Raw genomic sequence first — 57671 nt, forward strand, 5'->3', positions numbered from 1 at the left:
GAAGGATGGCCTTTTTGCGTTTCTGCGCCAAAAAACGGTAGGCCGGTTAAGGCAAAGCCGCCACCTGGCAAGTCAGACCGCACTCCACGCCACAATAAACTGCGCAATCCCGTCCACATCATTTAAATCCAGCACTGGAACCTCAAGTTCCACTGCCACATCGCTGGCCACCGCAATCACATGTTCATCCAGTGTTAACTCGCTCATATCATGCCCGGCATCGCTTCTGAAAAGTAGGATCTTAGGCACGGCCTCATGCTTAAATCCCTCAACCAGCACCAGATCCAGCGTGGAGTGATCCATCCGGCTAACGAGATAAGCGAGATTCAGCGGCGCCTCATCCGGCGTTTCTGTCATTAACGCCCAGCGCTGAGGACTTGCTACCATCGTTTGTGCTGCTCCGGCCTTACGCAGCTCATAGCTGTCTTTTCCGGGCGTATCAATGTCCATGTTGTGATGACTATGCTTAATCAAACCAGGGCGAAGCCCTCTGGCACAAAGCGCAGGAATGAGCTTTTTCAACAGCGTGGTTTTCCCGGTCCCACTCCAGGCGGAAATGGCTACAACAGGTATCATCTTTTCTCCTGCATCATCTGCAAATCTTCACTCGTATTTACGTTCACAAACGCTGATTTCACATCGCTAAAATCAACGGAATGGCCTCCAGACTCACGCATAAAGACCATCACTCTGCGCTCTCCCGCGGCCAGGTAGGCCTGCAGAGCAGGCGCTAGCGATCGATGCATCAACGCGATAGCAGGATGGTCACGCTCGCCGTCATGTACCCAAACCACAGGAGCCGTACCACGAAGCAGGAACAGACGCTCGACAAGACAGGACGGAATAAACGGGGTATCGCAGGGGCAGAAGATGAACCACTCTCCGTGCGACTGTTGCATGACTGAAAGCATACCGGCAAGCGGTCCCGGGTAATTTTCAAGGCTATCCTGATAGACGGCGTACCCGCTTTGCCGGTAAGTGTCGATATGCCTGTTCGCGCTGATGGCCATTGCCGTCACCTGGCCGGCGAGCGTATCGGCGACATGCTGCCACAAGGGTTTTCCATTAAGAAGCTGAAGCCCCTTATCTTTACCGCCCATTCGCGTTGCTCTGCCGCCTGCCAGAACGACCCCGATGATTTCCTGGCTAACATTCACGAATATCGCCTCTTTTATTGTGGGATTGACCCTGCTAACGTGTCACTCTAAATGAAAGGAGCACCACCATGAAATGTAAACGTCTGAATGAAGTTATTGAACTCCTCCAGCCCGCCTGGCAAAAAGAACCAGAGCTCAATCTGATGCAATTTTTACAGAAACTGGCAAAAGAGTCAGGTTTTGACGGCGATCTGGCAGACCTTTCTGACGACATCCTGATCTACCACCTTAAAATGCGCGACTCTGCCAAAGATGCTGTTATTCCTGGTATTCAGAAAGATTATGAGGAAGATTTTAAGACTGCATTGCTGCGCGCCCGAGGCGTAATTAAAGAGTAAAAGCTTGTAAGCGGCGGCACCGAAATCGCCACAAGATGATATCCTGAATCATTCGTATAATTTCCGGATGATCGGATGAACGACCAGGCTTTTACTTTCCAGACATTACACCCGGACACCATTATGGATGCCCTGTTTGAACAGGGTATTCGGGTGGATTCCGGGCTAACACCGTTAAACAGCTACGAAAACCGCGTCTATCAATTTCAGGACGAGGACCGTCAGCGCTATGTCGTAAAATTCTATCGTCCTGAACGCTGGTCCGCTGAACAAATTCAGGAAGAGCATCAGTTCGCTCACGATCTGCTGGATGACGATGTCCCCGTTGCCGCACCGCTAAAATTCAATAACCAAACGCTCCTTACGCACGAAGGGTATTACTACGCAGTATTCCCAAGTCTGGGTGGCCGTCAGTTTGAAGCGGATAATATCGATCAGATGGAGTGGGTTGCCCGCTATCTTGGGCGTATACACCAGACGGGACGCAAAAAAGCCTTTATTGCCCGCCCGACTATGGGGATTCAGGAATACCTTCTTGAACCGCGCACATTATTCGAAACGTCTGCAATGATCCCCGCAGCGCTAAAGGATGTTTTCCTCAACGCCACCGATAAGCTTATTGCTGCAGTGAAAACCTGCTGGCGCGATGATATTTCCGTCCTGCGTCTGCATGGCGATTGTCACGCCGGGAATATTCTCTGGCGTGACGGCCCGCTGTTTGTCGATCTTGATGATGCGCGTATGGGGCCAGCGGTTCAGGACCTGTGGATGTTGCTCAATGGCGACAAAGCCGAGCAGCGCATGCAGCTTGAAACCATTATTGAAGCTTATGAAGAATTTAGCCCGTTTAATTCAGACGAAATTGCCCTGATTGAGCCTTTACGTGCGATGCGTTTTGTTTATTATCTCGCATGGTTAATCAGGCGTTGGGACGATCCGGCATTTCCTCGTAATTTCCCGTGGCTTACCGGAGAGGATTACTGGCGTAGCCAGATATCTACATTTACTGAGCAGGTTAAGGTTCTTCAGGAGCCCCCTCTGCAATTAACGCCGATGTATTAATGGACACACCCAGGAGAGAGTTAATCATGAAAAAAATTTGGCTGGCGCTGGCAGGTATGATTCTGGCATTTAGCGCTTCTGCTGCACAGTTTACCGACGGCAAACAGTACATCACGCTGGAGAAGCCGGTCGCTGGCGAGCCACAGGTACTGGAGTTCTTCTCGTTCTATTGCCCGCACTGTTACCAGTTCGAGCAGGTGTTGCATGTCTCTGACAACGTGAAGAAAAAGCTGCCGGAAGGCACAAAAATGACCAAGTACCACGTCGAGTTCCTGGGTCCATTGGGTAAAGACCTGACTCAGGCATGGGCGGTGGCGATGGCACTGGGCGTAGAAGATAAGATCACTTCGCCAATGTTTGAAGCCGTACAGAAAACCCAGACCGTTCAGACCACTGCGGATATCCGTAAAGTGTTCGTTGATGCCGGCGTGAAAGGTGAAGAGTACGATGCCGCATGGAACAGCTTCGTGGTGAAATCACTGGTTGCCCAGCAGGAAAAAGCGGCTGCTGACCTCCAGCTTCAGGGCGTTCCGGCGATGTTTGTTAACGGCAAATATCAGCTGAACATGCAGGGCATGGACACCAGCAGCATGGATATTTTCGTACAGCAATATGCAGATACCGTGAAATACCTGGTTGAGAAGAAGTAATTTCGTTGATGTAAAAACGCCGGTCACTGACCGGCGTTTTTGTATGAAGATTTTATCTTGTCTATCTGTTCGTCTTTCTCTTTCCAGAGCGTATTAAGCCACTGCTGGAAACGACGTTTGAAGTTCTTATCGTTTACGTAATCACCGTGCAGTTCAGCGTCAATCGGGACCAGGTCGACGTGCACGACAATACGCGTCAGTTTGCCGCTGAGCATATCGAAGAACGGCGTCTTATCGTTTTCCGGATAGCAGAGCGTGACGTTAAGAAGTTTATCGAACTGTGCTCCCAGCACGTTAAGCGCCATCGCAATCCCCGCTGCCTTTGGCGGCAACAGATGCAGATACGGAGAGCGAGTTTGCTGGCGCTTCTCTTCCGTAAACCGGAAGCCTTCAACAAAGTTCACGATGGTCGTCGGATGCGCACGAAACTTTTCACAGGAGCGGCGCGTGGTCTCCACATCCTTACCGCGACGTTCCGGATGACGAATCAAATAGCTGCGCGAATAGCGTTTCATAAACGGCATATCGAGCGCCCAGCAGGCCAGCCCGATAAAAGGCACCCAGGCGAGCTGCTGTTTCAGGAAATATTTGTTCATCGGGATGTGTTTACGAAAAAGCACGCATAACACCACGATGTCCGCCCAGCTGTGGTGATTGCAGATCAGCAGGTACCAGTTCTTTTTGTTAAGGTTCTCCAGCCCTTTGACATCCCACTTCAGGTGCGGGTTAAGGCGCAACAGGATCGCCAGTCCTTCGCACCAGCAATACATCATGAAATTACAAAATGCGGACACGGCTCGCCACACCACGGATACAGGCAGCAGCAGTTTAATGATCCCGGCGAGAATGATCGGTACGGAACAGGCGATCGTCACCAGGATAGTTAAAATGATGCTTAGCAGTAATGTTATTGCAGCGAGCAATCTCGACATGATGAGCTTTTTCAGGTGGTTAGCTGTAAGTGAGCGACCGGATAGTCGACGCTGGGCGCTGATTTTACCAGAAAACAGACAAATGAATGGCGCTTTCACAGGGTGATTTGGCGGCTTTTACCCCGGCGCAGAAGATTTCGCTGTTGTTCTGCGTAAATCAAGGCTTATATCCACATAGACTAAATTGTCATCAGTTGGCCATATAGAGGCGATCTCATAACATAACAATCTGATAATTAAGATCTAAATATTGCCTTATATGTATTTTTTACGTCTGTTATTCATGTGAAGTGAAAATACTCACAAACTTATCCACAGTTTGATTTTTACGAGCGATCCTCACGATCGCAAAATCTTTTCCTGTATCGGGCCTGAATAACTGATGTTTTCATCCTTCTGTGGCATCCTTGACGCATAAATTGATTAAAGGCACGGACATTATGGTTCAGATCCCAGAAAACCCTCTTATTCTCGTCGATGGCTCTTCTTACCTGTATCGGGCGTACCATGCGTTTCCTCCTCTGACCAACAGCGCAGGGGAACCTACCGGCGCAATGTATGGCGTGCTGAATATGCTGCGCAGCCTGATCCTTCAGTATCAGCCAACCCATGCGGCCGTCGTGTTTGATGCGAAAGGCAAAACGTTCCGCGACGAGTTGTTTGAACATTACAAATCCCACCGTCCGCCAATGCCTGACGATCTGCGTGCGCAGATAGAGCCGCTGCATGCGATGGTGAAAGCGATGGGTCTGCCGCTGCTGGCCGTTTCTGGGGTTGAAGCGGATGACGTCATCGGTACGCTGGCGCGTGAAGCCGAAAAGATGGGTCGTCCGGTACTGATTAGCACCGGTGATAAAGATATGGCGCAGCTGGTGACGCCAGGGATTACCCTGATTAACACCATGACCAACACCATTCTTGGGCCGGAAGAGGTGGTCGCAAAATATGGCGTGCCGCCAGAGCTGATTATCGACTTCCTCGCGTTGATGGGCGACTCCTCGGATAACATTCCTGGTGTCCCTGGCGTCGGTGAGAAAACCGCGCAGGCGCTGCTTCAGGGGCTGGGCGGGCTGGATACGCTCTACGCGGAATCAGACAAAATCGCCAGTCTCTCCTTCCGTGGTGCCAAAACCATGGCTGGGAAGCTGGAAGAGAACAAAGAGGTGGCTTATCTCTCTTATAAGCTGGCCACAATCAAAACCGATGTCGAGCTCGAACTGGGCTGTGAACAGCTGGAAGTGCAGCAGCCTTCTGCGGACGAGCTTCTAAGCCTGTTTAAGAAATACGAATTTAAGCGCTGGACCACCGACGTGGAAGCCGGTAAATGGCTGCAGGCAAAAGGGGCAAAACCTTCCACAAAGCCGAAGGAGACGATTGTCGTTGATGCAGAAGAGCAGGCGGAAGAAGAAGCCGTGGCGCTTTCCTTCGACAATTATGAAACTCTTCTTGAAGAGTCACAGCTCATTGCCTGGATCGAGAAACTGAAAAAGGCGCCGGTCTTTGCCTTTGACACCGAAACGGACAGTCTCGATAACATCTCTGCCAATATGGTAGGCCTGTCATTTGCGACAGAGCCAGGTCATGCGGCCTATGTTCCCGTGGCGCACGATTACCTGGATGCGCCGGAACAGATCTCCCGTGAACGCGTGCTTGAACTGCTGAAGCCGATTCTGGAAGATGAAAAGGCGCTCAAGGTTGGGCAAAACCTCAAGTACGACCGCGGCATTCTGCAAAACTACGGCATTGAACTGCGCGGGATCGCCTTCGACACCATGCTTGAATCCTACATTCTGGACAGCGTCGCGGGCCGTCATGATATGGATTCCTTATCTGACCGCTGGCTCAAGCACAAAACCATCACCTTCGAAGAGATTGCCGGCAAAGGGAAAAATCAGCTCACCTTTAACCAGATCGCTCTTGAAGAAGCAGGACGCTACGCGGCGGAAGACGCTGACGTTACGCTGCAGCTGCACCTGAAGATGTGGCCAAAACTGCAAAAGCACGAAGGTCCTCTGAATGTGTTCCAGCATATTGAGATGCCGCTGGTACCCGTGCTGTCCCGCATTGAACGCAACGGCGTGAAAATCGATCCAACGGTGCTGCATAACCACTCCGGGGAGCTGGCGCAGCGCCTGACCGAGCTGGAGCAGAAAGCGCATGAGCTTGCAGGCGAGCCGTTTAACCTCTCTTCTCCGAAGCAGCTGCAAACCATTCTGTTTGAAAAGCAGGGCATCAAGCCGCTGAAGAAAACCCCTGGCGGTGCGCCTTCAACCTCTGAAGAGGTGCTGGAAGAGCTGGCGCTGGATTACCCGCTGCCAAAAGTGATTCTGCAGTACCGTGGTCTCGCGAAGCTGAAGTCTACCTACACTGATAAGCTTCCGCTGATGATCAACCCGAAAACGGGCCGCGTGCACACCTCATATCATCAGGCTGTCGCGGCGACCGGTCGTCTCTCGTCAACCGATCCCAACCTGCAGAACATCCCGGTACGTAACGAAGAGGGCCGCCGTATTCGCCAGGCTTTCATCGCACCAGAGGATTATCTGATTGTCTCTGCTGACTACTCGCAAATTGAGCTGCGCATTATGGCGCATCTGTCCCGCGACAAAGGCCTGCTGACCGCGTTTGCCGAAGGGAAGGATATCCACCGGGCAACCGCGGCGGAAGTCTTCGGCTTGCCGCTGGACAGCGTGACCAACGAACAGCGCCGCAGCGCTAAAGCGATCAACTTCGGTCTGATCTACGGCATGAGCGCGTTCGGCCTTTCACGCCAGCTCAATATTCCGCGTAAAGAGTCGCAGAAGTATATGGATCTCTACTTCGAGCGCTACCCGGGCGTGCTTGAATATATGGAACGTACCCGCGCGCAGGCGAAAGAGAAAGGCTACGTTGAAACGCTGGACGGCCGCCGTCTCTACCTCCCGGACATCAAATCCAGCAACGCGGCGCGCCGCGCGGGCGCAGAGCGTGCCGCGATCAACGCCCCCATGCAGGGGACCGCGGCGGACATTATTAAGCGTGCAATGATCGCCGTGGATGCCTGGCTCGAGAAAGAGAAACCGCGTGTGAAAATGATCATGCAGGTACACGATGAACTGGTATTTGAAGTGCACAAGGACGACCTCGACGCCGTGTCGAAGAAGATCCACGAACTGATGGAAAGCAGCATGACGCTGGACGTGCCGTTGCTGGTGGAAGTGGGAAGTGGTGAAAACTGGGATCAGGCTCACTAACGGTTCTTCGCATAACGCGCTTTTTATGTAAGTTTGCAACATGGTAACGCGCGTTTTGTGACGATCATTAGAATTCCCTATGTAAAGAATGAAAAAAAACTACAAAAAGTGCTTTTTCTGCAACACAAAAAGGGGTAGAGTTATCGGCGTAGGGTACAGAGGTAAGATGTTCTATCTTTCAGACCTTTTACTTCACGTAATCGGATTTGGCTGAATATTTTAGCCGCCCCAGTCAGTAATGACTGGGGCGTTTTTTATTGCGGCAAAGAAATGTTCAGGCAAAAAAAAGCGCGGCCATTGCCGCGCTCGGTATCACTCTTCTTCCGCTTCCGTCGCGGGTTCCAGCTCGCTAAACCAGGTGTCGAGCTTCTGACGCAGCTTGTCCACGCCCTGCTTTTTCAGCGAGGAGAACGGCTCAACCTGCACATCGCCGTTGAACGCCAGCACCGCTTCACGAACCATATTCACCTGCGCTTTACGCGCACCGCTTGCCAGCTTATCGGCTTTCGTCAGCAGCACCAGCACGGCGATATCGCTTGCCACCGCCCAGTCGATCATCTGCTGATCGAGATCTTTCAGCGGGTGGCGAATATCCATCAATACCACCAGACCTTTCAGGCACATGCGTTTTTCGAGGTATTCACCCAGCGCACGCTGCCATTTGATTTTCATCTCTTCGGGTACCTGCGCATAACCGTACCCCGGTAAGTCGACCAGGCGTTTGCCCTCTGCGACTTCAAACAGGTTGATCAGCTGGGTACGGCCAGGTGTTTTTGAGGTACGAGCCAGGTTCTTCTGATTGGTCAGCGTATTCAGGGCGCTGGATTTCCCCGCATTAGAGCGGCCAGCAAAGGCCACTTCAATACCGGTATCAGAGGGGAGGTGGCGAATATCGGGCGCACTGGTGACAAAATGCGTCTGTTGGTAGTTCCAGGTAGTCACGTGGTCGTCTCCAAAAATCGTAATCTGAGGGGGATTATACCTGAATGCGGGCAAAAGACTTTTTTCATTGCACTCAGCCTGTAGGCTTAAGCCCTGGCCGCTGTGAGAGATTGGCTATACGTACTATGGGAGATTTCAGAGAAATCGCAGGAGCAAGAAAAAGGCAAACTGTTTTAAATCATCATCTTATTTCCAGGTAATTATCTGAAAATCCGTTTTTGTACCGTTTCGTTGCTTGTTAGTTTAAGCGAACACGGTAAAGTATGCGGCAAGGCGAGGAAGCCAACAGGATGATGACTTAAGGATAAGGGTCAGGAGCGCCAGGAGGCGAAGACGCAGGATTGTCAGGACGACCAGCGCCTGGAGGCGTTTTAACAGGAAATGGAACCGTATCACGGACGGTATTAGCCAAGGGATAAACAGGGTTTGTTGTTGGCAAACATGGAATGTCTGACCCGTTAAGGGTTGTGAGTCAGGAAAAAAGGCGACAGATTGCTCTGTCGCCTTTTTTCTTTGCTTGCTTTCTGCTAGATTTCGCCGCAATTCTATACTGAAGAAAACGACTTAAAGATAAAACATCATGAAAAAACCAACCTCCGCTGCGGGCGCGAAACGCCCTGCAAAAGCACGCCGCAAAACGCGCGAAGAACTGAACCAGGAAGCGCGCGACCGCAAACGCGACAAAAAACATCGCGGTCATGCTGCGGGTAGCCGTGCCAACGGTGGTGGTGCAGCGGGCGCTTCTGCAAAAAGCAAGCAGCAGAAAGATCCTCGTATCGGCAGTAAAACTCCCATTCCACTGGGCGTGACAGACACCCCGGTCACTAAGCAGCACAAACCAAAGAGCGAGAAACCTATGCTTTCACCGCAGGCTGAGCTGGATTTGCTGGAGAACGATGAGCGCCTGGACGCGCTGCTGGAACGTCTTGAAGAGGGTGAAACCCTGACCGCCGAAGAGCAGTCATGGGTGGATGCCAAACTGGATCGCATCGACGAGCTGATGCAGAAGCTGGGCCTGTCTTACGATGATGAAGACGACGAAGAAGAAGACGAGAAGCAGGAAGATATGATGCGTCTTCTGAAGGGTGGAAACTAACATTTGCACCCGGCAGGCTCGATAGTCCTGCTTATAACCCTTCCGGTTATATGTTATCTGGTGTGGTTATTCGTTAAACTACGGCGGTTGTCGCGGCGACAGAAGTGGCTGCGCACCCGAATGATGGCCCGCAATGGGGTCAGAACGGGCCGCCGTATACGAACGCGACACCAACGGAAGGAGTGAGCATGTCAGCACCAACTATCGACTGGGATTTGGCCCTAATCCAGAAATATAACTATTCCGGGCCGCGTTATACGTCATACCCCACCGCGCTGGAGTTCTCCGATGCCTTCGGCGAGGAGGATTTTCAGCAGGCTGTCGCGCGCTATCCTGAGCGTCCGCTGTCGCTCTACGTCCATATTCCGTTCTGCCACAAGCTTTGCTACTTCTGCGGCTGCAATAAAATCGTGACCCGCCAGCAGCATAAAGCCGACCAGTATCTTGACGCGCTCGAACAGGAAATTGTGCATCGCGCGCCGCTGTTTAAAGGCCGTCACGTCAGCCAGCTTCACTGGGGCGGCGGTACGCCAACCTATCTGAACAAAGCGCAAATAAGCCGCCTGATGACCCTGCTGCGCGGCAATTTCAGTTTTAACGACGATGCTGAAATCTCGATCGAAGTCGATCCGCGCGAAATTGAGCTGGATGTGCTGGATCACTTACGCGCAGAAGGCTTCAACCGCCTGAGCATGGGCGTGCAGGACTTCAATAAAGAGGTTCAGCGTCTGGTGAACCGCGAGCAGGACGAAGAGTTTATCTTCGCCTTACTCAACCACGCACGTGACATCGGCTTTACCTCGACCAACATCGACCTGATTTACGGCCTGCCAAAGCAGACGCCGGAGAGCTTCGCCTTTACGCTGAAGCGCGTGGCTGAACTCAGTCCGGACCGCCTGAGCGTCTTTAACTACGCGCATCTGCCGACGCTCTTTGCCGCCCAGCGCAAAATCAAAGATGCCGATCTGCCTTCTGCCCAGCAGAAGCTGGATATCCTGCAGGAAACCATCACCTCGCTGACCGACACCGGCTATCAGTTTATCGGCATGGATCACTTTGCCCGTCCTGATGACGAGCTGGCCGTTGCTCAGCGCGAAGGGGTACTGCACCGCAACTTCCAGGGCTACACGACCCAGGGCGATACCGATCTGCTCGGCATGGGCGTCTCTGCCATCAGCATGATTGGTGACTGCTACGCGCAGAACCAGAAAGAGCTGAAGCTCTACTACCAGCAGGTAGATGAAACCGGCAACGCGCTGTGGCGCGGCATCGCATTAACCCGTGACGACTGCATCCGTCGCGATGTGATTAAGGCGCTTATCTGCAACTTCCGTCTTGATTTCAGGGACGTGGAAGCGCAGTGGGCGCTGAACTTCAGCGATTATTTCGCGGAAGACCTGAAGCTGCTGGCGCCGCTGGCGAAAGACGGGCTGGTGGACGTGTCGGATAGCGGGATTGAGGTCACGCCGAAAGGGCGTCTGTTGATCCGCAATATCTGCATGTGCTTCGACGCATATCTGCGTCAGAAAGCGCGTATGCAGCAGTTCTCGCGGGTGATTTAAACGGTAATGCCGGGTGGCGGCTTCGCCTTACCCGGCCTACAAAAGTGCGAAATGTAGGACGGGTAAGCGAAGCGCCACCCGGCTTTTCATCGCCAACTCGCTAGCTAAACAGCCCAACCAGCGCCGCACACAGCACCGCCGCAACGGCGGTTTGTGGCGTGTGGCTTTCAGCGGCTCCGCTAGAGAGCATATTCACGAATGTTTCCAGCATGATGTTCACCCCCAATTTCCGGGCACGATCATACAAAACTCATCGGAACAGTAAAGCGCAAAATAACGGCAATTTGCGCTCAATTAATAACCTTTACACAAGCGCGGATATTACTCCATTCCCAGCTCTTTCAGCTTGCGCGTCAGGGTATTGCGTCCCCATCCTAACAGGCGAGCGGCTTCCTGCTTATGACCCTGGGTATGACGAAGCGCGGTGGTCAACAGCGTACGCTCCATCTCAGGCTGAGCCTCAGACAGCAGGTTTTGATGACCGGAACGCAGCGCGCGGTCGGCCCACTGCGCCAGCAGCGTCGCCCAGCTGTCCGGCAGCGCGTGTCCGCTACTGCTTTCCGGCGCGGTCGCCTCAAACAGCTCGGCCGGTAAATCCTGAATCAGCACTTCCTGACCGGCAGCCATCACGGTTAACCAGCGGCAGGTGTTTTCCAGCTGACGCACGTTGCCCGGCCACGCCAGACGCGTCAGAGCGGCATCGGTTTCGGGATGAAGCTGCTTAGCTTCCACACCCAGCTCGCGGGCAGCCACCTGCAGGAAATGACGCGCCAGGCGGGGAATATCTTCCCGGCGTTCACGCAGCGGCGGCAGATGAACGCGAATGACGTTCAGACGATGGAATAAATCCTCACGGAATTTGCCTTCCTGCACGCGCTGCTCCAGGTTCTGGTGGGTCGCGGCGATAATACGCACGTCCACCTTCACCGGCGCATAACCGCCCACGCGATAAAACTGCCCGTCGGCCAGCACGCGCAGCAGACGGGTCTGAACGTCCAGCGGCATATCGCCGATCTCATCCAGGAACAGCGTGCCGCCGTCAGCCTGTTCGAAGCGCCCCTGGCGAATGGTATTTGCGCCGGTAAACGCCCCTTTTTCGTGCCCGAACAGTTCGGATTCAATCAAGTCCTTCGGGATCGCCGCCATATTCAGGGCGATAAACGGCGCTTTTGCCCGCGGGCTGTGGCGATGCAGGGCATGGGCCACAAGCTCTTTACCGGTCCCCGATTCGCCGTTGATCAAGACGCTGATGGACGAGCGGGACAGACGGCCAATAATGCGAAACACGTCCTGCATCGCCGGCGCTTCGCCGATGATGTCGGTGGTTGGCCCAAAATCGGGCGCGTGGCGCGGCTGCTGCTGCTCCTGGTAATGGCTAATCGCGCGCTCAACCAGCGCCACCGCTTCGTCGATATCAAACGGTTTGGGCAGATAATCGAATGCCCCTTGCTGGTAAGCGCTCACCGCGGCATCCAGATCGGAATGAGCCGTCATTATGATGACCGGAAGCATAGGGTGGCGTTGTTTGATCTGCTTTAACAGCGCCAGCCCGTCCATGCCCGGCATGCGAATATCCGACAGCAGAACATCGGGCGTTTTAGTGGTGAGTGCGTCGAGCACTTCGCTGCCGCTCTCAAACGTCGTGCAGCTTAATCCTGCCCCTGTGAGCGCGCGTTCAAGCACCCAACGGATGGAGCTATCGTCATCGACTACCCAGACTATCCCTCGTTGCATAAACGTCACCTTTATTTTTTAATCGGCAGGAAAACCGAAAACTCGGTATGTCCCGGCCAACTGGTAAATTCAATTTTTCCAGAGTGTTGGTCGATCAAACTGCGGGCAATGGATAAGCCCAGGCCGGTTCCGCCTTCGCGGCCGCTGACCATCGGGTAGAACAGAGTGTCCTGAAGATGCGATGGAATACCGGGGCCGTTATCCTCGACGTCGATACGGGCCGCAAGCCGATAGCGCACGCCGTGTAACGTGAGCTGGAAGGCGGTACGGGTGCGTAAAATAATCTCGCCCCCTTCCGGTCCAAGCGCCTGCAGGGCATTGCGCACAATGTTCAACAGGACCTGCTCAATCTGATCCGGGTCATGGGCCAGTTCCGGCAGGCTTGGGTCGTAATCACGCACCAGCGTGACGTTCTCTGGCAGCTCCATCGAGACGAGCTTCACCACCCGCTCGGCCACTTTATGGATGCTTTCTGTGACGTGCATTCCCGGCTGCTGTGGCCCGAGAAGACGGTCAACCAGATTCCGCAGGCGGTCCGCCTGCTCGATGATGACGTTGGTATACTCCGCCAGCGCAGGGTCGGGCAGCGCCTTGGTCAGAAGCTGCGCCGCGCCGCGTAACCCACCCAACGGGTTTTTGATTTCATGCGCCAGGCCGCGCACCAGGTCTCGGGCGGCAATTTGCTGCGCATGCTGAAGCTGCTCCTGGCTCAGGCGACGCTGATTATCCATCGGCGCCATTTCCAGCAGGATCAAGCCTTCGGGAAGACGTTGCGCGGTCAGCGACAGAATGTGCGAGCGCCCGTCGATCACCAGCGTCACTTCGTTATCGGTGAAACCCTGGCCCGCCTGTAAACTTTCCTGCATCAGGCCAATATTCAGCGAAAAATAGCTCAGAAGTTCCGGAAGCGGGGTGCCGAACAGTTTGCGTGCGCTTTGGGCGAGCAGCTGCTGTGCCGCCGGGTTGGCGTAATGAACGGCCAGCTCGTCATCCACCAGCAAAATGCTGTTAATCAAAGAATTGAGGATCTGCCCAGCATCGGGCAGCGTGCCAGTTGCCATTCAGCAGTCTCCTGGAGTCGTTTGCACTAATTTAGTGCAGTATAGCGTTTTCGGCGTCAAAAGCGCGTGAGATCAGGTTGTTGGTGGAGAAAAAAGCCCATCCGGAGATGGGCTAAAAGTTTCCACGGCAACTACTCCCGGCGCTTGTCACGCCGGGTAAAACAACTTAATTAAACGCTGTAGTACAGTTCGAACTCAACCGGATGCGGCGTCATACGCACGCGGTCGTTCTCTTCAGTACGCAGGGCGATGTAAGCATCGATAGCGTCGTCAGTGAATACGCCACCTGCGGTCAGGAACTCGCGGTCTGCGTCCAGCGCCTGCAGGGCTTCTTCCAGAGAGCCAGCAACCTGTGGGATCTCTTTCGCTTCTTCTGGCGGCAGGTCGTACAGGTTTTTGTCCATCGCTTCGCCTGGGTGGATCTTGTTCTTGATACCGTCCAGACCGGCCATCAGCAGTGCTGCGAAGCACAGGTATGGGTTAGCCGCTGGATCCGGGAAGCGAACTTCGATACGACGCGCTTTAGGAGACGCCACCACCGGGATACGGATAGAAGCAGAACGGTTACGCGCAGAGTAGGCCAGCATCACTGGCGCTTCGTAGCCCGGGACCAGACGCTTATAGGAGTTGGTGGTTGGGTTCGCCAGGGCGTTGATCGCTTTAGCGTGTTTGATTACGCCGCCGATGTAGTACAGCGCCTGCTCGGACAGACCGGCGTATTTGTCGCCAGAGAACAGGTTGGTACCGTTCTTGGACAGAGACATGTGGCAGTGCATACCGGAACCGTTGTCGCCAAACATTGGTTTTGGCATGAAGGTCGCGGTTTTACCGAAACGGTGCGCAACGTTGTGCACAACGTATTTGTAGATCTGAATTTCGTCCGCTTTTTTGGTCATGGTGTTGAAGCGGGTAGCCACTTCGTTCTGACCCGCAGTCGCCACTTCGTGGTGGTGAGCTTCAACAACCAGGCCCATCTCTTCCATCACCAGACACATGGTGGAACGAATGTCCTGTGCAGAATCGACCGGAGGAACCGGGAAGTAACCGCCTTTCACGCCTGGACGGTGACCTTTGTTACCACCTTCGTATTTGGTGGAGGAGTTCCATGCGCCTTCGATGTCGTCGATAGCCACGTGGGAGCCAGAGATAGAGGCACCAAAACGGATGTCATCGAACAGGAAGAACTCTGGCTCTGGCCCGAACAGAACGGTGTCCGCGATGCCGGTAGAACGCAGGTACTCTTCAGCGCGTTTCGCGATAGAACGTGGGTCGCGGTCGTAGCCCTGCAGCGTGCCTGGCTCGAGGATGTCGCAACGGATGATCAGGGTAGGTTCTTCGAAGAACGGATCAATGACCGCAGTGGTTGCATCTGGCATCAGAACCATGTCGGATTCGTTAATGCCTTTCCAGCCACCAATGGAGGAGCCGTCAAACATTTTGCCTTCTTCAAAGAATTCGGCGTTCACCTGATGAGCAGGGATTGTGACGTGCTGTTCTTTACCTTTGGTGTCGGTGAAGCGGAGATCAACAAACTTCACTTCATGTTCGTTCAGCATCGTCAAAACGTGTTCAGCGGACATACTTAACTCTCCAGATTGGTCATTGTCGTCGTGGTAACGAGGTCTTCAGTTTCTGTTTGTACTGGCTGTTGCCATGTAATTTTTATAAAGCGAAATCTGTGCCAACTTTTAAAACACCCCAAAAAGGCGTTATCATGCGCACCATAGTGCAAAAGGGCTGCACCACAATGGTAATGTTGCACCAGTATAGTGCTTCAGTGTGAACACCGAGCACCATATTGGTGCAATTTTCGTTAAAGTGCCCTTTTTCGCTCCGTGAAAGCGATCACAAAGCATCTCTGCGATACTTGTTTGCGGAGGATGTTTGTGATCCTGTTTTGTAGTGCGATTAATCCGTGTACAATAACGCGCTATTTCTAATGCCTGAGGCAAAGTTGTGATCGAAAATTTGCGTAACATCGCCATCATCGCGCACGTTGACCATGGTAAAACTACCCTGGTTGATAAGCTGCTGCAGCAATCCGGTACGTTTGATGCACGTGCCGAAACTCAAGAGCGTGTGATGGACTCCAACGATTTGGAGAAAGAGCGTGGGATTACTATCCTCGCGAAAAACACCGCTATTAAATGGAATGACTACCGTATCAACATCGTTGATACCCCAGGGCACGCCGACTTCGGTGGTGAAGTTGAGCGCGTGATGTCCATGGTGGATTCCGTGCTGCTGGTGGTTGACGCATTTGACGGCCCAATGCCGCAAACGCGCTTCGTGACCAAAAAAGCATTTGCCCATGGCCTGAAACCAATTGTTGTTATCAACAAGGTTGACCGTCCTGGCGCACGTCCTGACTGGGTTGTTGATCAGGTATTCGACCTGTTCGTTAACCTCGACGCGACCGACGAACAGCTGGACTTCCCTATCATTTACGCTTCGGCGCTGAATGGTATCGCGGGTCTGGACCACGAAGATATGGCGGAAGACATGACCCCGCTGTATCAGGCGATTGTCGATCACGTACCGGCACCGGATGTTGATCTGGATGGTCCACTGCAGATGCAGATCTCCCAGCTGGACTACAACAACTACGTTGGCGTCATCGGTATCGGCCGTATCAAACGCGGTAAAGTGAAGCCAAACCAGCAGGTTACTATCATCGATAGCGAAGGCAAAACCCGCAACGGTAAAGTTGGCAAAGTGCTGACTCACCTGGGTCTGGAGCGTATCGACAGCGATCTGGCTGAAGCGGGCGACATCATCGCGATCACCGGTCTGGGCGAGCTGAACATCTCTGACACCATCTGCGACCCGCAGAACGTGGAAGCGCTGCCAGCCCTGTCTGTTGATGAACCAACCGTTACCATGTTCTTCAACGTCAACACCTCTCCGTTCTGTGGTAAAGAAGGTAAGTTCGTTACCTCTCGTCAGATCCTTGACCGCCTGAACAAAGAGCTGGTGCACAACGTTGCGCTGCGCGTTGAAGAAACCGAAGACGCTGATGCCTTCCGCGTATCCGGTCGTGGTGAGCTGCACCTGTCTGTTCTGATCGAAAACATGCGTCGTGAAGGTTTCGAGATGGCGGTTTCCCGTCCGAAAGTTATCTTCCGCGAAATCGACGGCCGTAAACAAGAGCCGTTCGAAAACGTGACGCTGGACGTTGAAGAGCAGCACCAGGGTTCTGTGATGCAGGCGCTGGGCGAGCGTAAAGGCGACCTGAAAAACATGAATCCAGATGGCAAAGGCCGCGTACGTCTCGACTACGTGATCCCAAGCCGTGGCCTGATCGGCTTCCGTTCTGAGTTCATGACCATGACCTCTGGTACCGGTCTGCTGTACTCCACCTTCAGCCACTACGACGACGTGCGTCCGGGCGAAGTGGGCCAGCGTAACAACGGCGTACTGATCTCCAACGGTCAGGGTAAAGCGGTTGCGTTTGCGCTGTTCGGTCTGCAGGATCGCGGTAAGCTGTTCCTGGGTCACGGTGCTGAAGTTTACGAAGGCCAGATCATCGGTATTCACAGCCGTTCTAACGACCTGACCGTAAACTGCCTGACCGGTAAGAAACTGACCAACATGCGTGCGTCCGGTACTGACGAAGCAACGGTTCTGGTTCCACCGATCAAGATGACTCTGGAGCAGGCTCTGGAATTCATCGATGACGACGAACTGGTAGAAGTGACTCCGCTGTCTATCCGTATCCGTAAACGTCACCTGACCGAGAACGATCGTAAACGTGCTATGCGCGGTGCGAAAGAAGAGTAATTCGGTTATGCCGTAGGCCGGGTATGCGCATGCGCCACCCGGCAACGAAAAAGCCGCTGAGCGATCAGCGGCTTTTTTTATTAGAACGAATACCGTAGCCCTAAACGGATCCGGTACTGCTCCCGGTTGTAATCATTCCATCGGTCCAGCCACTGCAGTTCGAGGTACGGCAGCCAGTTTCTGTCGATCTTATAGCTAAACTTATTGGTAATTTCCCAGTGATGGTCTTTGCCATTTTTGCTGTGATAATCATTCACCCGCTGGAAAAAGTGCGGTTCAAAGGTGTAGAAAAATGCATCCGTTACTTTGAAATTCCAGTAGTTGGCAAATTCGTGCGTGTCGTTCTTATCCATCCGCCCGTTATAGTCCGGCGTATCGTAATTGTTATGGTTATAGCGATAGCGGAACGTCAGGTTGAACCAGTCCGTAAATTTATAATTGGTATCCAAATAAACCGCGCCACCCGAACCTGCGCTGCTGTCGTTAATCAACCCGCCGGGCTGGAAGGTGAGTTTATCGGTCGGCTTAAAGAGCGGATACCACCCCTCGATTTCGTTATAGCTGTGCTTAAGTTCATCCCATTTACCCACGTTATAGGCGTTGGTGAACATCAGTCCCGCGCCCATATCGAAGTTATAGCCCGCACGCAGGATCACCTCGTGCATCTCTGAGGCCGTATTGTAGGCTTCACGCGTTTCGACATAGGCCCCGGCAAATACCGGGCAGGACACAGACGACACGATCAGTACAGTGATGATTCTTTTCATAATTTGTCCATGTATCAGGTACAGAAAGGCCTCCCTCCTGATAAACAGGAAGGACATAGTGGCCGGATTTATTGTTATAAAGTGACTGCTGACGCTTTATTGTTGGCGGTTATCTCAGGGGTATTCGCGGTTTGTTTCTTCCGTTTTCCAATCTCCTCGATAATAAAGGCGAAGCGCGCTTCGTTGAGTTTATAAAACAGCCCCATGGTCACGGCAGCAATAATCGCCAGGCCGCACGGCCAGAGGAAAATCAGCTGACGCAACCCAAGCAGCGTGCCCGCGCTCTGCACGGCATGGGGAACGTAGCCAATCTGGGTCAGCATGATGCCGGGCAGGAAACCGGCGAGCGCGGCGGAGATTTTGCGCGAGAAGGTATAGCCGGTATACACCGACCCTTCGGCGCGAATGCCGGTTTTCCACTCGCCGTAATCGACGGTATCCGGCACCAGCGCCCAGTTCAGGCTATTAACAAACGCCGTGCCGAAGAAGGCCATGCAGGAAAACAGCACGAACAGCAGGGAGCTGGTCCCCCAGAAGAAATTCAGCACGTCGCCCACCGCCCACAGCGCCAGCCCGCCCAGATAGACCGGTTTCTTGCCAAAGCGCTTTACCGCGCCGGGCACCAGAAACACACCAATCAGAATGCAGCCCATGCTGAAAAAGCCCATCCACGACAGCAGATGCAGATCGTTCAGCACGTACTGGGTGTAATAGACCTGAATCGCCAGCTTGATGTTGAAGGCGGCGAGGGTACACAGGTTGGCGATGCACAGCACCAGCAGCGGTGGATTGCGGAAAATCGCGCAGAATGATTTCAGAATGCCGGGCTTATGGTGATCGGGCGTAAGCTCGACGTAGCGTTCTTTCACCCCGCTGTAGCACCACCACATGCAGAACAGGCCGCCGGTAACGAACACCAGCGCGGCCACCAGATAGCCGAGGGAGGGCTGGTGGACGAACAGCGCCTGAATGGGCATAAAGCCGACGGTGCAGAGCAACAGTCCTACCGTTGCGCCGCCCTGACGCCACGCCGCCAGCTGCGCGCGCTCGTTCGGGTTTTTGGTGATGGCCGGGACCATCGCACCGTAGGCGCAGTTCATCAGGCTATAGCAGAGGCCAAACATCATGAAGAGCACGGTGGCGAGGGCCGTTTTCACCGTCAGGCTAAAGTCGTTGGCCATAAACTGCGCCGTCGCCACCAGCGCCACCGGAACGGAGGCGTAAAGAATGAACGGCCGGAACTTCCCCCGCGCGCCGATATTACGCCGGGAGTCCAGCAGCACCCCGGTCAGCATGTCGGTAAACGCGGTAAAGAACTTGGCGACCAGAAAAATGATGCCGCCGTAGAACGCCGGCATGCCCAGTTCATCGGTGTAAAACTTCAGCAGATACAGCGTGCCAATACACAGCATCAGGTTCGAGCCAAAATCGCCCATCCCGTAGGCGCACTTCTCTCGCAGGCTCAATTTGAGGGTTAACGGATCAGTATTATGTGTCATGGTCGATCCTCAAAGCGCCCCGCAGGGCGCTCTATCACGTCATTATGCCGTACGTTTGCGCAGTTCGATCTCTTCGACGATGCGCACATACATCTTCTCGTTGAGGTTGTAGAAGCAGCCCATCGCCACGATGGTGATGACCGCCAGCAGGCTCGGGTAGATAAATATCAGCTGCCGCAGCCCTTCAACCGTGCCACTGGATTGCACCACGTTGGGTACATAGCCGATCTGCGTGAGCATGATCCCCGGGAAGAAGCCCGCCAGCGCCTGGGAGACCTTCCTGAAGAAGGTAAAACCGGTATACACCGTTCCTTCGGAGCGCACGCCGGTGCGCCACTCACCGAACTCCACGGTATCGGACACCAGCGCCCAGTTCAGGCTGTTCACGAACGCGGAGCCGAAAAAGGCCAGGCAGGAGAACGCCACAAAGCTCACCGAGCCGCCGCCGAAGAAGTAGTTGAGCAGATCGCCCGCCACCCAAATCATCAGCCCGCTGATGTAGACCTTTTTCTTGCCGAAGCGCCGCACCGCGCCGGGCATCATAAAGACGCCGATAAAAATGCAGCCCATGCTGAAGAAGCCCATGTACGACAGCAGGATCGGGTCGTTCAGCACGTACTGTGTGTAGTAGACCTGAATAGCGAGTTTGACGTTAAAGGCGCCCAGCGTGCACAGGTTCGCGATGCACAGGATAAACAGCGGGCGGTTTCCGGCGATGGCGCGAAACGACTGCAGCAGCCCCGGTTTTTGCGCCGGGTTGGCGGGCTGCGCCTCGACGTAACGCTCGGTCACCCCCTTGTAGCACCACCACATAAAAAACAGTCCGAACAGCGAGAAGAGGGTGGCGGCAAAGATATAGCCAAGCTGGTCATTGCCTTCAATCAGGTTCATCACCGGAACAAAACCCACGGTACAGAGCAGCAGGCCCAGCGTAGCGCCGCCCTGGCGCCAGGCGGCCAGCGAGGCGCGCTCGTCCGGGTTTTTGGTAATGGCCGGTACCATCGCGCCGTAGGAGCAGTTCATCATGCTGAAGAACAGGCCGTACAGCATGAACAGCACCGTCGCCATCACCGTTTTACCGGTGATTTCAAACGGCGTGCCGACGAAGTTGGCAATCGCCAGCAAGGTCACCGGGAACGCCGCATAGAGCACGAACGGGCGGAATTTCCCTTTCGGGCCGATCTTGCGCCGGGAGTCGAGCATGATCCCGGTGCCCATATCGGTGAAGGCGGTAAAGAACTTCGCAATCAGGAAGATAATTCCGCCGTAGGTGCCCGGCAGGCCCAGCACGTCGGTGTAAAACTTCAGCAGATAAAGCGTGCCGATATCCAGCAGGATGTTTGAGCCGAGATCGCCCATCCCGTAGGCGAGTTTTTCTTTAAACGGCAGGCGTAGGGTTGCCGGATCGGAAGTATGTTGACTCATTATTGTTCTCCGTCTGCCCGCAGGTGGCCCCGCGGGCGAGCCTTATCAGATATGACGTAAGGTGCTAAACAGATCTGCCCATTCGCTGTGCTGGCGGTAGAAGACCGGCGGCTTGCCGAGCGGGGCATCAACGGTGACGTCACCGCCCTGGCAGATTTCCCCGGTCCACGCATTCACCCAGCTGTCCTGCGGCAGATAGAGCGACCAGTCGCGGCGCCCCTCTTCATGAACCGGCGCTACCAGCAGATCGCGGCCAAACAGGTACTGGTATTTCAGCGTGTAGGCGCGCGCGTCGTCTTCATAGTGCAGGAACAGCGGGCGCATCACCGGCAGGCCGCTTTTCGCGTTCTGCGCGACCGCGGCTTTGATGTACGGCTTCAGGGTGGTGAAGACGGTGGTCATGCGCGCGAAGTGCGCGATGGTTTCCGCGTCGCCGTCGAACTGCCAGTTATCGCCTGGACGGTTGCCCTCATGGGTACGCATCATCGGCGTAAAGGCGCTGAAGTCGCACCAGCGCAGCAGCAGCTCCTTGCTTCGCTTCATCTCGAACAGGGTGGTGTAGCCGCCGATGTCGCTGTGGTGCAGGCCGTGCCCGGTCATCGCCAGCGACAGCGCCGCAGGGATGACGGACGCCAGACCGTCGTCCAGGCTCCAGTCGACGTTCTGATCTCCCGCCCACATCATTACCGAGTGCTTCTGGCTACCGGTGTAGCCCGCGCGCATGAAGAACAGGATCTCCCCAAGCTTGCCGGTCTCCTCCAGCGCTTCGTAGTTACATTTCGCCCACAGGGCAGGCCAGGCGTTATGCATGATCTCCGCGCTCACGCCGTTGTGCAGGAAGGTATCGGTCGGCAGGTACTCCCCGAAATCGGCCATCCAGCCGCCGCAGCCCAGTTCGATCAGGTTCTTTTTGATGACATCTTTGTACCAGTCGTAGGCTGCCGGGTTGGTCAGATCGATTACGCCCGCGTAGAACTCGCCGAACTCGACGTGGTAGTCCTTGCCGTCGGCGTTTTTGGTCAGATAGCCGCGTTTCGCGGCCTCTTCGCAGAGATCTTTATCGCTGGCGACGTACGGGTTGATATAGGAGAGGAACTGCACGCCTTCCTCTTTCCACTTCGCAATACGCGCATCAAGCTGCGGATAGAGCGCGCTGTTCCACTTCCAGTTCCACATTACGCGTTTGCCAAAGGAGGTCATGCGAATGCCGGACCAGTCCTGCGCCCAGATGCCGTTGACCTTCACGCCGCCCTCGCGCATGGCGTCGAGCTTCTGCTGACACACCTCGGTGCCGCCCTGAATGCCCAGCGTCACGCCGTCGTACACCCAGTCCGGCAGCTCCGGCTGACGCCCCAGCAGGCCGGTCAGTTTTTCCAGCAGATCGACGTACGTTTGCGTACATTCGAAGCGCAGCGTGGCGTTATCTTCCCAGAACGCCAGCTCGTGGAAGTCCGGCGCGCTGAAGTCAAAGTTCATATAGCAGCTGTTATCCACGTGGCAGTAGTACTTCTGGGTGCTCACGAAGGTAGGCTGCGGGAAGAAGGTCCAGTAGTAGTCGCCGCCCGCGTTCTCTTTGCAGTCGGCCTGCCAGGTGACGTAGGTCTGCTTATTGCGGCCAACGCCCTGCTCGCTGGTCCACAGCGGGAACGGCTTGCCGCGCAGGTCGAAATACGAGAACTGCTCGCCGCAGCCGTAGATATGATCGTCTGGCTGAGCTGCCAGCCGCAGCCAGATGCGGTTATGGCTGGCGGCGTCATTTTTCAGCTTCAGCTCCAGACGGCCTTCCGCATCCACGCCCACCAGCAGCGTCGCGCTTACGGCATCGCCGCGGGTAAAGCGGATCGCCCAGCCCGCGCTTTGCTGCGTGACGGTCGCGTCCGTCAGGGCAATCTTTTCGTTGAGCTTGTCTTTGATGCTGAAGTTGCCGCGAAACATCTCGATATCCGCCTCGCCTGCGCCAATCCACAGGCAAGGGGCATCCGCGGTGTGGGATAAAATCAGACGGTCCTGCCAGCGCAGGGTGAAGCCACTTTCGTTATTTTTCAGGTCAATATTGTGTAGGGTACGCATAAACACTCCGTCTTAATTATTTGGCCTGGCTATCCAGTAATCCGGCGGCGACGGCAGGGGCTAAGCCCGGGGCCAGCGGCAGGCGGGGGATCACCAGGCAGTGCAGCAGATGGTAAATATCCTGCTTGCCGTCCCAGACTTTGGTGGTCACTTCGTTATTGGTGTCCAGCTCCTGCCACCACGAACCGTTTTCGTAGTCCATCAGGTACTTGATGCAGTAATCCCACCACTTCTGATACCAGGCTTCGTACTGCGCTTCGCCGGTCACGGTATAGAGGGCATAGGCCGTGCCCATCGCCTCGACGATTGGCCAGCGTACGCGTTCACGCACAATAGGCTTGCCGTCCCAGCCCACGGAGTAGACAAATCCATCGGCCCCGTCGGGTGCCCAGGCGTCGCGGATGGTGGCGTGGAACAGTCCTTTCGCATCTTCCAGCAGCCATTCCGGCGGGGTCTCAAAGCGCGCTTCCAGCGCGGCGCGCAGGTGCAACATCAGGCGGCCCCATTCAATCCAGTGTCCCGGCGTGCCGCCGTAGGCGCGGAAGCGGTGAGCAGGGTTATCAATGTTGTAATCGCGGATCGGGTTCCAGCTGGTGTCGAAATGCTCGTTAACGCGGTACTCCCCTTTGCGCGCCACGTCGTGAATAATTACCGACGCGATGCGCAGGGCGCGGTCGAGCCATTTACGGTCGTGGGTCACGTCATAAACGATCAGGAAGGCTTCCACGGCGTGCATGTTGGCGTTACCGCCGCGATAGTCTTCCGTTTTGCTGAAGGCCTCATCCCAGGACTCCAGGCACATCTGCTCCTGTTCGCTCCAGAAGTAGCGCTCAATCACCTCGATGGCATCGTCCAGCAGCTTACGTGCCTGCGGGTGACCCGTGGTCACGGCGCTCGCTGCGCCCAGCAGAACGAAGAAATGCTGATAGCCCTGCTTGGACGCATCAATCACGCCTTCATCGTTAACGCAGGCGTACCAGCCGCCGTGCTGTTTGTCGCGCAGCGGGCCGTTCAGGGCATTAATGCCGTGCTCAACCAGCGCATATGCGCCGGGGCGTCCCATGTTCGCCGCCACCGCGTAAACGTGCAGCATACGCGCGGTGATCCATAGATGCGTGCCCATATCGCTGCGCACCTGGCCGTTATTGCCCAGCCAGCCAAAGCCGGTCGTCACGGCGGCGTTTTTACCGAAATCGAGAATGCGGTCGGTCTCTTGTTCGAGCCAGCGGTTATGGCTCAGGGTGTTAAACCATTTCATGTTCGGATCCTTTCTTAACGGCGAGCCATCATTTCGTCGACGATCTCACCCAGACGCTGAAGTTTGGGGACGGAGATATCACGCAGCATCAGCTCGGTGTCCGGCAGGCCAATCACAGAGGACCAGACGGCGCGACCGGCTAAAAAGCCCGATGCCCCCGCCTGCATGGCGACGCTTACGGCGCGCGGGAACAGCTTATCGTCCACGCCGGACGAGAGGATCACCCACGGCATGGCGATGTTCTCGTTCAGCTTTTGCGAGGCCGCCAGCAGCGCCTGCTGCGTGCCCTTGCCAAACAGCGGCATCTCCACTTTGTAGAGGTCGGCACCGCTGTCGCCCAGCTCTTTGGCCGCGTCGATAATCGCCTGTTCGCGGTTAAACGCGGCACCGCGACGTGGCGGACGCACCACCGGCTCGATAATGCTCAGCAGACCGTTATCGTGGCACAGCGTATTGAACGCTTTCACCATCTCCAGGCGCTGCTGCGGATCTTCATCGCTGCGCCACAGCACCAGCAGCTTCAGTGCTTTGCCGCCATCGCGTTTAACCGCCTGCGCGTCGACGTTCTTGTCGATCGCCACGCTGTCGACCGGAATACCGTTCCCCGGAATAAACTCGTCGGCCGCCACAATCATCGCGCAGCTGTTGGCCACGGCCTGCTGCTCGACAATCTGGCGATAGCAGAACTGCTGGTCGACGAGAATGGCAGAGGCGTACGGCGACAGAATTTTTGCCGCGTTGACCTTAAAATCGGTCAGGTGCTGGTCGGTTACCGGCACCGGCGCGCCTGCGGCAGCAAACATCAGGCGCATCGCTTCGCGCTGATCCACGGCCAGCATCGCAAAACCGCCGGAAGGTCGGGTGATATCTTTCAGGGTGTACATCGTCATTCCTCAGTCCTTTCGTATCAGTGTGTTTTTTTCAGCCCGGCAGATGCGCGAACCTGTTCAAGAATGGCCGTCCAGTCTTCGCGCCCGCGCCCGGCGGCGCGTGCCTGGTTGTAAACTTCGCGGGAAGCCGCGCCCAGCGGCATCGGAACGTGGAGCTGGTTGGCCACGTCGAGGGCGATCCCCAGATCCTTATGCGCAAGGTCGATCATGAAGGCGGGAGAAAGATCCCCTTTCAGCACCTTGTTCGGCCAGGATGTTGTGAAGTGGCCTTTACCCGCAGGCGTACCGCTCATGACCTTGAGCGCCACGTCAAAGGAGAGGCCAAGCGCTTCGCACAGCACGGCGGCCTCGGCGGAAAGGGCGTTCAGGGCGATGCTCATGTAGTTATTGATAAGCTTCACGCGGATGCCCATGCCTGGCCCGCCGGCGTTAATCAGCTCATTGCCCATCGCCATTAAGACCGGGGTGGCGCGCTCAACCTGCTGCGCCGTGCCGCCTGCCAGCAGGAGCAGCGTGCCGGCGATGGCATGGTCAGAGGTGCGCCCGACAGGCACGTCCATCAGGCTGAAGCCACGCTCAGCCATGTCGCGGATCAGCGCGTCGGTTTGCAGCGGGTGAATGGTGGACATATCAATGACCAGTGCGTCGCGGGATAACCCTTCGCACACGCCGTGCTCGCCGAACAGGACGCTGCGTACCAGGTCGCCGTTTGGCAGCATGGTGATCACGAATTCGGCGTCCGTTGCTGCCTGCGCGGGCGTTGCCGCCGCCCGAGCGCCGCTTTCAACCAGCGCCTGAATCGCCTGCGGGTTTACGTCAAAGACGTTAAGCTGGTGACCTTGTTTCAACAGATTCTTCGCCATTGGCGCGCCCATCTGCCCTAAGCCGATAAATGCGATTGCTGACATGCCTTTCTCCTGTCACATCGTGTCAATTTTTGCGCGTTTATGTTGTCTGTTTTTGATCGTATTTGTAATTTATAGTCAAAAAATTGACACGGGTCACTTTTTAAACATTTGATGAAATTAAAATGAAGGCATCAGAAATCGCAGAAGGAATCACCATGACTCGCATCGTTTGTGTCGGCATTACCGTGCTGGATCGCATCTGGTATCTCGATGATTTACCAAAGGAAGGTGGGAAATATGTCGCAAAGGACTATACGGAGGTGGGCGGCGGCCCGGCGGCAACGGCGGCAGTGGCGGCGGCGAAACTGGGCGCGGAAGTGGATTTTATTGGCCGGGTGGGTGATGACGATACCGGCAGACGGCTGCTGGCGGAGCTGGAATCCCTGGGGGTGAAGACCCGCTACACGCGCGAGTTTAAGGGTGCCCGATCGTCACAATCGGCGGTGCTGGTGGACGCAGGCGGAGAGCGCGTGATTGCCAACTACCCCAGCCCCGATCTCCCTGCGGCGGCAGACTGGCTGCATGAAATCGACTTCTCTCAGTGGGATATTGTCTTAGCCGATGTGCGCTGGCATGACGGGGCAAAACAGGCATTTACCCTGGCCCGTCAGCAGGGCGTTCCGACGTTGCTGGATGCAGATGTTACCCCGCAGGACATCGCGGAGCTGATCGCCTTAAGCGACCACGCGGCCTTCTCCGCGCCGGGGCTGCGGCGCCTTACGCAGCGGGACGAAACAGAAAATTCCCTGAGAAAAGCACAAACGCTCACAAATGGACATGTGTATGTTACGCAGGGGCGAGACGGGTGCTTCTGGCTGGAAAACGGCGCATTGTGCCATCAGCCCGGCTTTGAGGTGAACGTGGTGGATACCACCGGGGCGGGCGACGTGTTCCACGGTGCGCTGGCGGTCAGTCTGGGGCAACAATTGCCCGCCGCAGACGCCGTGCGTTTTGCCAGCGCCGTCGCAGCGCTGAAATGCACGAAGCCCGGTGGACGCGCGGGTATACCTGACTGTGATCAAACCCGCTCTTTTTTGTCACTTTTTGTATAAAATGCGGGGCGTGATGGTTTTCAGAGGACAGCCCATGAGCCTTACCGAACTGACCGGCAACCCGCGTCACGATCAGCTGCTGACGCTGATTGCCGATCGCGGCTATATGAACATTGATGAACTGGCGCAGCTGCTGGATGTCTCCACGCAAACCGTGCGCCGGGATATCCGTAAGCTCAGCGAGCAGGGGCTGATCACGCGTCATCATGGCGGGGCGGGCAGGGCATCCAGCGTGGTGAACACGGCGTTCGAGCAGCGTGAAGTCTCGCTTACCGAAGAGAAGCGGGCGATTGCCGAAGCCATTGCGGACTATATTCCCGATGGCTCGACTATTTTCATCACCATCGGCACGACCGTGGAGCACGTTGCCCGGGCGCTGCTCAACCATAACCACCTGCGCATTATCACCAACAGCCTGCGGGTGGCGCATATTCTGTATAAGAATCCGCGCTTTGAAGTGATGGTGCCTGGCGGCACGCTGCGCCCGCACAATGGCGGGATTATCGGGCCTGCGGCAACGGCGTTTGTGTCTGGTTTTCGGGCGGATTATCTCGTGACCAGCGTGGGGGCAATTGAGCACGACGGCGCGATGATGGAGTTTGACGTCAATGAAGCCAGCGTGGTGAAAACCATGATCGCCCACGCTCGCCACATTCTGCTCGCAGCCGATCATACGAAATTTACCGCATCCGCTGCGGTAGAGATTGGCAACGTGGCGCAGGCCACGGCACTCTTCACCGATGAGATGCCTGGCTCGGCTCTGCAAACTCACCTGAAATCCAGTAAGGTTGAAATCATCCTGGCCAGTACCAGCGATGATATTGCCTGAAGCAAAAAAAGCCGCTGAGCAAACAGCGGCTTAAATATTGTTATTTAAAGCTGTATTTCACCCCTAACATCCCCTGCGTATCGCTGTAGCCTTTATCGCCTATCTGCTGAGCCACGTTGCCCCATACGCTAAGCTGCGGCGTAATCTGCCCCTCTACGCCGGTCTTGAGTTCACCGATATTGCGCGTACCACGCATGTCATTGCTGACGTCATCCATGCGGATACGCGTGGTCTGGGTGTTGTGGATCCAGTTCGCTTCGATAAACGGCTGGAAGGTCCGTGATTTACCGTCGTCAATCGCGTTATGTCCGCTGATGTAGGCCTTCACGCCGAGACGTGTCATCAGGTTGCCCTGGGTTTCGTCTTTCACCCGCGTGCCGTTGCGCTCGCGATGATCGTCAGCCTGCACGTCCATCCAAACGGCCTGCGCTTTCGGCTGGATCCAGTAGCTGTTGCGGTCGCTTTCGCCCACCTTAACGCTATAGCCCGCTTCAACAGAGGCGGTCACGCCGCTGGAACGATAACTCTCAGTGGCCTGATCCTGCCCCATTACCTTATTGTCGAACCAGTTATACAGCACCCAGCTATCAACGTAGGTGCCACTTTTATCCGCCTCGTTTGCGTACCAGGTACCATACAGACCGACGCTATAGCCATTCACTTCACCGCGTGAGCGGTAGCCGGTCAGGCTGGAAGCGCTCCGGCTCTGGCTGTTGCCGTAGCCTGCCATCAGGCCAAGATGCCAACGGTCCAGGCCATCGGTGCTCCACTGGGCGACATCGCCACCCAGCTGCAGCACGTAGCGATTGGCGGTCGTTTTTAGCTGGCCGCTGCCGTCGTTAAAACGCGTATGACCGCCGACGTTACGCATCCACAGGCTCGTCACTTTCTGCTCGCCCGTAAGCATGTCGGTGTATTGCGTTTCACCCAGACGATCGTGCAGACGGGTCATAAACAGCGTATTGGCCGCATAGCTGTTTGCCAGATAGCTGCCAAATTCCGGGCGATACTGGTGCTCGCTTTTCGGTGGTGCGGCTGGGGGGACCGGCTCTTGCGGCGGGATCACCGGGTCAACGGGCGGATCTACCGGGTCCACTGGGTCAACAGGTGGATCTACGGGGTCGACCGGTGGGTCTACAGGATCAACGGGCTCGACCAGGCTGGTCAAAAACCAGTTTTTACCTTTTTGCACAACGTTATAGTCATAGCCCCCCGCCACGATACGGCTGGCCTTCTCAAACGTCCCCTCAGAGTTGCCGCCAACGCTGACAATTTCAATCCCTTCTACGGTTTGCGCGCCGGCACCGCCAATGTTATTCACTTCCACCCCGGTATGACCGGAGGTGTTGCCTTCAACGATCAGTTTGTCCGTTTCCGAAGTGTCGTCAAACAGCACGGTATTGAAAGCCAGCTTGCCGCCGTTGCCGATAAAATCATCCTTGATGGTCAGCGTTTGCCACGCCGCGTCCTCTGCATGCTGGAAATTAATCGTGCCGCCCGCATTCAGCGTCAGGCTGGTCAGCGTGGAGCTGTCGCGCAGATTCCAGACGGCATCATTCATCGTCAGTGCGATAGTACCGGTACCCGCGGCGTTGCTCTCAATGAAGGATGCCCCGTTCCACAGGGAGTTGTCATCCATAGTCAGCGTAATGGTACTGTTTTGTGCCGGAAGCGCGCTGGTGGCCGCGACGCCGCCTGCGGAAAGGATATCGCCGTTGAGGATGAACTTGCCTCCTGCGGACGCATCAATCACCCCGCCGTTACTGGCGTTCAGGGCATAGCTACCGCTGTCGCGCTGGCCTGCGGTGGTAATGGTTGCACCACCCGCGAGCGCTATCACGCCGCGCGACCAGGCATACATCCCGTGCGGCGCCTGCGCGGAGCTGCTGGTTTTCTCGCTGCTGTTTACCGCAATGGTGACGTTATCTCCCAGATTCACCGCACCGGTGTAAGCGTAGACGCCGTGCGCACTGGCACCGTTGGTCGTAATGGTGGCGCCTTCATCAAGGGTGATGGTTGACGAGCCGGTAGAATAAACCCCGGAGGCACTGGCCGCGTCGGTGGTAATCGTCGCGCTTTTGCCTAGCTCAATTTTTGACGCAGAACCCGCGTACAGGCCATAGGCCGATGTGCCGTACGTTTCGATGGTCGCCTCATCGCCCAGCCGGACGTAAGAGCCGCTCTGGTTGGTACGAATGCCCTCAGCGTAAGTCCCGCGCGTCACAATATGCGCACGATCGCCGACGATAACGTTATTTTTTGCCTTTGAGGCATCATTCAGTGCATAAGCGCTAATCCCGCGCCCGGTGCTGCCCGTGGTTTCGATATAGAGATCGTCACCCACATAAATATTGGCGGAGCCGAGAGAACCCTGACTGAAGGAGCTGTACCCGGCATTGATGCCGTCACCGCTTTGGCCATTAACGTAGATGTGGGTGCGGTCGCCGGTAATGATAAATACCGGGTTGGCCGGCGTGTTCATCCCGTGGGTACGAATACCGTCGACGTCTTTACCATTATTGGCAGCCACTTTTGACTGGGTGCGAATAGTCAGATCGTCACCAAATATCACCCCCGGGCTGCCGGATGTGGAGTTCTGAATAACGGTAACGGAATGCTCAAAGGCTTCCGCCCCAGGCCCTTCGAGGGTGATCCCATCTCCGTAAATCGGGATATTCCCCGGGCTGTACTGGTAGACATAGTTAGGATCGCCGGTATTTTTGCTAAAGTTCGCGTTTGCCGTTGCAGGTATCAGTGCCTGTATTTCTGCAGGTAAATCCGTTACCGCTCCGGAGGCAGCTAAATTAGCAAAATCTATTACCGCTGCATGTGTGGTAAATAGTGCTGACGTTAACGCCAGTGAAATCGCAGCGGCGACTGGTGAGTGTTTCATTAAATATGGCATGACTGCCCCCTTTCTTTCAGGCGTAGAACATCCTCCACACCATTAAATGTGGGTAGGTAAACAGGTTGAAATTACAAAATAGAAACGAGAATTTTATGAATACTGGTGCCTAACTTCCTCTCAAGTCGTATTTTATGAACATAAATTTTTTTAACATCAATGCCGTCTGATTTTATAATCTCCTGGAGGCAAGCACCTGACAAAAATCTGTTCAGTAACGTAAATTCAACAGCGTTCAACATGCTGCCGCGTCTGCTCTTTAACCGTCTCCCGGAGAAAAGATGGCTGATTTTTTCCTTTAATATAATGTCGTTGTCATTCGAGTAAATAATTCCCTTTATTTCACTGCGCTGCATGAAAAAATAATTGGCCAATGCTTCCAGCTTGCGGTCTGTGATAATCACGATGTTCATGTTAGTTCTCACCAGACGTTCAATCCATTGCGGATCGGCAAGTACGCGCAGGTTGCAAAACGAAAAGTCTACAAATATAAAGCCGCGTAATAAGTGATTCTTGTTTCCTTGCAATATTTTATTTTCTACTGCAATCTGCAGGAAATGGTTACCACCAGGCCAAACTGCGAATGAGGCATTTCCACAATATTGTGAACGTACTGCGTTATCTGGAAATAACTGACAGGACAATTCACAGCTCATACAGCGGACAACCTTATGCGACGATGTCATCATCCAGTCCACTCCTGTCTTATTTTCACTGTCAATATTTCACTGCCATCCAAATGTGTCAATCTTGAAACATATCCCGTGCCCCTCTCTTGTTTATGATAAATAGTGATGAAGAATATAAATTCCTGGTGATGTCTATTTTTTCAGGCCGTAGCCATAGCGAAAGGACATACTTTGGCCATCGTATTCCAGGACTATTCTTCAGCCCCTTAAGATTATTCGACAAAAAAAATCCCGGAGGACGATTTACGAAATAGCACTAATAGCTAAAGATTCGTTTCTTAAATCGGCTGTAACGACAGTCTTTTCGCGACTTGGGGCTCAATATAATGAGTGGGCCGGGCGAAGTGTAATGAAATCTCATTATGTCGTTTTAGATGAGAGAAACCTAAGAAAACTGCCTTTTAACTGATTGAAAAACAATGTGTTATTCTTAATCTTAGTTGGGGTGGTATCGCGTCCTGATCCTTCTGACCTATACTGTTGTTAAATATACGTATATCTTTCTGGTGTATATAGTTAAGGGTTGTTATTGCTGAGGAAAGGAAAATTGTATCTTATTAACAAATTGGTCGAGTATGATCCAGAAAACAAAAACCTGGTAAATCATATTACCGGGCGCTCGATACAATTGCAGCTTCCTGCCAACCTCTGTTTTCTTTATCTCATCACCCATCCCGGAGAAATAATTTCGCAAAACCAGTTAATGGTGGTGGGATGGGGGGAGCGCAATGACGTCACTACGCCGAATACCTTTTACCAGGCTATTTTGACATTACGCAATGCCCTCGCTGAGGTGGGCTTACCGCGCGATACGGTAAAAACGATTTCGCGTCGCGGGCTTATGCTTTCCGAGGCTACCGAGGTTGAGTTATTTTTTCCAACCGCTGAGCCAGTCATAGCCAATAAAGACGTGCTCGTTGCCAATGGCGCCGCGAGGCAGAGGCCAGCCTGGCTGATAATAACGACCGCAACGCTTTTGTTGATCGCGCTTATCAACGGGGGAATATTATATAAAAAGCACCAGAACATGCCGTTTAGTCACTACATTCCCCTTTCAGCGGGCAGCACGACCCAGGCCTGCCAACTTTTTTATGCACCTAACGAACATATTCAGGATCATTACGTGCGCCTGCTAAACAATAATCCCGGTCTGTGTGCCGAAAAACGATACGTTTTTCTCGTCGGCTATAGTAAAACGGAGCGAATCGCGGCGTTTGTCTGTAATAACGATGCGCGAAGGGACGCGACGGCGTTATGTACCACCCATTATTTTTGGGCGCACGAAAAATGATGACTCTCCGGAACCGTATCATTTTGCTGGCGGCATTTCTGGCGGCCGCTGTCAGCAGTGGCTGGTTAGCTTATTCGCATTTATCGAGTACGCCGATACGCTGTACGGGAGATGTGGAATGGACGATTGGTAAAAACCGATTTGTGGGTACGGTTTCCTGGCGGATGCAGCATCGGGAGGGGTCTACGGTTATTAACGGTAAATTATTTGGTCAAACGGTTACTGAAGTTAATCGTACCATCTATTTTCACTACAGTGACCATGAGAACGCGCGCGTGTTAAATAACAATCGTATTGTTAAAACCTTTGCCGATAATGCGGATGAGGCTGATATCAACGCAACGCTACCGGGTTTTTACCGCACGCCGGGTAGGGAGCTGAGCCTGATGATCGATGAGTATCGGGGGGCCTGGATTTTTGCCGCGTCAAACGTCCCTTCGCTTTACTGTCGTAAAAACGCGCCGTAAAAATCGATCGCACACCTTAGACCGCATCCATAGTCAAATCTCTTTATTCCCGCTACAGTTACCTCTCCACGGCGAGCAGGAGATAAACATGCTTTATATCTTTGATTTAGGAAACGTCATCGTCGATATCGATTTTAATCGCGTGTTGGGTGCATGGAGTGATTTTAGCCGCGTGCCGCTGGCGACCTTAAAGCAGAACTTCGCGATGGGCGAGACCTTCCACCAGCATGAGCGCGGTGAAATCAGCGATGAAGCATTCGCTGAACGTTTCTGCCAGGAGATGGGGCTTTCGTTAAGCTATGAACAGTTTTCCCACGGCTGGCAGGCGGTATTTGTGGCGGTTCGCCCTGAGGTGATCGACATCATGCACAAACTGCGCGAGCAGGGGCATCGGGTCGTTGTGCTGTCAAACACCAACCGTCTGCACACCACGTTCTGGCCTGAGGAGTACCCTGAAGTTAAGGCGGCGGCAGATAAGATCTACCTCTCGCAGGAGATGGGGATGCGTAAGCCTGAAGCGCGAATCTATCAGGCTGTTCTGCAGGTAGAGGGATTCACCGCGGCCGATGCGGTCTTTTTCGACGACAACGCCGATAATATAGAGGGAGCTAACCAGTTGGGTATTACGTCAATTCTGGTGACCGGAAAAGAGACGATACCAGACTACTTTGCGAAGCAGCTATGCTAAAAACCGTTCATCAAAAAGCCACGCACCATACTCGCCCACTGCGGGCCTGGCTGAAACTGCTCTGGCATCGGATTGATGAGGACAATATGACCACGCTGGCGGGTAACCTCGCCTACGTGTCGTTGCTCTCATTAGTGCCTCTGGTGGCAGTCATCTTTGCCCTGTTTTCCGCCTTTCCGATGTTTGCGGATGTCAGCCTGCAGCTTCGTCATTTTGTCTTCGCGAATTTCATTCCGGCAACCGGGGATGTCATCCAGAACTACATTGAGCAGTTTGTTGCTAACTCCAGCAAGATGACGGCAGTGGGGGCATGCGGTCTTATTGTCACCGCGCTGCTGTTGATGTACGCCATCGATAACGCGCTGAACACGATCTGGCGGAGTAAAAAAGCGCGGCCAAAGGTCTATTCCTTTGCCGTGTACTGGATGATCCTCACGCTGGGGCCGCTGCTGGCCGGGGCGAGCCTCGCGATCAGTTCGTATCTGCTCTCCCTGCGCTGGGCGAGCGATTTAAACGGCGTGATTGATAATGTGCTTCGCATCTTTCCGTTGATCCTGTCGTGGCTCTCGTTCTGGCTGCTCTATAGCGTGGTGCCGACCACGCGCGTGCCTAACCGCGATGCGGTCGTGGGGGCGCTGGTGGCGGCGTTGCTCTTTGAGCTCGGTAAGAAAGGGTTTGCCCTTTACATCACCATGTTTCCGTCCTATCAGCTGATTTACGGCGTGCTGGCGGTGATCCCCATTTTGTTTGTCTGGGTCTACTGGACCTGGTGTATCGTCTTGCTTGGTGCTGAAATAACTGTCACTCTCGGTGTATACCGCGAACTTAAAAAAGCAGCAGAAGCTGAAAAACAACAAGAAGCAGACCAACCATGATTGCATTGATACAGCGCGTAACCCGTGCCAGCGTCACCGTGGAGGGAGAGGTGACGGGTGAAATTGGCCCAGGACTTTTGGTGTTGTTAGGTGTCGAAAAGGATGATGACGAACAAAAAGCCAACCGCTTGTGTGAGCGCGTGCTGGGCTACCGTATTTTCAGCGATGCGGAAGGCAAGATGAACCTGAACGTCCAGCAGGCGGGCGGCAGCGTGCTGGTGGTTTCCCAGTTTACGCTGGCAGCGGATACCGAGCGCGGCATGCGCCCGAGTTTCTCGAAAGGCGCCGCGCCGGATCGTGCAGAAGCACTTTACGAGTACTTTGTTGAGCGTTGTCGCCAGCAGGAAATGAATACGCAAACCGGACGATTCGCTGCAGATATGCAGGTATCGCTGGTGAACGATGGCCCCGTCACATTCTGGCTCCAGGTATGAGCATACTTACGGCATGGCCGCGGGTAACAAGAGAGAGTACAGCTATGTATCACCTTCGAGTACCGCAAACGGAAGAAGAGTTAGACGCTTATTACCAGTTCCGCTGGGAAATGCTACGCAAGCCATTACATCAGCCAAAAGGCTCTGAGCGCGACGCCTGGGACGCGATGGCCCACCATCAGATGGTGATGGACGAAGAGGGCAACCTTGTGGCCGTCGGGCGTTTGTATATCAACGCCGATAACGAAGCGTCTATTCGCTTTATGGCGGTTCATCCCTCCGTGCAGGACAAAGGTCTGGGGACGCTAATGGCGATGACCCTGGAATCCGTCGCCCGCCAGGAAGGCGTTAAGCGCGTCACCTGTAGCGCCCGCGAAGATGCCGTGGAATTCTTCGCTAAACTCGGTTTTGTGAATCAGGGTGAAATCACAACCCCGCAAACCACCCCGATTCGTCATTTTTTGATGATCAAACCCATCGCCACGCTGGACGATATTCTGCATCGCGCCGACTGGTGCGGACAGCTGCAGCAGGCCTGGTATCAGCACATTCCGCTCAGCGAAAAAATGGGCGTACGCATTCAGCAGTACACCGGACAAAAATTTATTACCACCATGCCGGAAACCGGCAACCAGAATCCGCACCACACCCTGTTTGCCGGAAGTCTTTTCTCACTGGCCACGCTCACCGGCTGGGGGCTTATCTGGCTAATGCTGCGCGAGCGCCATCTGGGCGGCACCATCATTCTGGCCGATGCCCACATTCGCTATAGCGCGCCGATAAGCGGCAAGCCGACCGCCGTGGCCGATCTGGGATCACTGGGTGGCGATCTTGACCGTCTGGCACGCGGTCGCAAGGCGCGCGTACAAATGCAGGTCGAACTGTTTGGCGATAAAACGCCGGGCGCGGTGTTTGAAGGCACCTACATTGTTCTTCCGGCGAAGCCTTTTGGCGCGTATGAAGAGGGCGGGAACGAGGAGGAGTAATCTCCTGTTTACGCTCCCCGGGCGTGCTGAATCCGTCCGGCGATATCCCGCATAACATCTCGCGCTGATTGGCTAATTCCACCAAGCTGGAAGAAGCCATGTATTACTCCCAGCCATCGCTGAGCGGTACACGTCACTTCTTGCTCCGTGAGGCGTTGAAACAGCGCCTCTCCTTCATCGCATAACGGATCGTACTCAGCGGTAACGATATGGACAGCTGGCAGGCCGCTGAAGTCTTCTCGCCACAGCGGGCTAACCTCAGGATGCTTACGGTCGGCTCCAGCCAGATATATTTCATAGCCGCTCAGCAGGGTATCGCGAGTAATTACGTAATCCATGCCGTTGAGGGTATAGCTTTCAAAACTGGCCGTGGCGTCGAGCATGGGGTAGATAAGAATAAGCTGTACAGGCTGCCAGAGCCCTTTAGCCTTAAGCCGCAGCGCCGTTACCAGCGCAAGATGTCCCCCCGCGCTGTCTCCACAAAGTGTAATCCGGTTTTTATCCACGCCCAGTTTGTCCGCATATTGCCAGACCAGATCTGCACCTCTTTCCGCATCGTCATGTGCGGCGGGGAAGGTATGCTCCGGCGCCAACCTGTATTGAATCGCAACCACCCGGCAATTGCCGTAGCAGGCTAACTGACGGAGCTGGTTGTCATGGGTATCAAAGCCGCCGCTGATAAAGCATCCGCCGTGGTAGTAGATGGCAGCAGGCAATAGTTCAGGCGCATTGAGAGGTGAAAATACCCGAATGGTAAGACCCTCAAGAACAAGCGTCTCCACCTGAACGCGCGTTTCGGTCTCCCCGGCAAGCCCTGTGCTGGCAATATAGCCTGCTCGTCGCACCTCAATGCTTTGGCGACGTGACGAGGGCCGCCCTGCAGCGATAAATCCCTGAACCAGCTGTGCAATACCCTTTTCCAGCGCCATGAATAATCCCTTTTACTGTATGGATAAACAGTTTTATAGCCTGGTTTGATTCAAAAGAAAACAAGAATAGTGTTGAGGGCAACAACCTGGAAAGCGGCTCGCAAAGGCGATAACGCGTCTCTCAACGAGAATGGAGAGTATCTGGCATGAAAGGCGGCGGGTATTGCTGTCGAATTACAGGCCGGGCAAGCACGCGCCGCCCGGCACTGTCACAGGGAATTACTCCCCTTCACCCGGGAACAGGAACGGGTTGATCGAGCTGCGGGCAAAGCCCTCCTGCTCCATCTTCGCGTCCAGAATCAGCGAGGCGAGATCGTCGGCCACCGCTTCGACTTTCGGGTCCTTTTCCTGATAGAGAATCTTCAGGTAGGTGCCGCAGTCGCCGCAGCTTTCGGCTTTCACCGCCGCGTCTTCATTCTCCAGCGACCAGTAGTTCAGATCGCGGGTCTGCTCGCAGTTGCTGCACTTAATGCGCACCACGTGCCACTCGGTTTCACACAGGTTGCAGTGCAGGTAGCGCAGCCCCTGAGTGGTACCGATTTGCACCATGCTCGATACCGGCATAGAGCCGCAGACCGGGCAGAACTGGCGCGCCTCGCCGTATTCGGCGCGAGCTTTGCCCGGGATCAGGCTGGCCATTTGTGCCCAGTAGAGCGACAGGGCTGCCCAGATAAACGGCGCCTTATCGCTGCTGACCAGCGAGAAGTCGGACGCGAACAGCGCGCTCGCCATCTCTTCAAGCTCTTGTTCGGACGCTTTTTCCAGATTCTCAATGACCGCCAGCGCGGTGCCGCTCATTTCCGGCTTCAGCTCGGCAATCAGCGAATGCAGCAGCTTTTGCCAGTGCTTGTCGCGCGGCAGGACGTGAATGTCCAGCGGCGGCTTACCCTGCGCGTTGGCTTCTTTGATCCGCGCGGTCAGGTCCATTTGCAGCGGGTGGTCGTACAGCACCACTTCCTGCGCGTGGGCGACCAGCGCGGCAAAACGCAGAAAATCGCCCAGCGGGTTGTTCTCTGCCAGCTCGCGCAGACGCTCTGCGCGGCGGTTGTAGAGGTTCTTGAGTCTGGGGAATAACAACGGCGGAATATAATCCGCCGTGCGTTTCTCGCTCGACCCCAGCTCATCTTGCGGGATTATGCGAATACTCATTCAGATGACTTTTCCTGTTTCTGGCGGACTTCACGGTACCAGCGCGGGTGATGTTTCTTCGCCCACGTGCTGGTGACCCATCCCTCCACCATCGCGGTAATGGTGCCTTTCACCCAGAGGGCGGCGTAGATATGCACCATGATAACCACAATTAACGCCACTGCGGCAAATGAATGCAGCATCAGCGCGAATCGGATCACCGGGATTGAGAAAGCAGGCGCAAAGTACGGACGCCAGATGCTCACGCCGCTCACCAGCAACAGGACCAGGAAGATAATCGCCGCCCAGAATACGCATTTCTGGCCGAAGTTATAACGCCCGGTGTCACCCACTTCCTCGTTGACGACGATCTTACGAATATTCTTCGCCCAAAAGATATCATCCCGATTGATTAGGTTATGGTGCCAGTAGCGGAAAAACATGATGATGAACGACGCGAACATGATGACGCCCACAAACGGGTGCAGGATGCGCGCCAGCTGTGGTGTCCCCATGATCTGCATCAGCCAGTTAAAGGACGGGAAGAAGAACCCCAGCCCGCTTATCGCCGCCAGCATGAAGCAGAAGGCGGTGACCCAGTGGTTGATGCGTTCCGGCGCGGTGTAGCGCACGATGGTGTCACGTTTTCTCATTTGCGCACCTCGTCTTTCTCTTCATGCAGGTTGTCGTCTTCCTCTTCCGCGCGGTTCGGACCGACGCCGACGTAGTGGAAGATGCTCGCTGCAAAGGTGGCAGCAAAGCCCACCGCTGCCAGCGGTTTCCAGATGCCTTTCCAGAACTTCACGGTAGCGCTGATTTCCGGGTTCTCCGGCAGGCCGTGATACAGATTCGGCTTGTCAGCGTGGTGCAGCACGTACATCACGTGCGTACCGCCAACACCGGCCGGATCGTACAGGCCCGCATTGTCGTAACCACGGGTTTTCAGCTCGCCCACGCGCTCTGCCGCCAGCGTTTTCATATCCTCTTTAGAACCAAAGTGGATGGCGCCGGTTGGGCAGGTCTTCACACAGGCAGGCTCCTGGCCGACGGTAACGCGGTCCACGCACAGGGTGCATTTGTAGACGCGGTTGTCTTCCGGGTTCAGGCGCGGTACGTCGAACGGACAGCCCGCGATGCAGTAGCCGCAGCCAATGCACTGCTCGGACTGGAAGTCGACGATGCCGTTGGCATACTGAATGATAGCCCCTTCTGACGGACATGCCTTCAGGCAGCCCGGATCCGCACAGTGCATACAGCCGTCTTTGCGGATAAGCCATTCCAGCTTGTCGTTCTGCTCCACTTCCGAGAAACGCATCACCGTCCAGGACTTGGCGGTCAGGTCCGCCGGGTTGTCGTACACCCCGACGTTGTGACCCACTTCGTCACGCAGATCGTTCCACTCAGAGCAGGCCACCTGACAGGCTTTACAGCCGATACAGGTGGTCACGTCGATAAGCTTCGCCACTTCCTGCTGGTGGTCCCGCGCCTGAGGCGCGGGCGTGAAACCGTTAGTCGCGGAACGACGGATAATGTCTTGAGATTGATAAGCCATAAGTCGTCTCCGTTACACCTTTTCCACGTTCACGAGGAAGGCCTTAAACTCCGGCGTCTGCGTGTTCGCATCACCGACGAATGGCGTCAGGGTGTTCGCAATGAACCCTTTCTTCGCCACGCCCTCATAGCCCCAGTGAATTGGGATGCCGATGGTATCCACCTGCTGACCGTGAACGTTCAGCGTGCGAATACGCTTGGTCACCACCGCCTTGGCCTTGATGTAGCCGCGGTTAGAGGAGACCTTCACGGTATCGCCATGGGCAATGCCGAGCTTGTTCGCCAGCTTCTCGCCGATCTCCACAAACTGTTCCGGCTGCGCGATGGCGTTAAGCAGCGCGTGCTTGGTCCAGTAGTGGAAGTGCTCGGTCAGACGGTAAGTGGTGCCCACGTACGGGAACTTGTCCTTTTTACCCAGCGCTTCAAAATCGCTCTTGAAGATACGGGCTGCCGGGTTAGAAACCACGTTCGGGTGCAGCGGGTTGGTGCCCAGCGGCGTCTCAAACGGCTCATAGTGTTCCGGGAACGGACCTTCCGCCATCTTATCGATAGCGAACAGACGTCCCATCCCTTCAGGCTGCATGATAAACGGCCCGACGTCGCTGCCTGGTGCGGCAGTGCTGTAGTCCGGAATATCCACGCCGCCCCATTTCGCACCGTCCCACTTCAGCAGCTGACGCTTCGGATCCCACGGGTTGCCCTGCGGGTCAGCGGACGCGCGGTTATAGAGGATACGGCGGTTGAGCGGCCATGCCCATGCCCAACCCAGCGTATTGCCCAGACCCGACGGGTCGGCGTTATCGCGGTTGGCCATCTGGTTGCCTTTCGGCGTCCAGCTACCGGCAAAGATCCAGCAGCCGCTGGAGGTGGTGCCGTCGTCACGCAGGTGCGCGAAGGTACTGAGCTGATCGCCTTTCTTCGCCAGCACGGTGCCGGTGGCCGGGTCGATAACGTCCGCCAGCGCCTTACCGTTGCTCTCCATCGCCACTTCTTCCGGCGCTGGGTTTTCCGGCGTCGAGTAGTTCCAGGTCATGTTCAGCACAGGCTCAGGGTTCGCGCCGCCTTCAGCCGCATACATCTTACGCAGGCGTAAGAAGATACCGGCCAGGATCTCGCCGTCGTTCATGGCGATGCCCGGGGCGTCCGCGCCTTTCCAGTGCCACTGCAGCCAGCGCCCGGAGTTGACGATAGAGCCGTTCTCTTCCGCAAAGCAGGTCGATGGCAGACGGAACACTTCGGTCTGAATCTTCGACGGATCGACGTCGTTCGATTCACCGTGGTTCTGCCAGAAGGTCGAGGTTTCGGTATTGAGCGGGTCAATCGTCACCAGGAACTTCAGTTTCGACAGCGACTCAACAACCTTGTTCTTGTTCGGGAACGAGGCAACCGGGTTAAAGCCCTGGCACAGATAGCCGTTCACTTTGCCCTGATGCATCATCTCGAAATATTGCAGAACGTCGTAGCCTTTGTCCCACTTCGGCAGCCAGTCAAAGCCCCAGCTGTTTTCCGCCGTCGCTTTATCCCCGAAGAACGCTTTCATCATCGAGACGAAGAACTTCGGATAGTTGCCCCAGTAGTTCACCTGGCCTTCGAGCAGCGGTTTAGGCGTGCTGGCCGTCAGGTAGGTCTGCAGGTCGGTCTGTTTCTCGCTTGGCAGGTTCATATAGCCCGGCAGGCTTTGGGACAGCAGGCCGAGGTCGGTCAGACCCTGAATGTTAGAGTGACCGCGCAGGGCGTTCACGCCGCCGCCTGCCATCCCCATGTTGCCGAGCAGCAGCTGAACCATCGCCATGGTGCGGATGTTCTGCGCGCCGATGGAGTGCTGCGTCCAGCCGAGGGCGTACAGGAACGACGCGGTTTTGTCTTTCGCGCTGGTTTCGGCGATCAGCTCGCACACCTTCAGGAAGTCCGCCTTCGGCGTACCGCAGATGTTTTCGACAACCTCCGGCGTGTAGCGGGAGACGTGCTCTTTCAGCAGGTTCCACACGCAGCGCGGGTGTTGCAGGGTGGTGTCACGCTTCGCAAAACCTTTCTCATCCAGCTCGTAGTTCCAGCTGGTTTTGTCGTACTTGCGTTTTTCGGCGTCGTAACCGCTAAACAGACCATCTTCGAAGTGGTAATCCTCACGCACGATCAGGCTGGCGTTGGTATAAGCTTCGGTGTATTCGCGGTTGTATTTTTCGTTGGTCATCAGGTACAGCAGTACGCCTGACAGGAAAGTGATGTCAGTACCTGAACGAATAGGGGTGTAGAAATCCGCCACTGACGCAGTACGCGTGAAGCGGGGATCGATCACAATCAGTTTCGCACCGTTGTGGATTTTGGCTTCCATCGCCCAGCGGAACCCGACAGGGTGCGCTTCAGCGGCGTTACCGCCCATCACCACAATGAGGTTGGCGTTCTTGATGTCGACCCAGTGGTTGGTCATCGCACCGCGACCAAATGTTGGAGCAAGACTTGCTACCGTTGGTCCGTGTCAGACACGCGCCTGGTTGTCGACCGCGAGCATACCGAGTGCGCGCGTAAATTTCTGGGTTAAATAACCGGTTTCGTTGCTGGAGGCAGAGGCACACAGCATCCCGGTGGAGAGCCAGCGGTTGACCGTGACGCCGTCGGCGTTCTTCTCAACAAAGTTGGCATCGCGGTCTTCTTTAATCAGTTTAGCGATGCGGTCAAACGCCTCTTCCCAGCTGATTTGCTGCCATTTGTCGGAGCCCGGCGCGCGGTATTCAGGGAATTTCAGGCGGCTTTCGGAGTGGATAAAGTCCACCAGACCGGCCCCTTTCGGGCACAATGCGCCGCGGTTAACCGGGTGATCCGGGTCGCCTTCGATATGGAAAATAGACGCTTTGGCGTTTTTAGCACCGTCGCCGAGGCTATACATCAACAGCCCGCAACCGACAGAGCAGTACGTACAGGTATTACGGGTTTCACGGGTGCGCAGCAGTTTATACTGCCGCGTTTCCGCCAGCGCTACGCCGGGCGCAAAGCCCAGTGCCGCTGCCGTGGTGCCTGCCATACCGCCAGCGCAGATCTTAAAGAACTGCCTTCTGCTGACCTGCATGGGTCACTCCTTGTTTCGACATTGCTTACATATGTAGTTTTGACTTCGCGGTTGAAGAATGGCCGCAAAGGAAAAAATTTGCGTTAATCCCTCAATTCCACGAGGGATATCATCAGAATACCACATTGTCGGTACAGCTGTTCTAATGGCGTTAATACAAAGTGAACGTATTATCACCATGTTGATTATAAAGTGTGATATTGATCACGTTAACAGCTCTGCATGTTAAAGCGGTGTAGCCGGTGGCAGGTTGCACCCCTGCTAAATGAGTAGGAGAATGGTTGTCGAAAAGTTGATCCATACTATGCGTACAGCCTGTGGTTTATGCTGCAATAGCACGCTCGCTTCCGTGGTTGTTCAGGAATACCGCTGTGTCTAAACAAAACCGTGATCCCCACTCGTCACCCCTGCCTGCCGGCATTGTGGAACTGTCGGTACACCGACCGCCCCACATAACCAATGCCATACCCGATTTTCTGGCCGAAGAAGTGCCCGTTGCGCTCGTTTACAACGGCATCTCGCATGTGGTGATGATGGCGTCTCCGAAAGATCTTGAGCTGTTCGCCATCGGTTTTTCCCTCTCGGAAGGCATCATCGAGCATCCGCAAGATATCTATGGCATGGACGTGGTGCAGGCCTGCAACGGCCTGGAAGTGCAAATCGAGCTCTCCAGCCGCCGCTTTATGGGGCTGAAAGAGCGTCGCCGCGCGCTGGCCGGGCGTACCGGCTGCGGCGTGTGCGGCGTTGAGCAGCTCAACGATATTGGCAAACCTGTTTCACCACTGCCGTTTACTCAGACCTTTAATCTGGCGCACCTCAACCCTGCGCTTGAGCACCTCAACGATGTACAGCCTATCGGCCAGCTCAGCGGCTGCACGCACGCGGCGGCGTGGGTATTGCCGTCGGGAGAGATTGCCGGTGGGCATGAAGACGTGGGCCGCCACGTGGCGCTGGATAAGCTGCTCGGTCGTCGTGCACGTGAAAGTGAGGTTTGGCAGCAGGGCGCCGCGCTCGTTTCCAGCCGCGCCAGCTATGAGATGGTGCAAAAATCGGCGATGTGCGGGGTGGAGATCCTGTTTGCCGTGTCGGCGGCAACGACGCTGGCGGTGGAGGTGGCCGAGCGCTGCAACCTGACGCTGGTGGGTTTCTGCAAGCCGGGAAGGGCGACCATTTATACCCATCCACAGCGATTAATAGTTAATCAGTAATTTTGAATGATAATAGCAAATCCTTCCGCTTTTAGTTGTTCGCGATGAGGTCTAGTATTTATCTCATCAAGGCACGGTGCCTTACCTGAACAACTTAATGAAAGGGTTTATATTATGAAAAGCATCAAAACTTTTGTCGCTGTAATCGCTCTGGCTACTTCTTTCGGTTCTTTCGCTGCACAGACCGTAACCGCAACCGCCTCTACCATTGATGGTGCAGAAGCGAAAATCGCGGCTCAGGCTCAGGAAGCGGGGGCGTCATCATACAAAATTACCCAGGCATTCTCCGGTAACCGCGTACACATGACTGCTGAACTGAACAAATAAGCGAGTCACACCGTCGAAAGAGCGCCCCCGGGGCGCTTTTTTAGTTTATGCCCGCCACGCGCAGCAATGCCGTCACCACTGCCGCGGCCACAATGACCACGATTAACGGCATTTTCCGCCAGGCCAAAAACACCGCAAACGCCACGCCCAGCACGCGCGCCATGCCCGCGAAGTGGTCTCCCTCATAAAAGGTGGTCGCCAGCGCGACGGAGAACAGCAATACCGTTGCCGCATCTGACAGCAGCGCCTGAGAACGCTCCGACAACGCCAGCCGGTTGCCGAGTTTGGCGCCGCCAAGGCGCATTAAATAGGTTCCGGCAGAAAGAATGGCGATGCCGAGAATAAAGACCGTCATGTTTTCCATTATTTTTTCCTCGCGGCAAGACCGAGTAAAGAGAGCAGTACCGGTAATCCCACCGGGGCAAACGGCACGGCGGCCAGCGATAACACGGCGCCGCTGCAGGCGCGGATCAGCGTGGTACGGTTTTTAAAAGCGGGAACCACTAATGCCAGCAGAATGGCCGGAAATACCGCATCCAGCCCGATGGTTTCCGGGTCGGGCAACAGTTTGCCGACCATAGCCCCCAGCAGTGCGCCAAGCGGCCAGACGAGGGCGACGCCTAAGCCGCACAGCCAGTAGGCGGCTTTACGCTGCTCGGCGGTTTTTTGCGACAGGCCAAACACCACGCTTTCATCGTTCATGATGTGGCAGCCCAGCAGGCTCAGACCGCGCTTGCCCACCAGCTCTCGCACCGTCACGCCAAACGGCACGTGGCGCGCGTTGACCAGCAAACCTGCCGCCGCGGCCGCCAGCGGATTGCCGCCGCTCGCCACGATGCCGATAAACATGAACTCAGACGCGCCCGCCAGCACGGTAATGGAGAGCACAAACGGCACCCAGACCGGGAAACCGTAGGCCATCGCCAGCGAGCCGTAGGACATCCCGACCACGCCCACCGCCAGGCAGACCAGAATGATTGCTTTTATGGTGTCGCCTTTCAGACAAGAGAGATGATGCTTCATACAATTTTAGCCATATCGAACGTGTATCCATTATAATGAACGCAACGAAACTGATTTTCAAGGCGAACGATTCGTTCGTTTTATAGAACAAGAGGCCGTTATATGACGCAGCCGATCAGCCTGATCGCCAAAAGTCTGGTGCGAGAACGCCTGCGAACCGGGCTTTCACTGGCGGAAATTGCCCGCCGTGCCGGGATCGCAAAATCCACGCTTTCCCAGCTGGAGTCCGGCAACGGTAACCCTAGCCTGGAAACGCTGTGGTCGCTCTGCGTGGCGCTGGATATTCCTTTCGCCCGCTTGCTTGAGCCGCAGCTACCGACCACGCAGGTGATACGCCGTGGTGAAGGGACGAAAGTGGTCGCCGGAGAGGCTAATTATGAAGCCATTTTGCTGGCGGCATGCCCTCCCGGCGCGCGCCGCGATGTCTATCTTCTGATGACCCAACCGGGTGCAGACCGTCTTTCTCAGCCGCATCCGCCGGGCTCGGTGGAACATATTATTGTGACGCAGGGGCGGGCGCTGGTCGGCCTGCTCGACGCGGCGGAAGAGCTCGGCGCAGGGGATTACATTTGTTATCCCGCCGACCAGCCGCACATCTTCAAGGCCCTGGAGCCAGACACTTACGCGCTGCTGGTGGCGGAACAAAACTAACAGAGATACGGAAACTCATGTCGCTTAAAGCCATTGCCAAAGAACTGGGGCTGTCGGTCACCACCGTCAGCCGCGCCCTCAACGGATATGACGACGTCTCCGCCGAGACGCGCGCACGCGTGGAAGCAGAGGCCCAGCGCCGTGGTTACCGACCGAACACCTTCGCCCGTCGTCTGAAGATGGGCAAAATCGACGCCGTTGGGCTGGTGTTCCCGGTCCATCCTGTTCCGCTCAATAACAGCGTATTTATGGACATGGTCGGCGAAATTAGCCACGAACTGGCGAGACATGAAATCGATTTGTTGCTGATTGCCGATGACGATCTGGCCGATAAACACAGCTATATGCGCATGGTGCAAAGCCGCCGCGTGGATGCGCTGATCGTGGCCCACACGCTGGATCGCGATCCCCGTCTTGAGCAACTGCAGGCCGCCGGTTTTCCTTTCCTGGCGCTCGGGCGCAGCCAGCTACCGCAGCCGTACGCGTGGTTCGACTTCGACAACTATGCCGGTACGTACAATGCGACCCGCTGGCTGATCGGAAAAGGCCATCAGCGCATTGCCCTGCTGGGCGAAAGCAACAATCAGGCATTCATCACCCAGCGCCGTCAGGGCTATCTGGACGCGTTGCGGGAAGCCGGGCTTTCCAGCGAATGGCTGCGCGCCATGCCCCCTTCACGCCGGGTGGGGTATGCCACCACGAAAGAGCTTCTCTCGCTATCGCAGCCGCCCACGGCCATCATTACCGACTGCAACACCCACGGCGACGGCGCGGCGATGGCGCTGGCGGAGCTGGGCCGCCTGACCGGCGAGAACGCCGTTGCGCTGGTGGTTTATGACGGGCTTCCGCAGGACAGCATCGTCGACGCTGACGTGGCGGCAGTGATCCAGTCCACCCGTCAGGGCGTCGGGAAACAGATTGCCGATATGGTTCGCCAGCTGATCAACGGCGAGGCGATTGAGCAGCTCCAGGTGCTCTGGCAGCCCGAATTCTCTCCCGGCCAGACGGCCTGAATCTCTCCATTTTCTAAACCCGATCACAAATCCGAAACGTTTTGGTTTGTATCCGAAACGTTTCGGATCAAAACTCAAGGCATCCCATGACAGGAGATGTCTGATGCAAGATTCCATTTTACGACTCGAAAGCGCGACGGTGGATGTGGTGATAAAAACGCACCCGTTCGCCGAAATTATCTACTGGGGGCCGCATCTTCAGTACTTTTCGCCGCAGAATGCTGAAACCCTTTCCCGGCCAGTTGCCAACGGCAGGCTGGATGTGGATTCTCCGGTCACGCTGATGGCCGAGCTGGGGCACGGCCTGTTTGGGTCACCCGGTATTGAAGGGCATCGTCTGGGCCTGGACGGTTCGCCTGTCTTTGGCACCACAGACGTCCAGCAGCAGGGGCAAACCCTGACGATTACGGCAGAAGATGAACATGCGGGCCTGCGGCTGACCAGCGAGCTGGCGCTGGACGCCAGCGGTGTGCTGGCGGTGCGTCACGGCTTAACCAACCTGAAAGCGCAGGCGTGGCAGGTGGACCGTTTTGCCATAACGCTACCCGTGGCCGAACGCGCGCGGGAGGTGATGGCCTTCCACGGACGCTGGATCCGGGAATTTCAGCCGCACCGCGTGACGCTTGAACACGACAGCTTTGTGATTGAAAACCGCCGGGGTAAAACCTCCCATGAACACTTCCCGGCGCTGATTTCGGGTACGCCGTCGTTCAGCGAAATGCACGGCGACGTCTGGGGCGTGCATCTGGGCTGGAGCGGCAACCACCGCCTGCGTGCGGAAGCCAAAACCGACGGCCGCCGCTATCTGCAGGCTGAAGCCCTCTACCTGCCGGGCGAAATGGCGATTGAGGAGGGCGACACGCTCTGGACGCCGCGCCTGTATGCAAGCTACTCCGCGCAGGGCCTGAACGGCATGAGCCAGCAGTTTCACCATTACCTTCGCGACAACGTTATCCGCTTCCCCGAAAACAAACCGCGCCCGGTCCACCTCAATACCTGGGAAGGCATCTACTTTAACCACGACCCGGACTACATCATGCGCATGGCCGACGAGGCGGCCGCGCTGGGCGTGGAGCGCTTTATCATCGACGACGGCTGGTTCAAAGGTCGCAACGACGACTACGCCGCGCTGGGTGACTGGTATCTGGACGAGAAGAAGTACCCGAACGGCCTCACGCCGGTCATCAGCCATGTGAAACAGCTCGGCATGGCGTTTGGCATCTGGGTTGAGCCGGAGATGATTAACCCGGATTCCGATCTTTATCGTGCGCATCCCGACTGGGTGCTGGCGTTGCCCGGCTACAGGCAACATACCGGGCGGCACCAGCTGGTGCTTAACCTGAACATTCCGCAGGCGTTTGATTACCTGGTGGAGCGCATGAGCTGGCTTCTGGGTGAACATGAGGTCGACTACGTGAAGTGGGACATGAACCGTGAGCTGGTACAGCCGGGGCACGACGGAAAGGCCGCCGCCGACGCGCAAACCCGCCAGTTTTATCGCCTGCTGGACGTGCTGGGCAAGCGTTTCCCGCACGTCGAATTTGAATCCTGCTCCTCCGGCGGGGGGCGAATTGATTATGAGGTGCTGACGCGCTGCCACCGCTTCTGGGCCTCGGACAACAACGATGCGCTGGAGCGCAACGCTATCCAGCGCGGCATGAGCTATTTCTTCCCGCCGGAGGTAATGGGGGCGCATATCGGTCATCATAAATGTCACGCCACCTTCCGCCAGCACAGCATTGAATTTCGCGGTCTGACGGCGCTGTTTGGCCATATGGGGCTGGAACTGGATCCCCTCACCGTTGATGAGCAGGAGCGCGAAGGTTATCGCCGTTACGCCGCGCTGTATAAGCAGTGGCGCGAGGTTATCCATCAGGGCACCCACTGGCGCGTGGATATGCCGGATGCCACTACGCTGGCACAGGGTATTGTGAGCGAAGATAAAACGCAGGGACTGTTTATCGTGAGCCAGCTCGCCATGCCGGACTACACGTTGATGATGCCGCTGCGCATGCCGGGGCTTGAGGCCAGCGCGCAGTATCGTATTTCGCTGCTCGATCACCCTGAGATTCGCATCACCGGTGAGGGAGGCCATACCATGCGCAAGCTGCCGGCATGGATGGAAACGCCGCAAACGGCGAGCGGTGAGTGGCTGATGCAGGCGGGCATTGCGCTGCCGATTCTCGATCCGGAAAGCGCCATCCTGATTGGCGTGGAACGCGTGTAAAGGTGACGGGCCGGGAAACTGGCCCTCCGTTGAGGATAAAAATAATGAACACAACAACCTGTACCCACAAAGACAACCCTAATTTCTGGATTTTCGGGCTGTTCTTCTTTCTCTACTTTTTCATCATGGCCACCTGCTTTCCGTTCCTGCCGATCTGGCTGTCGGATATCATCGGCCTCAATAAAACCCATACCGGCATCGTCTTCTCCTGCATCTCACTCTCGGCCATTGCCTTCCAGCCGGTGCTTGGGGTGATCTCGGATAAACTGGGGCTGAAAAAACACCTGCTGTGGATCATCTCCGTGCTGCTGTTCCTGTTTGCCCCTTTCTTCCTCTACGTCTTTGCGCCGTTACTGAAAGCTAACATCTGGCTGGGCGCGCTGAGCGGCGGCATTTATATCGGCTTTGTCTTTTCGGCGGGCTCAGGGGCCATTGAGGCCTACATTGAACGCGTGAGCCGTAACAGTTTCTTTGAGTACGGCAAGGCGCGCATGTTTGGCTGCCTCGGCTGGGGGCTGTGCGCCTCCACGGGCGGGATCCTGTTCGGCATCGATCCGTCGTATGTTTTCTGGATGGGTTCGGCGGCGGCGCTGCTGTTGATGCTGCTGCTGGTGGTCGCAAAGCCTAGACCCAACCAGACGGCGCAGGTAATGAATGCGCTGGGTGCCAACCAGCCGCAGATCACGGCGAAAACGGTTTTTAGCCTGTTCCGCCAGCGCAGAATGTGGATGTTTATTCTGTACGTGATTGGCGTGGCCTGCGTCTATGACGTCTTCGACCAGCAGTTTGCTACCTTCTTCAAAACGTTCTTCGCCACGCCGCAGGAGGGCACTCGCGCCTTTGGTTTTGCGACCACTGCCGGGGAAATCTGCAATGCGATCATCATGTTTTGTTCACCGTGGATCATTAACCGCATCGGCGCGAAAAACACGCTGCTCATCGCCGGGGTGATTATGGCGACGCGCATTATCGGCTCGTCGTTTGCCACCACCGCCGTAGAAGTGATTGCCCTGAAGATGCTGCACGCGCTGGAGGTGCCGTTCCTGCTGGTGGGGGCCTTCAAGTACATCACCGGGGTGTTTGATACGCGTCTTTCGGCGACTATCTATCTGATTGGCTTCCAGTTCGCGAAACAGTCGGCGGCAATCTTCCTCTCCGCGTTTGCCGGGAATATGTATGACCGGATCGGTTTCCAGGAGACGTACCTGATGCTGGGCTGTTTCGTGCTGGCGATTACGGTGGTGTCGGCGTTTACGCTCAGCAGCAGGGAGGAGAATGCGGCAGGCAATAAGGCGCTAGAAGTCCATTAACGCCCTGAACCCACTCACTATTCCGGCGTTGGTCAAAAAATGAATAACCTTATAAAAACTACGGCATTGATAATCATTTTCAATATCATTTAATTAACTATAATGAACCAACTGCTTACGCGGCATTAACAGCTGTGCCGCCCGACAATAATGGAGAGGATTATGAGTTATACACTGCCATCCCTGCCGTATGCCTACGACGCACTGGAACCGCATTTCGACAAGCAGACGATGGAAATCCATCACACTAAACACCACCAGACCTACGTGAACAACGCGAACGCCGCGCTGGAAAGCCTGCCTGAGTTCGCTAACCTGCCTGTTGAAGAGCTGATCACCAAGCTGGACCAGCTGCCAGCGGACAAGAAAACCGTGCTGCGCAACAACGCGGGCGGTCACGCTAACCACAGCCTGTTCTGGAAAGGCCTGAAAACCGGTACTACCCTGCAGGGCGACCTGAAAGCGGCTATCGAGCGCGACTTCGGTTCCGTTGACAACTTCAAAGCGGAATTCGAGAAAGCCGCTGCAACCCGCTTCGGCTCTGGCTGGGCGTGGCTGGTACTGAAAGGTGACAAACTGGCCGTGGTTTCTACCGCGAACCAGGACTCCCCGCTGATGGGTGAAGCGATCTCTGGCGCATCCGGCTTCCCAATCCTGGGTCTGGACGTGTGGGAACACGCTTACTACCTGAAATTCCAGAACCGTCGCCCGGACTACATTAAAGCGTTCTGGGACGTGGTGAACTGGGACGAAGCAGCAGCGCGTTTCGCCGCTAAAAAATAAGGTTGCATTGACGCCTGTGAGAAGCGAGTCTGATGGCTCGCTTTTTTTGTATCTGCGTAATGGAGGCAGCGATGCATTATCCGGTGAATGTATTTACAGGCAAGGTAAGGGAGTACGACGGCAGCCGCCCGAGCGCCATCGCCAAAATTCAGGTCGACGGTGAGCTGACGTTAACCGACCTCGGGCTTGCGGGTGACGAGCAGGCCGAAAAGAAGATCCACGGCGGGCCGGAGCGCGCGCTGTGCCACTATCCGCGCGAGCACTATCAGCACTGGAAGGCGGAGTTCCCCGAGCAGGCGGATCTCTTCGTTGCTCCCGCGTTTGGTGAAAATCTCTCCACTGAAGGGCTCACCGAAAAGAACGTGTTTATTGGTGATATCTACCGCTGGGGCGATGCCCTGATTCAGGTGACGCAGCCGCGCTCGCCGTGCTTCAAGCTCAACTACCATTTCGGCATTCATGACATGTCGGCTCAGATGCAAAGCGCGGGTAAAACCGGCTGGCTGTACCGGGTGGTGCTGGCTGGGCAGGTTTCAGCGGATGCGCCGCTTGAGCTGGTATCACGCCTGAGTGAGGTGTCTGTTTACGACGCCTGCGCCATTGCGTGGCATATGCCGTTTGATGACGAGCAGTATCATCGCCTGCTGTCGGCGGCGGGGCTGTCGACCAGCTGGACAAGAACGATGCAGAAACGGCGTTTAAGCAGCAAGATCGAGGATAATTCGCGGAGGTTGTGGGGTAAATAGACCTCCGTAAAAAGTAGGCCGGGTAAGGCGAAGCCGCCACCCGGCACTAACAGCTACGAACGCTTATACAACGGTAGCCACAGCGTTAACCGCAGCCCACCCAGCGGGCTGTCGTCGGCTTTCACCCAGCCGCGGTGCTGCTGCATGGCGGTTTCCACAATCGCCAGGCCCAGCCCCGTACCGCCCGATTCCCGGTCGCGCGCCTCGTCGGTGCGGTAGAACGGACGGAAGATCTGCTCGCGGTCTTCCGGGCTGACGCCAGGACCGTCGTCGTCGACGATGACGGTGATCCCGTCTTTATCCACCGAGAACGCCACCTCAATCTTCGTGTGCGAGTAGCGCAGGGCGTTACGCACGATATTTTCCAGCGCGCTTTCCAGCGCGTTGGGGTTACCGTACAGCGGCCATGGACCCGGCGGGAAGTTAACGGTGAAGGATTTGCCCATCTGCTCCGCTTCGAACGCCGCGTTATCCAGCACTTCATGCCACAGATGATTGGCTTTCACCGTTTCGCTCACCAGCGCGTTTTTCTGCTGATTGCGCGACATGACCAGCAGATCGTTGATCATGCTGTCCAGACGATGCGCTTCGGTTTCGATGCGCTCCAGCTCTTTGCTCTCACCGCTGCGGCGACGCAGCAGGGCGGTACCCAGCTGTAAGCGCGTGAGCGGGGTACGCAGCTCGTGCGAGATATCCGACAGCAGGCGCTGCTGGGCCGTCATCATGCGATCGAGCGCGCTCACCATCTGGTTAAAACTGGTCCCGGCGGCCAGGAACTCCTGCGGTCCGGACTCCAGTTCCGGGTGCTGCCTCAGGTTGCCCTGCGCCACTTCGTCGGCGGCGTTTTTCAGCTTACGTGCGGGTTTTGCCAGGCTCCACGCCAGCCATAACAGCAGCGGCGAGCTGACCAGCATCGTGACAATCAGCAGCAGGAGAGGGCGGTCAAACAGCAGGTTGATAAAATCGGACTGGGAGCTGCTCGCGGGGCGAATCAGGTAGAGCTGATAGTTATCCTCGCCATCTCTGACGGAGAACGGCCCCACCATCTCTACGCGGCCATATTTTTTCTTCTGGGGGTGATCGGCATTATCTGCCTGGCCAATGAAGTTGCGGATGATCTGCATTTCATTGCGATCGGCGCCAATCACGCGGCCTTCGCTGGTCACCAGCAGCAGGCGTTGTCCGGGCGGCGCCCACTTGTCGATAGCGCGAAACAGTCTGCGCCACCACATCAAATCGTTTGGCGGATCGTTTGCCAGCTCGGCTTCCACGTGCTGCTCGATCATCACGCCCTGACGTTGCTCGCTGTCGAGCAGCTCCGTCATCTGGCGTGAGTCGAGTTTTGGCAACATCAGTACGAGCATTAAAACCAGTGCCAGCGTCAACCAGAAGATGGCGAAGATGCGGGCGGTTAAGCTTCCTATCATGAAGCGGAAACCATCAGATAACCGCGACCACGCAGGGTTTTAAACCATGGGTGACCGTCTTTACGCTCCGGCAGCTTACGGCGCAGGTTAGAGATGTGCATGTCGATGGCGCGGTCAAACGGGGTCAGACGTTTGCCCAGCACTTCCTGACTTAAATGTTCACGCGAAACCACCTGGCCGAGGTGCTGTGCCAGCAGATACAGCAGGGTGAACTCGGTGCCGGTGAGTTCGAGCGTCTGGCCATCAAAGCTCGCTTCCTGGCGGCCCGGATTCAGGCTCAGGGAGTCGACTTCAAGGGTCGGTGAACTGTTGTCTGTATTCTGCTGCTGCTCGCTCCAGTGGGAACGACGCAGGATCGCGCGAATACGGGCGACCAGTTCACGGTCGTTGAACGGCTTCGGTAAATAGTCATCCGCACCCAGCTCAAGGCCGAGAACGCGGTCAAGCTCGCTGCCGCGGGCGGTCAGCATGATAACGGGGGTCTGGTGTGTCTGGCGAAGCTCTTTCAGCGTATCAATGCCGTTTTTCTTCGGCATCATCACGTCGAGCAAAAGTAAATCGATGCTGTCGTCAAGGAGACTCAGCGCCTGCTCGCCATCATGGGCAACCAGGACGTTGAAACCTTCCATGTCGAGCAACTCCTTTAAAAGGGATGTGAGCTCTCGGTCATCATCAACTAACAGGATTTTATTCATTGTTTAAATACCTCCGAGGCAGAAATTACGACATCAAGGCTGTCTAATCCATGACTTTACGTTGTTTTACACCCCCTGACGCATGTTTGCAGCCTGAATCGTAGACTGTCTCTCGTTGAATCGCGACACGAAAGATTTTGGGAGCAAGTGATGCGCAAAGTTACCGCTGCCGTCATGGCCTCAACGCTGGCGTTCAGTGCGTTTAGCCAGGCTGCTGTAGCTATCATCAGCGATAACGGTCCCTTACAAGAGGGCGCAACGCAGCACAGTAGCCAAAGCCATATGTTTGACGGCATAAGTTTAACCGAACATCAGCGTCAACAGATGCGAGATCTGATGCAGAGGGCGAGACACGACCAGCCCCCTGTTAATGTTAGCGAAATGGAGACAATGCATCGCCTTGTCACCGCAGAAAATTTTGACGAAAGCGCTGTGCGCGCTCAGGCCGAAAAAATGGCACAGGAACAGGTTGCTCGCCAGGTAGAGATGGCGAAGGTCCGCAACCAGATGTTCCACCTGCTAACGCCGGAGCAGCAAGCGGTTTTGAACACCAAACATCAGCAGCGTATGGATCAGCTGCGTGAGGTTGCACGGATGCAGCGAAGCTCAGAAACCTCGTTTTTCAGTAGCAATAGCAGTACCCGTAGTAACCAGTAAACCCTGTTTTCCTTGCCATAGACACCATCCCTGTCTTCCCCCACATGATGTGGGGGTTTTTTTTATCAATCACTTACCTCTCAATCTAAGCAAATACAGCCACTTAGAAAAAGCTGTAACGGTGTGGAGCGGTTTTAAAATTCTCTGAGTGTGGACACTATGTGGACACTCAGAGAGGTAATTTATAACGTCACTCCACCGTTAAGAGGATTCAGTGCGACGGCGTTCTGCAGGTAGTCAGGCGCAAGGTGAGCGTAGGCCATCGTCTGCTGAATGCTCGCATGCCCTAGAATCTGCTGCAGCGCAATTATGTTGCCCCCGTTCATCATGAAATGACTTGCGAATGTGTGTCGCAGGATGTGAGTTGCCTGATTGGGTGGTATGTCAGGTTTCACTCTGCGTAAAATCCCGCAAAACTTCTCATAATCGACCTTGAACAATTTAGCGCTAGCCTCCTCTTTAACTTTTTTCTCCAGTTCCGCAGAAATCGGTACAGTTCGCTTTTTGCCGTTTTTGGTTTTCAAAAAGGTAACCCTGCAGCTTGTTATCTGTGCTGGTTTCAGTGTGGCAACTTCCGTCCATCTTCCGCCTGTGCTCAGGCACAAAAGCGCGACCAGCAAGTCATCACCAACCAAAACGCTTAACAGCTTCTCGATTTCTGATTTCTCCAGAAACGTCATTTCCGGGTTGGCTTCCGCCAGTGGCGGCAGTCCGTGAATAGGATGTTGCCCGGAAAACTCATCCAACTGGATTAGCTTGGTGAACATGCCCGATAAGCGGTACATGTCACGATTTATCGTCGCGGCGCTGATGCCATCACGCAGGCGCGTAGAGCGATAATCCATCAGAGCTCTTTTGCTCACCCGGCTCACCGGCATATCACCTATGCCGCTGATAGTCTTGAGCAGGTGATTAAACTCTTTTGTGCCGTGTTCGTGGTTTTGACCGTGATACTTCCACCAGACGTCAAGCAATTCCGCTAAAGTTCGACGGTCTGCTCGCTGGCCTGCCCATTCTTTCTGGCTGGCATTGGCGATGGTGTATCGCTCAAATGCTACCGCCTCAGCCTTTCTTTCAAACTTCCTGCGGATGCGTTTTCCATCGCGACCGCGAGGTCTAATGTCCACTTCATAGCGACCATCATCGAGCTTCTTAATTGCCATAAGAAAGCCCTCCGGCGCTGTGCTCACTATCTTGGTAACAAATAGTGAAAATGTAATGTTTGTAAAGTGTTAACCAGTCTGCTTCTCGGAGTGGTCTGATTCCGTTGATTCTTGCCCAATGTGTGCGAAAGCCGGTGCTATCTGACCAGCTTGCGGGGCTGTTTTATCTGTCATTAGCCAAAGTGTGTATTTCTGAAACTGAGGAGTGTTTGTGATTTTCATCACCACCCCCAAGCCGGGCTCTGCATGTCCTCCCTCGTAATTTTTTAATGTACTGAGCGCTAGTCCGCTGATTTCACAAAACTTTACTTGAGTTAAACCCTCTGCTTTACGTATTGCCTTAATTTTCTCGGCTACGTTCATTTGACATGGTTCCTACTTTGAGACTATATTTGCCTGAAAAGGTCTAAAGGTAAGAACCTTTTCAGAGTGGAAACCAACCGAGCAGAAACGAGCTTGAACGGTTTCTAAAGGGTTGGATCTAGTGAGGGTATCACAAATGGAACCAAACGATTATTTGTTGCAGTACCCGCTCGACGCGGTTCATGTAGAAAAGTTTGCTGAGTTATTAGGCAAGCCCAAAACGGCTGTTGCAGAAATGGTGAAAGCTAACAAGCTACCGGTAATTGAGCTTCGGGATCCATGCAAACCGAATGCTCGCGCCGGTGAAAAGTGGGTTTTCATCCCGGAATTTAATCGCGCAGTTCGTGAGGCGTTCTACAACCGACCGGTAGAACAGCGTGACGCGTGGCTGCTTTGGATGGGGCTATGATTATGAATGAGCCTCGCTGCATTGCTCAGTTATTGCGTAACGAGAGCCCGAGGGCGATGGATTTCACTATCACCCACGGCAGAGGGCGCAAGGGCATCATCATCCGCACCAAAAAACCGAGCGCTATTAGCGCCGTTTTTGCTTTTCTGAAATCCCGGAGGTTCTGGAAATGCCTGTAATGACGCTTGGTATCGTGGAGAAACAGCCTGCAGCTCTGCGCGGTCTGATTGGTAAATATCTGGCCGCGCCTCGCTGGCAGGATAGTTGCGATTTTTACAATCAGATGATGGAACGTGAGCGCCTGACCGTTTGTTTTCATGCTCAGTTAAAGCAACGTCACGCGACGATGCGTTTTGAAGAAATGAACGATGTAGACCGCGAGCGATTAGTTTGCGCTATTGATGAGCTGCGTGCTGC

56 protein-coding genes (1 of these 56 running past the window's edge) are annotated in these 57671 nt (G+C 55.4%); 28 read left to right on the forward strand and 28 right to left on the reverse strand.

What is annotated here, in order from left to right; translation table 11 throughout:
* Positions 1-72 precede the first annotated feature (72 nt).
* Together mobB and mobA are read right to left on the reverse strand one after the other, a co-directional pair.
* On the reverse strand, positions 73-576 hold the full coding sequence (mobB, locus tag N6P30_RS13930) for a molybdopterin-guanine dinucleotide biosynthesis protein MobB (RefSeq protein ID WP_023293675.1): 504 nt from the start codon (positions 574-576) through the stop codon (positions 73-75).
* Positions 573-1157 (reverse strand): molybdenum cofactor guanylyltransferase MobA, encoded by a 585-nt coding sequence (mobA, locus tag N6P30_RS13935; RefSeq protein ID WP_023293674.1) that lies wholly within the window; start codon positions 1155-1157, stop codon positions 573-575. Before mobA ends, mobB begins: the two co-directional genes overlap by 4 nt.
* Positions 1158-1225: 68 nt before the next feature.
* Here mobA and N6P30_RS13940 point away from each other — a divergent pair, with 68 nt between their 5' ends.
* From N6P30_RS13940 to dsbA, 3 genes are all read left to right on the forward strand, one after another.
* Positions 1226-1495: a YihD family protein gene (locus N6P30_RS13940; RefSeq protein ID WP_008501866.1), complete on the forward strand. Its 270-nt coding sequence runs from the start codon at positions 1226-1228 to the stop codon at positions 1493-1495.
* A gap of 75 nt (positions 1496-1570) precedes the next feature.
* A complete protein-coding gene (locus N6P30_RS13945) occupies positions 1571-2557 on the forward strand; it encodes a serine/threonine protein kinase (protein ID WP_023293673.1) in 987 nt (328 codons plus the stop codon).
* 26 nt (positions 2558-2583) lie between these two features.
* Positions 2584-3207: a thiol:disulfide interchange protein DsbA gene (gene dsbA, locus N6P30_RS13950; protein WP_008501864.1), complete on the forward strand. Its 624-nt coding sequence runs from the start codon at positions 2584-2586 to the stop codon at positions 3205-3207.
* A gap of 23 nt (positions 3208-3230) precedes the next feature.
* Here the strand turns inward: dsbA and N6P30_RS13955 are convergent, their stop codons facing one another.
* Complete coding sequence (locus N6P30_RS13955) at positions 3231-4082, reverse strand: acyltransferase (RefSeq protein WP_260629955.1); 852 nt, start codon at positions 4080-4082, stop codon at positions 3231-3233.
* Here N6P30_RS13955 and N6P30_RS13960 point away from each other — a divergent pair.
* A complete protein-coding gene (locus N6P30_RS13960; protein ID WP_223861884.1) occupies positions 3979-4245 on the forward strand; it encodes a hypothetical protein in 267 nt (88 codons plus the stop codon). The genes N6P30_RS13955 and N6P30_RS13960 overlap by 104 nt on opposite strands.
* A gap of 334 nt (positions 4246-4579) precedes the next feature.
* Positions 4580-7372, forward strand: a complete 2793-nt coding sequence (polA, locus tag N6P30_RS13965) for a DNA polymerase I (RefSeq protein ID WP_021242776.1) — start codon at positions 4580-4582, stop codon at positions 7370-7372.
* A 312-nt stretch (positions 7373-7684) separates the two neighbouring features.
* Here the strand turns inward: polA and yihA are convergent, their stop codons facing one another.
* A complete protein-coding gene (gene yihA / locus N6P30_RS13970) occupies positions 7685-8314 on the reverse strand; it encodes a ribosome biogenesis GTP-binding protein YihA/YsxC (RefSeq protein WP_008501861.1) in 630 nt (209 codons plus the stop codon).
* Positions 8315-8894: 580 nt separating this feature from the next.
* Between yihA and yihI the strand changes: the two genes are divergently transcribed.
* Together yihI and hemN are read left to right on the forward strand one after the other, a co-directional pair.
* Entirely contained in the window at positions 8895-9410 is a 516-nt protein-coding gene (gene yihI / locus N6P30_RS13975; protein ID WP_008501860.1) for a Der GTPase-activating protein YihI, read from the forward strand.
* Between the two features lie 188 nt (positions 9411-9598).
* A complete protein-coding gene (hemN, locus tag N6P30_RS13980; protein WP_023293671.1) occupies positions 9599-10972 on the forward strand; it encodes an oxygen-independent coproporphyrinogen III oxidase in 1374 nt (457 codons plus the stop codon).
* Positions 10973-11072: 100 nt separating this feature from the next.
* On the opposite strand, the gene N6P30_RS13985 is transcribed toward hemN, so the two are convergent.
* The 4 genes from N6P30_RS13985 to glnA form a co-directional block, all read right to left on the reverse strand.
* Positions 11073-11183, reverse strand: coding sequence for a YshB family small membrane protein (locus N6P30_RS13985; protein ID WP_032622955.1), 111 nt, complete (start codon positions 11181-11183; stop codon positions 11073-11075).
* 110 nt (positions 11184-11293) lie between these two features.
* The gene (gene glnG, locus N6P30_RS13990) at positions 11294-12706 is read right to left on the reverse strand and encodes a nitrogen regulation protein NR(I) (RefSeq protein WP_008501858.1); all 1413 of its coding nucleotides are present in this window, start codon (positions 12704-12706) and stop codon (positions 11294-11296) included.
* Between the two features lie 11 nt (positions 12707-12717).
* Positions 12718-13767 (reverse strand): nitrogen regulation protein NR(II), encoded by a 1050-nt coding sequence (glnL, locus tag N6P30_RS13995; RefSeq protein WP_008501857.1) that lies wholly within the window; start codon positions 13765-13767, stop codon positions 12718-12720.
* Between the two features lie 170 nt (positions 13768-13937).
* Entirely contained in the window at positions 13938-15347 is a 1410-nt protein-coding gene (gene glnA, locus N6P30_RS14000; protein ID WP_008501856.1) for a glutamate--ammonia ligase, read from the reverse strand.
* Positions 15348-15723: 376 nt separating this feature from the next.
* On the opposite strand from glnA, the gene typA reads away from it, so the two are divergent.
* Positions 15724-17547, forward strand: coding sequence for a ribosome-dependent GTPase TypA (typA, locus tag N6P30_RS14005; RefSeq protein ID WP_008501854.1), 1824 nt, complete (start codon positions 15724-15726; stop codon positions 17545-17547).
* Between the two features lie 80 nt (positions 17548-17627).
* On the opposite strand, the gene ompL is transcribed toward typA, so the two are convergent.
* From ompL to yihU, 7 genes are all read right to left on the reverse strand, one after another.
* The gene (ompL, locus tag N6P30_RS14010) at positions 17628-18314 is read right to left on the reverse strand and encodes a porin OmpL (RefSeq protein ID WP_032664808.1); all 687 of its coding nucleotides are present in this window, start codon (positions 18312-18314) and stop codon (positions 17628-17630) included.
* 74 nt (positions 18315-18388) lie between these two features.
* Complete coding sequence (locus N6P30_RS14015; protein ID WP_023293669.1) at positions 18389-19813, reverse strand: MFS transporter; 1425 nt, start codon at positions 19811-19813, stop codon at positions 18389-18391.
* A 42-nt stretch (positions 19814-19855) separates the two neighbouring features.
* Positions 19856-21238, reverse strand: a complete 1383-nt coding sequence (locus N6P30_RS14020) for an MFS transporter (RefSeq protein WP_023293668.1) — start codon at positions 21236-21238, stop codon at positions 19856-19858.
* A gap of 45 nt (positions 21239-21283) precedes the next feature.
* A complete protein-coding gene (locus tag N6P30_RS14025; RefSeq protein ID WP_023293667.1) occupies positions 21284-23308 on the reverse strand; it encodes an alpha-glucosidase in 2025 nt (674 codons plus the stop codon).
* A 16-nt stretch (positions 23309-23324) separates the two neighbouring features.
* Complete coding sequence (yihS, locus tag N6P30_RS14030) at positions 23325-24566, reverse strand: sulfoquinovose isomerase (RefSeq protein ID WP_032664805.1); 1242 nt, start codon at positions 24564-24566, stop codon at positions 23325-23327.
* A gap of 14 nt (positions 24567-24580) precedes the next feature.
* Positions 24581-25456, reverse strand: a complete 876-nt coding sequence (gene yihT, locus N6P30_RS14035) for a sulfofructosephosphate aldolase (protein WP_021242783.1) — start codon at positions 25454-25456, stop codon at positions 24581-24583.
* 17 nt (positions 25457-25473) lie between these two features.
* Positions 25474-26364 (reverse strand): sulfolactaldehyde 3-reductase, encoded by an 891-nt coding sequence (gene yihU, locus N6P30_RS14040; RefSeq protein WP_023293618.1) that lies wholly within the window; start codon positions 26362-26364, stop codon positions 25474-25476.
* Positions 26365-26519: 155 nt separating this feature from the next.
* Here yihU and N6P30_RS14045 point away from each other — a divergent pair, with 155 nt between their 5' ends.
* The gene (locus N6P30_RS14045) at positions 26520-27416 is read left to right on the forward strand and encodes a sugar kinase (protein ID WP_023293617.1); all 897 of its coding nucleotides are present in this window, start codon (positions 26520-26522) and stop codon (positions 27414-27416) included.
* 34 nt (positions 27417-27450) lie between these two features.
* On the forward strand, positions 27451-28245 hold the full coding sequence (locus tag N6P30_RS14050; protein ID WP_021242785.1) for a DeoR/GlpR family DNA-binding transcription regulator: 795 nt from the start codon (positions 27451-27453) through the stop codon (positions 28243-28245).
* A 40-nt stretch (positions 28246-28285) separates the two neighbouring features.
* Here N6P30_RS14050 and N6P30_RS14055 read toward each other — a convergent pair whose 3' ends face one another.
* Entirely contained in the window at positions 28286-31150 is a 2865-nt protein-coding gene (locus N6P30_RS14055) for an autotransporter outer membrane beta-barrel domain-containing protein (protein ID WP_023293616.1), read from the reverse strand.
* A gap of 71 nt (positions 31151-31221) precedes the next feature.
* Positions 31222-31839 (reverse strand): hypothetical protein, encoded by a 618-nt coding sequence (locus N6P30_RS14060; protein WP_023293615.1) that lies wholly within the window; start codon positions 31837-31839, stop codon positions 31222-31224.
* A gap of 547 nt (positions 31840-32386) precedes the next feature.
* On the opposite strand from N6P30_RS14060, the gene N6P30_RS14065 reads away from it, so the two are divergent.
* From N6P30_RS14065 to fabY, 6 genes are all read left to right on the forward strand, one after another.
* Complete coding sequence (locus tag N6P30_RS14065) at positions 32387-33130, forward strand: transcriptional regulator (protein WP_023293614.1); 744 nt, start codon at positions 32387-32389, stop codon at positions 33128-33130.
* Positions 33094-33597 carry a hypothetical protein gene (locus tag N6P30_RS14070; RefSeq protein WP_225828756.1) on the forward strand — a complete coding sequence of 168 codons (504 nt, stop codon included), beginning with the start codon at positions 33094-33096 and terminating at the stop codon, positions 33595-33597. The genes N6P30_RS14065 and N6P30_RS14070 overlap by 37 nt, the downstream gene beginning before the upstream one ends.
* 88 nt (positions 33598-33685) lie before the next feature.
* On the forward strand, positions 33686-34285 hold the full coding sequence (gene yihX, locus N6P30_RS14075; RefSeq protein WP_023293612.1) for a glucose-1-phosphatase: 600 nt from the start codon (positions 33686-33688) through the stop codon (positions 34283-34285).
* Positions 34279-35160: a virulence factor BrkB family protein gene (locus tag N6P30_RS14080; RefSeq protein ID WP_021242790.1), complete on the forward strand. Its 882-nt coding sequence runs from the start codon at positions 34279-34281 to the stop codon at positions 35158-35160. The genes yihX and N6P30_RS14080 overlap by 7 nt, the downstream gene beginning before the upstream one ends.
* On the forward strand, positions 35157-35594 hold the full coding sequence (gene dtd, locus N6P30_RS14085) for a D-aminoacyl-tRNA deacylase (protein WP_008501836.1): 438 nt from the start codon (positions 35157-35159) through the stop codon (positions 35592-35594). The genes N6P30_RS14080 and dtd overlap by 4 nt, the downstream gene beginning before the upstream one ends.
* Positions 35595-35638: 44 nt before the next feature.
* Positions 35639-36580, forward strand: coding sequence for a fatty acid biosynthesis protein FabY (gene fabY, locus N6P30_RS14090; RefSeq protein ID WP_008501835.1), 942 nt, complete (start codon positions 35639-35641; stop codon positions 36578-36580).
* Positions 36581-36588: 8 nt separating this feature from the next.
* Here fabY and N6P30_RS14095 read toward each other — a convergent pair whose 3' ends face one another.
* From N6P30_RS14095 to fdnG, 5 genes are all read right to left on the reverse strand, one after another.
* Positions 36589-37509, reverse strand: coding sequence for an alpha/beta hydrolase (locus tag N6P30_RS14095; RefSeq protein ID WP_008501834.1), 921 nt, complete (start codon positions 37507-37509; stop codon positions 36589-36591).
* Positions 37510-37728: 219 nt separating this feature from the next.
* A complete protein-coding gene (gene fdhE / locus N6P30_RS14100; protein WP_008501833.1) occupies positions 37729-38658 on the reverse strand; it encodes a formate dehydrogenase accessory protein FdhE in 930 nt (309 codons plus the stop codon).
* Positions 38655-39290 carry a formate dehydrogenase cytochrome b556 subunit gene (gene fdoI / locus N6P30_RS14105; protein ID WP_023293610.1) on the reverse strand — a complete coding sequence of 212 codons (636 nt, stop codon included), beginning with the start codon at positions 39288-39290 and terminating at the stop codon, positions 38655-38657. The genes fdhE and fdoI overlap by 4 nt, the downstream gene beginning before the upstream one ends.
* Positions 39287-40189 (reverse strand): formate dehydrogenase subunit beta, encoded by a 903-nt coding sequence (gene fdxH, locus N6P30_RS14110; RefSeq protein ID WP_008501831.1) that lies wholly within the window; start codon positions 40187-40189, stop codon positions 39287-39289. Before fdxH ends, fdoI begins: the two co-directional genes overlap by 4 nt.
* 12 nt (positions 40190-40201) lie before the next feature.
* Positions 40202-43252: a formate dehydrogenase-N subunit alpha gene (gene fdnG / locus N6P30_RS14115; protein WP_088728449.1), complete on the reverse strand. Its 3051-nt coding sequence runs from the start codon at positions 43250-43252 to the stop codon at positions 40202-40204.
* A 371-nt stretch (positions 43253-43623) separates the two neighbouring features.
* On the opposite strand from fdnG, the gene fdhD reads away from it, so the two are divergent.
* Positions 43624-44460: a formate dehydrogenase accessory sulfurtransferase FdhD gene (gene fdhD, locus N6P30_RS14120; RefSeq protein WP_023293609.1), complete on the forward strand. Its 837-nt coding sequence runs from the start codon at positions 43624-43626 to the stop codon at positions 44458-44460.
* Positions 44461-44574: 114 nt separating this feature from the next.
* Entirely contained in the window at positions 44575-44787 is a 213-nt protein-coding gene (locus N6P30_RS14125; protein WP_014072382.1) for a DUF1471 domain-containing protein, read from the forward strand.
* Positions 44788-44827: 40 nt separating this feature from the next.
* Here the strand turns inward: N6P30_RS14125 and N6P30_RS14130 are convergent, their stop codons facing one another.
* Both N6P30_RS14130 and N6P30_RS14135 read right to left on the reverse strand, forming a co-directional pair.
* Complete coding sequence (locus tag N6P30_RS14130) at positions 44828-45151, reverse strand: AzlD domain-containing protein (protein WP_021242796.1); 324 nt, start codon at positions 45149-45151, stop codon at positions 44828-44830.
* A complete protein-coding gene (locus N6P30_RS14135) occupies positions 45151-45810 on the reverse strand; it encodes an AzlC family ABC transporter permease (RefSeq protein WP_023293608.1) in 660 nt (219 codons plus the stop codon). Before N6P30_RS14135 ends, N6P30_RS14130 begins: the two co-directional genes overlap by 1 nt.
* 102 nt (positions 45811-45912) lie before the next feature.
* Here N6P30_RS14135 and N6P30_RS14140 point away from each other — a divergent pair, with 102 nt between their 5' ends.
* The 6 genes from N6P30_RS14140 (at position 45913) to yiiM (ending at position 52540) form a co-directional block, all read left to right on the forward strand.
* A complete protein-coding gene (locus N6P30_RS14140; RefSeq protein ID WP_021242797.1) occupies positions 45913-46461 on the forward strand; it encodes a helix-turn-helix domain-containing protein in 549 nt (182 codons plus the stop codon).
* Positions 46462-46478: 17 nt separating this feature from the next.
* Positions 46479-47474: a LacI family DNA-binding transcriptional regulator gene (locus tag N6P30_RS14145; RefSeq protein ID WP_023293607.1), complete on the forward strand. Its 996-nt coding sequence runs from the start codon at positions 46479-46481 to the stop codon at positions 47472-47474.
* A gap of 103 nt (positions 47475-47577) precedes the next feature.
* Positions 47578-49701, forward strand: coding sequence for an alpha-galactosidase (locus N6P30_RS14150; protein WP_023293606.1), 2124 nt, complete (start codon positions 47578-47580; stop codon positions 49699-49701).
* A 44-nt stretch (positions 49702-49745) separates the two neighbouring features.
* Positions 49746-51011 carry an MFS transporter gene (locus N6P30_RS14155; RefSeq protein WP_023293605.1) on the forward strand — a complete coding sequence of 422 codons (1266 nt, stop codon included), beginning with the start codon at positions 49746-49748 and terminating at the stop codon, positions 51009-51011.
* A gap of 162 nt (positions 51012-51173) precedes the next feature.
* Complete coding sequence (gene sodA, locus N6P30_RS14160; RefSeq protein WP_003861999.1) at positions 51174-51794, forward strand: superoxide dismutase [Mn]; 621 nt, start codon at positions 51174-51176, stop codon at positions 51792-51794.
* Positions 51795-51865: 71 nt separating this feature from the next.
* A complete protein-coding gene (gene yiiM, locus N6P30_RS14165; protein ID WP_008501820.1) occupies positions 51866-52540 on the forward strand; it encodes a 6-hydroxyaminopurine reductase in 675 nt (224 codons plus the stop codon).
* A gap of 53 nt (positions 52541-52593) precedes the next feature.
* Here the strand turns inward: yiiM and cpxA are convergent, their stop codons facing one another.
* Together cpxA and cpxR are read right to left on the reverse strand one after the other, a co-directional pair.
* Positions 52594-53967 carry an envelope stress sensor histidine kinase CpxA gene (gene cpxA, locus N6P30_RS14170; protein ID WP_003862003.1) on the reverse strand — a complete coding sequence of 458 codons (1374 nt, stop codon included), beginning with the start codon at positions 53965-53967 and terminating at the stop codon, positions 52594-52596.
* Positions 53964-54662 (reverse strand): envelope stress response regulator transcription factor CpxR, encoded by a 699-nt coding sequence (gene cpxR, locus N6P30_RS14175; RefSeq protein WP_006179159.1) that lies wholly within the window; start codon positions 54660-54662, stop codon positions 53964-53966. Before cpxR ends, cpxA begins: the two co-directional genes overlap by 4 nt.
* Positions 54663-54812: 150 nt before the next feature.
* Here cpxR and cpxP point away from each other — a divergent pair, with 150 nt between their 5' ends.
* Entirely contained in the window at positions 54813-55319 is a 507-nt protein-coding gene (gene cpxP / locus N6P30_RS14180) for a cell-envelope stress modulator CpxP (RefSeq protein WP_023293604.1), read from the forward strand.
* Between the two features lie 182 nt (positions 55320-55501).
* Here cpxP and N6P30_RS14185 read toward each other — a convergent pair whose 3' ends face one another.
* Together N6P30_RS14185 and N6P30_RS14190 are read right to left on the reverse strand one after the other, a co-directional pair.
* Positions 55502-56482: a tyrosine-type recombinase/integrase gene (locus tag N6P30_RS14185; protein ID WP_000985251.1), complete on the reverse strand. Its 981-nt coding sequence runs from the start codon at positions 56480-56482 to the stop codon at positions 55502-55504.
* Between the two features lie 69 nt (positions 56483-56551).
* On the reverse strand, positions 56552-56845 hold the full coding sequence (locus tag N6P30_RS14190) for a helix-turn-helix domain-containing protein (RefSeq protein ID WP_001099751.1): 294 nt from the start codon (positions 56843-56845) through the stop codon (positions 56552-56554).
* 136 nt (positions 56846-56981) lie between these two features.
* On the opposite strand from N6P30_RS14190, the gene N6P30_RS14195 reads away from it, so the two are divergent.
* The 3 genes in view from N6P30_RS14195 to N6P30_RS14205 are tightly spaced (each overlapping or abutting the next) and all read left to right on the forward strand, a layout consistent with a single transcriptional unit that may run on beyond the window.
* Positions 56982-57254: a Cox family DNA-binding protein gene (locus tag N6P30_RS14195; RefSeq protein WP_001583792.1), complete on the forward strand. Its 273-nt coding sequence runs from the start codon at positions 56982-56984 to the stop codon at positions 57252-57254.
* Positions 57251-57433 carry a hypothetical protein gene (locus N6P30_RS14200; RefSeq protein ID WP_072020264.1) on the forward strand — a complete coding sequence of 61 codons (183 nt, stop codon included), beginning with the start codon at positions 57251-57253 and terminating at the stop codon, positions 57431-57433. Before N6P30_RS14195 ends, N6P30_RS14200 begins: the two co-directional genes overlap by 4 nt.
* Positions 57424-57671: the 5' portion of a replication protein B gene (locus N6P30_RS14205; protein ID WP_260629950.1), read on the forward strand. Its footprint extends 253 nt past the window's final position; only the first 248 of its 501 coding nucleotides appear in the window; its start codon is at positions 57424-57426; its stop codon lies off the right edge, out of view. Before N6P30_RS14200 ends, N6P30_RS14205 begins: the two co-directional genes overlap by 10 nt.

This window comes from Enterobacter sp. PL1, from assembly GCF_945957325.1.
In the GTDB taxonomy this organism is placed as follows: Bacteria; Pseudomonadota; Gammaproteobacteria; order Enterobacterales; family Enterobacteriaceae; genus Enterobacter; species Enterobacter roggenkampii.

Bases quoted from the DNA above. Each gene is read 5' to 3' on its own strand.
- N6P30_RS14045 (WP_023293617.1), top strand. From the start codon at position 26,520: ATGACTCGCATCGTTTGTGTCGGCATTACCGTGCTGGATCGCATCTGG.
- N6P30_RS14070 (WP_225828756.1), top strand. From the start codon at position 33,094: ATGTACCACCCATTATTTTTGGGCGCACGAAAAATGATGACTCTCCGG.
- N6P30_RS14080 (WP_021242790.1), top strand. From the start codon at position 34,279: ATGCTAAAAACCGTTCATCAAAAAGCCACGCACCATACTCGCCCACTG.
- yihS (WP_032664805.1), bottom strand. From the start codon at position 24,566: ATGAAATGGTTTAACACCCTGAGCCATAACCGCTGGCTCGAACAAGAG.
- cpxA (WP_003862003.1), bottom strand. From the start codon at position 53,967: ATGATAGGAAGCTTAACCGCCCGCATCTTCGCCATCTTCTGGTTGACG.
- fdhE (WP_008501833.1), bottom strand. From the start codon at position 38,658: ATGAGTATTCGCATAATCCCGCAAGATGAGCTGGGGTCGAGCGAGAAA.
- N6P30_RS14190 (WP_001099751.1), bottom strand. From the start codon at position 56,845: ATGAACGTAGCCGAGAAAATTAAGGCAATACGTAAAGCAGAGGGTTTA.
- yihU (WP_023293618.1), bottom strand. From the start codon at position 26,364: ATGTCAGCAATCGCATTTATCGGCTTAGGGCAGATGGGCGCGCCAATG.
- yihT (WP_021242783.1), bottom strand. From the start codon at position 25,456: ATGACGATGTACACCCTGAAAGATATCACCCGACCTTCCGGCGGTTTT.
- N6P30_RS14135 (WP_023293608.1), bottom strand. From the start codon at position 45,810: ATGAAGCATCATCTCTCTTGTCTGAAAGGCGACACCATAAAAGCAATC.
- N6P30_RS14155 (WP_023293605.1), top strand. From the start codon at position 49,746: ATGAACACAACAACCTGTACCCACAAAGACAACCCTAATTTCTGGATT.
- glnG (WP_008501858.1), bottom strand. From the start codon at position 12,706: ATGCAACGAGGGATAGTCTGGGTAGTCGATGACGATAGCTCCATCCGT.
- fdxH (WP_008501831.1), bottom strand. From the start codon at position 40,189: ATGGCTTATCAATCTCAAGACATTATCCGTCGTTCCGCGACTAACGGT.
- fdoI (WP_023293610.1), bottom strand. From the start codon at position 39,290: ATGAGAAAACGTGACACCATCGTGCGCTACACCGCGCCGGAACGCATC.
- N6P30_RS14200 (WP_072020264.1), top strand. From the start codon at position 57,251: ATGATTATGAATGAGCCTCGCTGCATTGCTCAGTTATTGCGTAACGAG.
- N6P30_RS14020 (WP_023293668.1), bottom strand. From the start codon at position 21,238: ATGAGTCAACATACTTCCGATCCGGCAACCCTACGCCTGCCGTTTAAA.
- fabY (WP_008501835.1), top strand. From the start codon at position 35,639: ATGTATCACCTTCGAGTACCGCAAACGGAAGAAGAGTTAGACGCTTAT.
- hemN (WP_023293671.1), top strand. From the start codon at position 9,599: ATGTCAGCACCAACTATCGACTGGGATTTGGCCCTAATCCAGAAATAT.
- N6P30_RS14130 (WP_021242796.1), bottom strand. From the start codon at position 45,151: ATGGAAAACATGACGGTCTTTATTCTCGGCATCGCCATTCTTTCTGCC.
- N6P30_RS14145 (WP_023293607.1), top strand. From the start codon at position 46,479: ATGTCGCTTAAAGCCATTGCCAAAGAACTGGGGCTGTCGGTCACCACC.
- ompL (WP_032664808.1), bottom strand. From the start codon at position 18,314: ATGAAAAGAATCATCACTGTACTGATCGTGTCGTCTGTGTCCTGCCCG.
- yihI (WP_008501860.1), top strand. From the start codon at position 8,895: ATGAAAAAACCAACCTCCGCTGCGGGCGCGAAACGCCCTGCAAAAGCA.
- N6P30_RS14095 (WP_008501834.1), bottom strand. From the start codon at position 37,509: ATGGCGCTGGAAAAGGGTATTGCACAGCTGGTTCAGGGATTTATCGCT.
- glnA (WP_008501856.1), bottom strand. From the start codon at position 15,347: ATGTCCGCTGAACACGTTTTGACGATGCTGAACGAACATGAAGTGAAG.
- yihX (WP_023293612.1), top strand. From the start codon at position 33,686: ATGCTTTATATCTTTGATTTAGGAAACGTCATCGTCGATATCGATTTT.
- dtd (WP_008501836.1), top strand. From the start codon at position 35,157: ATGATTGCATTGATACAGCGCGTAACCCGTGCCAGCGTCACCGTGGAG.
- N6P30_RS13985 (WP_032622955.1), bottom strand. From the start codon at position 11,183: ATGCTGGAAACATTCGTGAATATGCTCTCTAGCGGAGCCGCTGAAAGC.
- polA (WP_021242776.1), top strand. From the start codon at position 4,580: ATGGTTCAGATCCCAGAAAACCCTCTTATTCTCGTCGATGGCTCTTCT.
- N6P30_RS14195 (WP_001583792.1), top strand. From the start codon at position 56,982: ATGGAACCAAACGATTATTTGTTGCAGTACCCGCTCGACGCGGTTCAT.
- N6P30_RS14055 (WP_023293616.1), bottom strand. From the start codon at position 31,150: ATGCCATATTTAATGAAACACTCACCAGTCGCCGCTGCGATTTCACTG.
- N6P30_RS14015 (WP_023293669.1), bottom strand. From the start codon at position 19,813: ATGACACATAATACTGATCCGTTAACCCTCAAATTGAGCCTGCGAGAG.
- N6P30_RS13945 (WP_023293673.1), top strand. From the start codon at position 1,571: ATGAACGACCAGGCTTTTACTTTCCAGACATTACACCCGGACACCATT.
- mobB (WP_023293675.1), bottom strand. From the start codon at position 576: ATGATACCTGTTGTAGCCATTTCCGCCTGGAGTGGGACCGGGAAAACC.
- cpxR (WP_006179159.1), bottom strand. From the start codon at position 54,662: ATGAATAAAATCCTGTTAGTTGATGATGACCGAGAGCTCACATCCCTT.
- N6P30_RS14060 (WP_023293615.1), bottom strand. From the start codon at position 31,839: ATGATGACATCGTCGCATAAGGTTGTCCGCTGTATGAGCTGTGAATTG.
- glnL (WP_008501857.1), bottom strand. From the start codon at position 13,767: ATGGCAACTGGCACGCTGCCCGATGCTGGGCAGATCCTCAATTCTTTG.
- N6P30_RS14150 (WP_023293606.1), top strand. From the start codon at position 47,578: ATGCAAGATTCCATTTTACGACTCGAAAGCGCGACGGTGGATGTGGTG.
- dsbA (WP_008501864.1), top strand. From the start codon at position 2,584: ATGAAAAAAATTTGGCTGGCGCTGGCAGGTATGATTCTGGCATTTAGC.
- N6P30_RS14050 (WP_021242785.1), top strand. From the start codon at position 27,451: ATGAGCCTTACCGAACTGACCGGCAACCCGCGTCACGATCAGCTGCTG.
- yiiM (WP_008501820.1), top strand. From the start codon at position 51,866: ATGCATTATCCGGTGAATGTATTTACAGGCAAGGTAAGGGAGTACGAC.
- N6P30_RS14125 (WP_014072382.1), top strand. From the start codon at position 44,575: ATGAAAAGCATCAAAACTTTTGTCGCTGTAATCGCTCTGGCTACTTCT.
- N6P30_RS13940 (WP_008501866.1), top strand. From the start codon at position 1,226: ATGAAATGTAAACGTCTGAATGAAGTTATTGAACTCCTCCAGCCCGCC.
- N6P30_RS14025 (WP_023293667.1), bottom strand. From the start codon at position 23,308: ATGCGTACCCTACACAATATTGACCTGAAAAATAACGAAAGTGGCTTC.
- N6P30_RS14185 (WP_000985251.1), bottom strand. From the start codon at position 56,482: ATGGCAATTAAGAAGCTCGATGATGGTCGCTATGAAGTGGACATTAGA.
- sodA (WP_003861999.1), top strand. From the start codon at position 51,174: ATGAGTTATACACTGCCATCCCTGCCGTATGCCTACGACGCACTGGAA.
- N6P30_RS14140 (WP_021242797.1), top strand. From the start codon at position 45,913: ATGACGCAGCCGATCAGCCTGATCGCCAAAAGTCTGGTGCGAGAACGC.
- cpxP (WP_023293604.1), top strand. From the start codon at position 54,813: ATGCGCAAAGTTACCGCTGCCGTCATGGCCTCAACGCTGGCGTTCAGT.
- N6P30_RS13960 (WP_223861884.1), top strand. From the start codon at position 3,979: ATGAAATTACAAAATGCGGACACGGCTCGCCACACCACGGATACAGGC.